The following is a 55992-nucleotide window of genomic DNA, read 5'->3' as shown; positions in this document are numbered from 1 at the left end:
AGTCGCATCCCGCTCCCCTTACTTGATGCCCGTGAAGCTGATGGTGCTGACGATGCGGCGCGCGAAGAAGCCGAAGAGCACCAGCATCGGAAGGGCGGCGATGAGCGTGGCCGCCATCAGGCCTGACCAGTCGTAGCCGCTCTGCGGGGTCTGCGCCCGGAAGACGGCCAGCGCCACGGTGAGCACCCGCGAGCTGTCGCTGTAGGAGACCATCAGCGGCCAGAAGTAGTCGTTCCAGGAGGTGATGTACGTCAGCACGCCCAGGGTGAGGACCGGGGTGGACGCCATCGGCAGCATGACCCGGAAGAAGACCCGGATCTTTCCGGCCCCGTCGAGCAGGGCCGCCTCCTCGACCTCCCGGGGCACGTTCATGAAGAACTGCCGCAGGAAGAACACCGCGAACGGCGTCATGAACATCGTCGGCAGGGCCACGCCCAACAGGGAGTCGACCAGGCCGAGTTCCTTGATGAGCACGAAGTTCGGCAGCAGCGTGAAGACGGTCGGCACCATCAGCCCGGCCAGGAACAGGGCGAACACATGGTCCCGGCCGCGCCAGCGCAGCCGGGCGAAGGCGTACGCGGCCATGGCGGAGAAGAGGATCTGGCAGACGGTGATCAGCGTGGACACGATGACGGAATTGATCAGATAGCGCCAGAACCTCAGCCCGCCGCCCGAACCGCCCTGGGCGATCGCCTCCTCGGTGGACTGCAGGCCGAGAGCCCGCTCGAAGCCGCCGAGGGTCGGGTCCACGGGCAGCGGGTCGCCCGGGTTCGCCGCGAGTGCGGCGTTGGAGGACAGCGCGGTGCGCAGGATCCAGTAGAACGGCAGCAGGGTCACGAGCACGATCGCACCCATCGCAGTCCAGGCCAGGACCCGGCCGGGGGAGAGCCTCCGGCGCCGGGCGGGTCGTATCCCGGTGGTCGTCGTCACGGCGGTCATGTCGGTCGCTCCCTTCCGTCAGCCGAGGTCGGTCCGGCCGGCCCGGGTGAGCCGGTACTGGAGGAAGGTGATGGCGCTCAGGACCACGAGCAGGGCCACGGACATCGCGGACGCGTAGCCGAACTGGAAGCGGCCGAAGGCGGCACCGTAGATGTAGAACTGGAGCACGTTGGTGGCGTTCGCCGGTCCGCCGTTGGTCGTCACCGCGACCGTGTCGAACACCTGGAACGAACCGATCACCGTCATGATCAGCACGACCGCGAGGACCGGACGCAGCAGCGGCAGGGTGATCCGCCAGAACATCCGCCACTCGCTCGCGCCGTCCACCCGCCCGGCCTCGTACATGTCGTTCGGGATCGCCTGCAGCCCCGCGAACAGCAGCAGGGCGGTGTAGCCGACATGACGCCACACGTTGATCAGCGCGATCGTCGGGATCGCCCAGGTCTCGTCCGCGAGGAACGGGATCCGGTCGAAGCCGAGCCCGGCGACGATCTCGTTGCCGATGCCGAGCTGGGTGTCCAGGATCCAGAGCCAGACGATGCCCGCGACGACGTTCGACATCAGATACGGGGTGAGCACGACCCCGCGCAGCACCGCCGACTGCGTCAGCCGCTGCAGCAGCACGGCGATGGCGAGCGCCAGGACCGTCTGGACGCCGATGTTGATGGCGACGTACTCGACGGTGACCGTCAACGAGTCCCAGAAGATGGGGTCGCGGACCATCCGCGAGTAGTTGCCCAGGCCCACCCACTCGGGCGGAGTGAGCAGGTTGAAGCGAGTGAAACTCAGGTACACGCCCCGCAGCGTCGGCCAGAGCAGGAAGACCGCGAAGCCCAGCAGGGCCGGTGCGAGGAACAGGGCGGCGAGCCGTCCGTCCCCGCGCATCTCCCGCGACGGAGGGCTGCTGGAGGCGACGGTCATCAGGAGACTCCCTCGGCTGCGGCGGCTCGTCCTCGGGAACTTACTTTTGAGGCGAAAGAATCCACCCGTCAAGTGCCGTGCAACCGTCTTTTCCCGGTCAGGCCCGAGCGCCTACAGTGACCTTGTTGTTTTCGCTGCGAAAAAATTTCGGAGGTCGGAACGATGACCGCAGCCGTCGCCAGCTGGCTTCCGCTGAGCGCGGGCGAGCGCTCGGTGGCGATCGAGGTGCTCGTCGGCGGCCCGCTGTCGCGCACCGAGCTCGCGCGGCGCCTGGACCTGTCGGCCGGCAGTCTCACCCGGCTGACCAAACCGCTCATCGAGTCGGGCCTGCTCGTCGAGGTCCCCGAGGCCGAAGGCCCGGCCGAGGTGCGCCAGGGCCGCCCCTCGCAGCCCCTCGACGTCGTCCCCGAATCCCGCTCCTTCATCGGCTTCAAGGTCACCGACGACATGGTCTACGGCGTCGTCACCACCCTGCGCAGCGACATCGTCGCCCGCCTCGACCGCCCGCTCACCACGCACGACCCGGCCGGGGTCGCCGACCTGCTGGCGGCGATGGCACGCGAGCTCGCGGGCGGCTTCCCCCGGCTCGCCGGCATCGGCATCGGCGTCGGCGGCCGGGTCCAGGACCGGGCGGTCGTGGCGGAGTCGCCGTTCCTGGGCTGGCGGGACATCCCGCTGGCCGCGCTGGTCGAGGAGCGCACCGGCCTGCCCGTGGTGGTGGAGAACGACGTCGCGGCCCTGACCGAGGCCGAGACCTGGTTCGGCTCCGGACGCGGCCTCGACCGCTTCGTGGTCCTCACCATCGGAGCGGGACTCGGCTACAGCCTGGTCCTGGGCGGCAAGCGGGTGCCCTCCGAGGAGGAGGACCGCGGCTTCGGCCGGCACTGGATCATCGACCCGCACGGCCCGCTCACCCCGGACGGTCAACGCGGCAGCGCCGTGTCCCTCCTCACCATCCCCAACATCCGCTACCAGGTGCAGGCCGCCACCGGCCGCGAGCGGAGCTACGCGGAGATCCTGCGGCTGGCCGACGCGGGCGAGCCCATGGCCGCCCGCGTCGTGCGCGAGGCGGGGCGCGCCCTGGGCATCCTGGTCGCACAGATCGCCAACTTCGCCATGCCGCAGCGGATCCTGCTCGCCGGCGAGGGAGTCGGACTGATGGACGTGGCCGGTGACACCGTCGCGGAGACGATCCGCGGCCACCGCCATCCGCTGGCCGCCCCGATCGACCTGGAGACCAGGGTGTCCGACTTTCACGACTGGGCCCGGGGTGCCGCCGTTCTCGCGATCCAGGTGCTGGTGCTGGGAGCGGCCGAAGCCTGAGCGATGCGGGGAATCTTGAGCGGTTCGGTGCGATCGGGAGTGATCAGCAACACGGTCTGAAATGCCCGTATTGTGCGTGATAGCTCACGCGGCCTTCACCTCCGGCGCCGTATGCTTCACACCATGTCCACCAGTGTTGAACCCGTTTCCGTTCGATCGGCTGACGAGGTCAACGAGGAGATCCGGGCGCTGTGGCGCCGGGCAGGCGGGACACTGAGCGTCCAGGAGCGCGAGGAGTACCAACGACTCGTCCTGGAGTGGGCCGCAGCGGCCCCGCAGGCGGAGAACGCGGCCTGACGCTCCCCGGGAGCCGCCGAACTCGAAGACCGCGACCCACGGGCACCCTTCCTTCCGGCGGGTGCCCTTTTCCATGGGCCGGCCGACTCACCCCCACGTCGCCGAGTAGTACTGCTGATACGCCTTGCGGTCCTGCTCCGCGCGGATGAACCGGGTCGCCACCAGAGCGACCAGACTGCCCGCGATCACCAGCAGGCCCGGGCCGACGTTCCGGGGGTCGGCGAGCCGGGACAGCAGCTGCGACCCGTCCGGTACGCCCGTGACCGGGGCCGAGGACCCGGGCGAGGCCGCACCCGGCGCGATCGCGCTCTGCGTGGCGGAAGCGGACGGCTCCGGCGCCGGGTTCTGCTGCCCCGAGCCCTGCTGCGCCGCCCCGATCAACTCGACCCCCAGCTCGGCCATCGCCTTCGTCACCGGCTGGAAGAACGTCGTACCGCCCGTGACGCAGTCCCCGCTGCCGCCCGAGGTCAGCCCGAGCGCGATGCCCTCGGAGAACAACGGGCCGCCGCTGTCCCCGGGTTCGGCGCACACGTTCGTCTCGATCAGGCCGGTCACCGTGCCCTCGGGATAGTTCACCGTCGCGTTCAGTGCCGTCACCGTGCCGTCCCGCAGCCCGGTGGTGCTGCCGCTGCGGAACACCCGCTGACCGACGGCCGGATCGCCCGCACCGGTGATCCGCACCCCTTTCCCGTCGCCGACGGCCACCACGTCGGCGCCGTCCCCCGCCTCGCCGCTCGCATACCGGACGAGGGAGAAGTCGCCGCCGGGGAAGTTCTGCCGGACGGTCTGGCCCACCTGCTGTGCGCCCCGCTCGTCGGCGAACCAGACCGAGCCGTTCGGCCCGCAGTGCCCGGCGGTCAGGATGAACTCACCTTGTCCGTCGGTCACGTTGAAGCCCGCCGAGCAGCGTCCCGCGGTGGACAGGATCGGCTGGGCGCCGTTGAGGCGGGTGGTGAACGTCCCCTCGGTGCGCTCCATCCGCACGAAGCCGCCGATCCCCTCCGCGACCCGCGTCAGCCGGGACCAGTCGGCGGACGAGACCGTGCTGTCCCCGCGCACCACCACCTCGTTGGTCCGGTAGTCCAGCGCCCACGCCGTGCCGGGCACCCGGGGCGCCGACGACAGCGTCGAGGTGGCCGACCGCAGCTCGTTCATGCTGTGCGACACCATCTTCGGCTCGCCGCCCGCCCGGCGTACCCGGTCGGCCGCCTCCTCGTCGGTGACCGCGACGACCGGCCTGCCGTCGGCGCCGACCCAACTGCCCGCCGTACGGGAGGGGCCGAGCCGGGTGACGACACCGGCGGCCGGGTCCATGGCCGACCGCACCGAAGCCCCGGGCGCGGTCGGGCCGCCGGCCGGCTCGCTCGCCACGGCGTGCGTGACCATCACCCCGCCGAGCAGCAGTCCGCCGACGGCCGCCAGTCGTGTCACTCGCCGGACGACCCGTCGTCGTGCGTGCCTCATGCATGGCTCCCGAACCAGAACAGCGCGGTGACAACACCACGGGGCCCTCGCGGAGTTGAGCGCCCGTTCTTCATACGTGGCGCGGGCCGCACACGTTCACCGCAGGCTCGGACTCGGAGATCTTCTCGATCTCGCGGCGCTTCGGCACGCGCGTCACGACACCGTGCGGCACCGCACCGCCCGTGCGGCATCAGTGACAGCTGTGCGGCATGGGCTCCGTGCCCGTCTCCCCGGTCCCGAGGTCGTCGGAGTGGCCGGCGCGGATGCGCGCCCACTGCGCGGTGGGGCGTCCGTCGGTCCGCATGTGTGCCGACTCCCTGTCGACCTGCGGTTGCGGCCAGCCGGAGGGCGAGTCCTCCCACGGCTCCTGGCGCCCGTAGACGGTGAGGTCCATGAGCGCGTAGTTGTAGTCCAGTACCTCCACGCCGCGGCGCGACGTCCAGTAGGTCTCGAAGACCCGGTCGCCCTCCCGCACGTAGCACACGAGGTGCATCAGGCCGAGCCGGCGGCCGACCAGGAGCGCTTCGAGGGAGGGCTGTGCCGAGTACCACGGCATGTCCCAGCCCATGAAGTCGCGATAGCGGACGCTTTCGTCGTAGGACGCCCGGGCGTCGCCCGGGCCGAACGCGGTGTTGCGGCCCTGGCTGAACACCGCGAACGTGATGTCACGGGAGTGCAGGTAGGACAGCTCGCCGACCTGGCCGAGGAAGAGCGTGCAGCCCTCGCACTGCTCGGGCGCGGGCCGGCCGGGCCACCACATGAAGTAATAGGCGATGAGCTGCCGACGCCCTTCGAACGCGTCCAGCAGGGTCACCGGACCGTTCGGTCCGATCAACTCGAGACCGGCATCCACCTCCACCATGGGCAGGCGCCGACGGGCCGCCGCGATCGCGTCGCCCTCGCGGGTATGGGCCTTCTCCCGCACCCGCAGCGCATCCACCTCGGCCTGCCAGGTCTCCCGGTCGACGACCGGCGGCAGCGCAGCGGTGTCGTTGTTCCTCGCCTCGTCGTCGTTCTTCGCGTCATCGTTCACGATGTCTCCTGGATCCAGTCGTGACCGCGCAGGGCGAACGTCGCCCGCCGCACCGGAACCCCGGTCAGTTCTTGCGGCCCACTCCGCCGTACAGTGCCACCTCCGGCGGCTCGCACCCGTCCGGCACACGCTCCGGGCGCCAGCGCGAGCACGGCACCACGCCCGGCTCGAGCAGTTCGAGTCCGTCGAAGAAGCGGGCGACCGCCTCGGGCGTGCGCTGGTGCAGCCGGGGTGTGCCGTGCGCGTTCCAGAACCGTACGGCCTCGTCGACGTCCGGCATCGCCGGGCTGGTCACCGTGTGGGACAGCGCGAGATGGCTGCCGGGCGCCAGCCCCGCCATCAGCCGGCGCACGATCCCGTACGGGTCCTCGTCCTCGCCGATGAAGATGACCACGCCGAGCAGCAGCACCCCCACCGGACGGCTGAGATCGAGGGTGTCGGCGGCGCGTTCGAGGATGGCCTCGACGTTGCGCAGGTCCTCGTCCAGGTGATCGGTGCGGCCCTCGGGGGAGCTGGTGAGCAGCGCCCGGGCGTGGGCCAGGACGAGCGGGTCGTTGTCGACGTAGACGACCCGGCACTCCGGTGCGAGCCGCTGCGCGACCTCGTGCGTGTTGTCCGCGGTGGGCAGGCCGGTCCCGATGTCCAGGAACTGCCGTACTCCGGCCGCCGCGACGAGATGGCGTACGGCTCGCCCGAGGAACAACCGGTCGGCGCGGGCGTACTCGCCGATGGCCGGATGCAGTTCGCGGATCCGGTCACCGGCCACCCGGTCCACCTCGTAGTAGTCTCCGCCGCCCAGCCAGTAGTTCCAGATCCGGGCGGTGTGCGGTCGCAGGGTGTCGATCCGGGTGCTCAGCGCCGCGGCGCTGTTCTGCGCGGCCGGGGGAATGTCCGTCACGGGACGGCTCCTGCGGGGTGCGGGGGCGGATGTCAACGCGCAATCTAGACGGACTTGTTGATGATTGCCGAGGGGTCGGCACCACCCGATTCGCCCGCCGGCACGCCGTCCGGCCCTACCGCGCCGCCGACCGGCCCCTGCGCGCCGCCCGCGTTCACGTCGAAGCACCTCGGGCGTTGACTCGGCCTTCGGCGGCGCCGGGTCCCGGCGGGCGCCTGCATAGACTGCCGCCCATGAACGACACACCGCTGGAGCGGCTCGGCGCCGGCAAGTACCTGCTGATCACCAGCTACCGCAGGAACGGCACCCCGGTGGCCACGCCCGTGTGGGTCGTGCGCGACGGTGACGCCCTGGGCGTGTGGACCGCTGCCGACTCCTGGAAGGTCAAGCGCATCCGGGCCCGCGCCGACGTCCTCGTGGGCCCCTGCGACCTGCGCGGCCGGCCCACCGGCGACCAGGTTCCCGCCACCGCCGAGATCTGCGACCGGGACACCAGCGCCCGCTACCGGCGGCTCGTCGCCCGCAAGTACGGCGTCACCGGCCGGCTCTCCCTGCTCGGCAGCCGGCTGCGGCGCGGAGTGGACGGCACGGTCGGCATCCGGGTGACCCTGGCCTGACGGAGGCCGCGCGGCGCCCGATCAGGTCCAGGCCCGGTACGGCTCGTCGACCAGCTGGAACACCGGCTCGCCGCGGATGGGGTCCTTGGCCTGGGAGAGCCGTACACGATCGCCGCTGTGGATGCCGATCGGCGGGCCCATGACCCTGCCGCGCACGACGAACCCCTCGGTCATCTCCACGAGGGAGACATTGCGCGCGGCGGGGGTGTTGCGGTGCACCACCGTGGAGTGGCGGACCGTGCCGGTGCCCTCGCTGCGCTCCGTGCGCAGGTCGCTGCCGTGGCAGACCGGGCACAGCAGGCGCTGGTACATGGCCGTGCCGCACCAGGTGCAGCGCTGGAAGAGCAGGGCGTCGCCGCCGGAGGCGGGAGCCTTGGTGTCGAGGACGCCGACCGCGGAGCCGTCTGTCCGGCGGGCAACGCTTCCTGATGAGGGGTGGTACACGCTGGTCAACTCCCTGCGCTCGGCCGGAATCCCACGTACGCGGCCGCACCCGCGCACATGCGTGCCCGGTCGCCGTGCCACCGTGCACACCGTCAGCGTATGGCACTCAGTGCCAGGCGTAAAGGCACTGCGTACCCTCAATCCCGGGGCCCGAGGGAGGTCTCGAGCTCCTGCACCACCCGCCACAGGGGCGCGCTCCGGCGCGCCACCACGACCACCACGTCGTCCTCGGGCCGCTCGGCGACACGCGGCGGGGGAGAGGCGCCGAACGCGGACTGCACGTACGCCAGCGCGTGGTCGACGGTGGCGGTCGCGTCGCCCCGGCCGTCCGAACGCAGCCAGGAACGCAGCGCGTTGTTGTGCGCCGCGACCACGGCGGCCGCGATCACGTCCGCGTGCAGCGTCCCGTCCCGCAGGCCCGCGAACCGGCCGCGCAGATACTCGGCGAGCGCCCGCTCGTAGCGCCAGACCACCGACAGCTCGTACGCGCGCAGCCCCGGCACCTTCCTGGTGAGCCGGTAGCGCTGCACGGAGAACGCCGGGTTCTCCGCGTACATGCGCAGCACCAGCCGGGCCGCGTCGCACACCCGCCGCACCGGCTCGTCGGCCGCGTCGTCGCCGGCGGCGAGGAACGCCGTCATGTCGGCCAGGCACCGCTCGTGGTCGGGGAAGACCACGTCCTCCTTGGACGGGAAGTAGCGGAAGAACGAACGCCGCCCCACCCCGGCCAGCGTCACGATGTCGTCCACCGTGGTCTCCTCGTACCCCCGCTCCACGAACAGCTGGAAGGCCGCCGCGACCAGCGCCTCCCGCATGGGCGGCCGCACGGCCGCCGCCTGCGCCTTCTCGCCGCGGCGGGGCGCCGCACTGCTGGAGCTCATGGACCGGAACGTAGCATCCGGCCAGGTGAGTGTGGCACTCAGTGCAGCTTTTCGGGGGAACTGAGTGCACTCGGCCCCGCCGGGCGAAGATGAGGGAACTGTCTCCTGCGGTCGGACGGGGTGGAGCGATGTGCTGGAGTGCGGAGGCCGACCTGGTGGCGGGCGCCGTGATCGCCGGCGTCGGCGTTGCCTGTGTGGCCCGGACGAGCCGGGTCCGGGACCTTCCGCTGGCCGCGCTGCCGTTGCTGCTGGGCGCCCACCAGCTCGTAGAGGCGGCGGTCTGGGCCGCGGACGGCGGCACCGGCCCCGCCACCCTCGCCTGGGCGGTCATCGCCCTGCCCCTGCTGCCGCTGTGGGTACCGGTGGGCGTCCTGTGCGCGGCGCCGCCGCCCGCCCGGCGCCGGCTCGCCCTGCCCCTGGTCGCCGGGGCCGCCACCGCCGCCGTACTCGCCCACGCCCTCACCACGCGCCCGGTGCGCGCCGAGATCCGCGGCCACACCGTCGGCTACGTCGTCGGCCTGCCCCACGCCGACCTGGTGATCGCCGGCTACCTGCTGGCCACGATCGGCGCCCTGCTGCTGTCCGGCGACCGCCGCCTGGCGACCCTCGGCGTCCTCGCGGCCGCGGGCGCGGTGATCTGCGTGGCGCTGTGGCGCACCGAGTTCGTCTCGACGTGGTGCGCGTTCGCGGCCGTGTGCTCGGTGGTGCTCTACGGCTGGGCACGCGCCCGCCCCGGCCTCGCGGAGCCCCTGCGCGCGTAGTGCCCGAGCGCGCTGGGTACCCGGAGCCGCGTCGATTCCCAGCCCGCCGCCGAACGGAGCCAGCCGCCATGACGCAGCACGAGGAGAGCACGGCGCCCGCCCGGCACGTCGGAGTCCCGGAGCTCCACCCGGTCAAGGACGGCCCGGCCGAGCCACCGCGCGCGGTGCACCCGCACAACAGCCACCAAGACCTCCCGCGCGACAGCCACCAGACCATTCCGCGCGACAGCCGCCAAACGATCCCGCGCGACAGCCACCGGGCCATCCCGCGCGACAGTCGCCAGACCATGGCGCGGGACAGCCATGAGGACCTCCCGCGCGACCGCCACCAGGCCATCCTGGAGGCGACGAAACAGATCGGCGCCCTCCTCAAGCGCGACGGACACCGGTTCGCCCTCGCCGGCAGCGTCGCCGTCTACGCCCACGGCGGCAGCGGACGCCTCCAGCACGACGCCGACTTCTGCGTGTGCCGCGCCGACGCCCAGGCGGTGGCCGACACGCTGACCGCGGCCGGACTCACCGTCCGCACGCCGCCCGAGGACTGGCTGATCAAGACCACCTGCTTCGGCCAGGAAGTCGACATCATCCTCGAACTCGCCCACCGCCCGGTCACCCCGCGGATGCTGGCCCGCGCGCACCACCTGCCGGTCGACTCCGTGCACATGCCCGTCCTGGCACCGACCGACCTGATGCGGGGCCTGATCGAGGCCTTCTCCGAGCACCACTGCGACTTCGGGCCGGTGCTCGCCGCCGCCCGCGCCCTGCGCGAGAAGGTCGACTGGGAGGACGTACGCCGGGACTGCGGCGACGAGCCGATGCCCTCCGCGTTCTTCTTCCTCCTGGAACGCCTGAACGTCATCGAACCCCCGCCGGAGGGGCCGAGCCGGCCGGAGGAGGGACCGTGAGCCGCCCCGACCGCCCGGAGCGGCAGAACCTGGACTACCGCGTCGCCCACCTCACCGACCACCTCGCGGAAGGGCCCCTCGCCGAACTGGGCGTGCGGATCGAGATCCGGGGCGAGGCGGTCCTGCTGACCGGCACCGTCCCGTCCGTCCAGTGCCGCGACGTCGTGCTGCGCACCGCCCGCGCCGAACTCGCCGGACACCCCGTGCACTGCGACATCGCGGTCGCGGACCCCTCCGCCCCCGACCACGCCGAGGAGCTGGAATGATCCGCATCGCGGCCGTCGGCGACATCCACATGGGCCCCGAGAGCCAAGGGGTGCTCCGGCCCGCCTTCGAGACCCTGCCCGACTGCGCCGACGTCCTGCTCCTCGCCGGGGACCTCACCCGCCACGGCACCCCGGACGAGGCCCGGGTGGTCGCGCGCGAGATCACGGACCTCGGGGTGCCGGTGGTCGCGGTCCTCGGCAACCACGACCACCACGACGAGCGCCCCGAGGAGGTGACGGCCGTCCTCAAGGACGCGGGCGCACACGTCCTGGAAGGCGAGGAGACCGTGGTGACCGGCGACGGCACCCGCATCGGAGTGGCCGGCACCAAGGGCTTCGGCGGCGGGTTCGTCGGCCGCTGCGCCGGAGAGTTCGGCGAGCCGATCATGAAGGAGTTCGTCCGCTACACCCGCCGCTGCGCCGACGCCCTGCACCTCTCCCTCAAACGCCTGGCGGAGCAGGACTGCGACGCGACCGTGGCCCTCACCCACTTCTCCCCGGTGCCCGACACGCTCGCCGGCGAGCCCCCGGAGATCTACCCCTTCCTCGGCAGCTACCTGCTGGCCGAGGCCATCGACGAGGGCGGCGCCGACCTCGCCGTGCACGGACACGCCCACCTCGGCACCGAACACGGCATGACCAGCGGCGGCGTCAAGGTCCGCAACGTGGCGCAACCGGTCATCGGCCGCGCCTTCCACGTCTACCACCTGCCCGGGTGAGCACTCCGGCAGGCGGCGTCAGGAACCACCGGCGGACTCCTCTGCGTCCACGACCTCCTCGTCGCGTTCGCCCTCGGCCTGGGACGGCGTCGTGTACTCAACGGGCTCGTCGGAGCGGCCCGGCGCGTGGGGCCCGTCGTCCCGCTCGCCCTCCGCCTGCGACGGAGTGTGATGGCTCATCACGGCTCTGCCTCCTTCTCGGACCCTCTCGGACGCCTTCGCGGACGAGTGCCGGCCCGGGTACCCGCCGCGCGTCCGGACGACACGGGGCGCGAGCACCCACGCCGTTCCGAGGACGCCCCCTCCCGCGGCCCACCCGGAGATCCGGGGACGACGTTTCCCCCGCGCGGCGCGGGCAACTCGGCCCCGACGCCACGAAGGCGTGACTCCGCCACAGGACCCGGCCGCAGTCCGTCACCCCGTGCGCCGGCCCGGACCGCCGTCCCCGTCCCGCACCTCCGTCGAACGGGAGTCCCGGATGACCTTCGACCAGTTCCCGCCGCCCGCCGCACCGGGCCCCCGGATCGGCCTGCTCGGCTCCTACGGCGGCTGCAACACCGGCGACGAGGCGATCCTGATGTGCGTGCTGGCCTGCCTGCGCGCCCACAGGCCGGACGCCCGGCTCGTCGTCTTCAGCCGCAACGCCGAGCACACCCGCACCCACCAGCCGAACGCCGACGAGGTGGTCGACTGGGAGGGCGTCCCGCAAAAACCCGTGCTCGACACCCTGGCGGGCCTGGACCTGCTGATCCTCGGCGGCGGCGGGATCCTCTACGACGGCGAGGCCCGCCGCTATCTCAGAATCGTGCGGGCGGCCCACGAGCGCGGCGTGCCCACCTTCGCCTACGCCGTCGGCGCCGGCCCGCTGCGCGAGGCGGACGACCGGGAGGCGGTGCGCACCGTGCTGGCGGAGATGACCGAGGTCGTGGTCCGCGACGAGGAGTCACGCCTGGTGCTGGAGGAGGTCGGCGTCGACCGCGACCTCACCGTCACCGCCGACCCCGCCCTGCTGCTCACCCCGGAACCCTTCACCGAGCAGATGATGCGCCAGGAGGGCCTGCCCCTGGACACCCGCCTGGTGGGCATGTCCGTACGCGAACCGGGCCGGGCGGCGGAGAAGCTCGACGAGGCCGACTACCACGCACTCCTCGCCGACGTGGCGGACTTCCTCGCCCGACGCCTGGACGCGCACGTCGTCTTCGTACCCATGGAACGCCAGGACGTCCGCCACGCGCACGGCGTGCTGTCCCGGATGAGCGCCCCCGACCTGGGACGCATCCTGAACAACTCCTACCGCCCCGGCCAGATCCTCGGCTTCATGAGCCACCTGGACATGGTCGTGGGCATGCGCCTGCACGTCGTCATCTTCGCCGCGCTGTCCGGACTGCCCGTGCTGCCGCTGCCGTACTCCGGCAAGGTCTTCGACTTCGCACGCCGTACCGGGGCACCCGCGCTGGTCGGCGTGGCGCGGGAACAGGCCGGGCTGCTGGTCGCCGAGGTGGACCGGCTCTGGGACGAGTTCCCGCAGCGGCAGCAGGACCTCGACCGGCGGGTCCGCGGCCTGAAGAACCTGTCCCGGGAGACCTGCGAGCGCTGCGGAGCGCTCCTGGACGCCATCGACGGCGGCGCCGGCCGCGCTCGACCGTCCGAGGACGCCGACCTGCCCCTGCTCGCCCCGGCCCCGCGGCAGACCTGACGGGCACCGGACCCAGTCGACGGGAGACGCGATGCCGATCCTGAAAGCACCCGAGCCCGCCCGGACCGTCACCCTGCCACCGCGCGCCGCCCGCCACGGGGGCCGCACGGACGTCCTGGTCGTCGGCGGCGGCCCGGCCGGCACCGCCGCCGCCCGTGCGGCGGCCGACTCCGGCGCCGACGTCGTCCTCGTGGAGCGCTACGGCTTCCTCGGCGGCAACGCCACCGTCGCGCTGGTCATGCCGCTGATGTCGTTCCACAACGAACGCAAGCAGGCCGTGTTCGACGGCGGCCGCGACGGCCACCGGCTGCTGCCCACCGACCACGGCGAGGGCGACCCCGTCGTCGCCGGGTTCCTGTGGCTGCTGCTGGACCGGCTCACCGCACGCGGCGGCTGCATCCCGCCGTCGCCCGACACCGGCTACACCGTCCCCTTCGACCCCGAGCTGTACAAACTCGTCCTCCTCGACCTCCTCGACGAGGCCGGCGTCCACCTGCTGTTCCACTCCTTCGCCTCCGCCGCGCTGCCCCTCGACGACGGCTGGCGGGTGGTCTTCGAGACCAAGTCCGGACCTGTCGTCATCGACGCCGCGGTCGTCGTCGACGCCACCGGGGACGGCGACATCGCCGCCGCCTGCGGAGCCCCGTACGAGATCGGACGGCCGGAGGACGGGCTGGTGCAGCCGATGACGCTGATGTTCCGCATCGCCGACTTCGTCCAGCCGCGCTTCGCCGAGTACGTCGGCGAACACCCCGACCAGTGGCGCGGCGTGCACGGCCTGTGGGACCTCGTCCAGGAGGCCACCGAAGCCGGTGAACTGCGCCTGCCCCGCGAGGACATCCTCTTCTTCGGCACCCCGCACCCCCGCGAGATCAGCGTCAACAGCACCCGCGTCACCCGCGCCCTGGGCACCGACGTGTGGGACCTCAGCCGCGCCGAGTACGTCGCCCGCCGCCAGATGGAACAGATCGACCGCTTCCTGCGCCGGCGCGTCCCCGGCTTCCGAAAGTCCTACGTCGTCCAGAGCGGCGTCCAGATCGGCGTCCGGGAGACCCGCCGGATCCTCGGCGACTACCACCTCACCGGCCACGACATCCTCGCGGCACGCTCCTTCCACGACGCGATCGCGCACGGCGCCTACCCCGTCGACATCCACAACCCCCGGGGCAGCGGCACCGTCCTCAAACGCGTTCCCCGCGGCCGCTTCTACGACATCCCCCTGCGCTGCCTGCTGCCCCGGGACACCGACCGCCTGCTCGTCGCCGGACGCTGCATCTCCGGCTCCCACGTGGCCCACTCCTCCTACCGCGTCATGCCCATCGCCATGGCCACCGGCCAGGCCGCGGGCGTCTGTGCCGCCCTCGGCGTCCGCCTCGGCCGCAGCCCCCGCGAGGTGCCCCACCACCTGGTCCAGCGCGCGCTGCTGCGCCAGGGGGCGCACCTGAGCCTGGAGCCGAGGGAACCGGCACCCCACGGGCCCGAAGCCTGACGGGGCCCAGCGCCGGACACGGACACGACCCTCGTGTGCGCCGTGGGCCCGGCGTCCGCCCCGACGCGAACCGCGGACGGGTTTGGACTACGGTGAAGTGGTCCGGTCAGCAACGCTCCACGCCCTCCTCCGACGCAGCGAAAGCGGGGACGACGCCATGGCCGACGAGACCGACGCCCTCACGGAACTCGCCGAGGACCAACGGCAACTCGCGGACATATTCCGGCGCATCGAGCATGCCGAGGCCCGGGACGAAGGCCTCAGACACCACACGGACCAGGCCACCATCGAGCTGGTCCGGCACTACGTCTCGGAGGAGGAGTTCCTCTATCCGGCGCTCACCGAACACCCGGGCCCGGCACGCCACCTCGTGGATCACGCCCGGGACCGCCTCGTCGAGGGAGCCGACCTCGTGAAGTCGGCGACCGAGGACCATGCCAGGGCCGAGCGGCTGATGCGGGACCTCGCGAGCGCCGACGTGGAGAGCGCCGAGTTCGCCGACCTGGTCCAGCGCCTGCTGCGCATGTTCCGGACGCAGACCCGGGACGAACGCGACCTGCTCTTCCCCTACACCCGCGAGGTCCTTCCGGAGCCCGTCCTCGTCGACCTCGGCTTCCGGATGCGCCGGGTGAAATCCATCGTGCCGACCCGCCCGTACCCCACCGCGCCCGGTGTCCCCCCGACCGGCAGGCTGCTGTTCCCGGGGCCCGGGCTGGTCGACCGCGTACGGGCCGTGCTGTCGGGCTGGAGCCACACGTTCTGACACATGAGTGCCCGGCATGCGGGTACTCGCCCGGAGCACCCACGGCGACGGGAGTGACCATGACCCACTCCGAGAACGAGGCCTTCGTGACCCAGCGGGCCCTGCGCGCGGTCGTCGAGAACGGCGCCGACGAAGCCGCCCTGAGCACGCTGGCCGAGAGCGAGGTGCTCGTCCCCGCGGCGGTCAACGGCGACGGACCGGGGCCCATGGCCCTCACCCTCCCCGTGTTCGAACAGGAGGACGGCACCGAACTGGTGCCGGTCTTCACCACCCGGGAACGCCTGGAACACGCCCTGCCCCTGATGCCCCGGGGCCGGCACCGCAGCGTCCTGCTCGGCGAACTCGCCCACGGCTGGCCCTCCGAGGACCTGGCCCTGGTCATCGACGCCGGCACCCCGGAACAACTGGCCCTGACGGCCGAGGGAGTGAAGGCCCTGCTGGACCGGGGGTACGAGGACGACGCCTGACGCGCCGCGCACCCGGCCGGCGTTCCCCGGACGTCTCCGTTCTCCCGTGCCCCGGGTGCCGTAGCTGAGCCGACCTGTCCGCCGTCGGCGGCAGCCGGGCCCGGTCAGGGCTCCGTCCAGCGGCACAGCAGCCGGAACGCGACGATTAGCGTCAACGGCCACACCACGGCCAGCGTCCAGATCACGGCCGGTGCGGAGGTGCGGATCCCGGCCACCATCAGGCAGACCGAGACCAGGACCAGAAGTGCCACCGTGCTGCCCCGGGGGCGACGGCGACGGTCCCTGCGCAGGTCCGCTTCGAGCGCGTCCAGCACGCGCTGCTCATGGGCGGAGAGCGGTCCGGCGGCCACATCCACCCCTCCCTCCCGACAGGCGATTCGGTGCCGCCCGAGTGCCCCCGGCCCGACCGGGCAACCCTGTGGTCGGCGGGGCCGTGCGGCCGTGGCCCGACATTTGTTCGAGATGTGGCGGCATGCGTACGATCGCCTCCCGCCGCCCCGAGGAGCCGCCCCGCATGTCCGCCCGCCCCCGCCTGCTGTACGTCACCGACCTCGCCTATCAGGCCCGCGGGCGCCGCTACGGCGACGAGGACATCCACCTGACCGCGCGCCTGCGCGAGGACTTCGACCTCGCCCTGTGCCATCCGCGGGACACCACCGCCCTCATGGACGGCTTCGACGCGGTCGTGGTCCGCAACAGCGGTCCCGTCCTCGCCCACCAGGACGCCTACGACGCCTTCCGCGCGCGGGCGGCCGACACCGGGGCGCTGGTCTACAACGAGCTCTCCGGCAAGGCCGACATGGCGGGCAAGCAGTACCTGCTCGACCTGAGCGCCGGGGGCTTCCCGGTGATCCCCACCGTCGACCGGGCCGAGGACTTCCCCCGCCTGCCCGCCGCCGACCGGTACGTGGTCAAGCCCAAGCTCGGCGCGGACTCGATCGGCCTGCGGATCCTCTCCGCCGAGCGGGCGCGCGACCTGGCCGACGGCGACGTCCTCGTGCAGCCGTGCGTCGACTTCGCCTACGAGGTGTCCTTCTACTTCGTCGACGACGACTTCCAGTACGCCCTGTACGCGCCGCACCCCGACCGCCGCTGGCACCTGGAGCCCTACGAACCCACCGCCGGCGACCTGGAGTTCGCCCGGCGCTTCATCGACTGGAACGCCCTCGGCCACGGCATCCAGCGCGTCGACGCCTGCCGCGCCCCGGACGGGGAACTGCTGCTGGTGGAGCTGGAGGACCTCAACCCCTACCTGTCCCTGGACGCGCTGGAGGAGGAGCGGCGGGACGCCTTCGTACGCGCGATGAAGGCGTCCCTGCACCGGATGTTCGGCCGGGCCTGACCGGGCCGGAGTGAACCGGGGACGAGGCGCCCACGTATCCCTCCTCGGGGCGAAGTCGGCCCCCGCGCCACGGCACGGAAGGGAGCACCCCCGTGGAGAACAACGGCCCACCCCTGGAACCGATCCGTGTCCTGCGCCCCCGCCGCACCGACGCCCTCGCGGAACTCCTGCGCGAACCGGACAGGGACGGCGGCTACAAGTCCGTGCCCGCGGCCGTCCCGCCCCGCGGCTCCGAGGACGAGACGCAGGAACTGCCGCCCGTCCGGGAAGAACCTTCACCCGCGCCCGGACGGCCGCTGCCCCGCGCCGCGGTGGCGGTGGCCATGACCACCGCGGCCCTGGCCGGCTTCGGTTTCGCCCTCCTTCTGCCCGGCGACCCCGACGACCGGGCCGCCCCACCGCCCGCGGCGACCGCTTCAGGCCCGAGCGCCCCCGCCTCCACCGCGCCTGCCCCGGCCGCCCCCGCCGAGACCGGTGCCGCCCCCGACGGCCCCGGCACCCTGCGCGAGGGCGACAGCGGCCCGGACGTCACCGACCTCCAGGAACGCCTCCTGCGCGTTCCCGACGTCTACACCGGCGGCTCCACCAGCGGCCGCTACGACGGGACCCTCACGGCCGCGGTCGCCCGCTTCCAGCTCTGGTACGGCATCCGCGGCGACGAGACCGGCGTCTACGGCGACGACACGCGCCTCGCGCTGGAGTCCCGCACGACGGCGGGGGACGGCTGAGCGAGCCGGTTCGAACGCCGGGCAACAGCTACGGAAAGCGGCGCCGGCCGGGCAGGTGGGGGGCGGAGGATGAGCGCGTGCCGGCGCACTGGGCGTCCGGCGACCCGAACCGAAGGCCCGCCCGATGAACGGCTCGCGCGTCCCGGGGCTGCTGCTGCCCGGGATCTTCCTCCTCGCCCTCGTCGTGGGCCTGATCTGGTACTGGCGCCACCGTGACGACGACTGATGCCGTGGGCGCGGGCGGGCCCGTGGGCCCCGGTTCAGCGCCCGTTGACCAGGGCCTGGGACACCGCCCGCACGCTGCGCGCGATGTGCTGGAGCTGCATGACCTCCGCCGCGTACAGCTTGATCGTGTGCTCGATGACCGACTCGGGCATCCCCAGCCGGGGCAGGTCGGCGCGGGCGGTCTGCAGGGCGGTGCGGGCGACCCGGATCTCCTGCTGGACCTGGATCTGGGCATGGCGGGCGAGCAGCACGGGGTGGCGGATCAGGGCGGGGTAGCTGGCGTAGCGGGCCGGCACCAGCTCGCGCAGCCACTTGGCCGCCGAGCGCTCCCAGTCGTAGGTGCCGGGGGACTTGACCTGGCACGGCCAGTCCGACGAGAGGTGCGTGGTCGTCACAGACATGGTGATCGCTTCCGGGTGTGCGGCGTCGTGAGGGGTGGTCCGACGAAGACGGGGCGGCCCCGGCCTAGGGGATGACCGGGGCCGCCCCGGCGAGCACCCGGGGCACCGACGCGGGTAGGAGACGGCGGCAGCGGGTGCTCGGCATGACGCCCGGAGGGCAGACGGAAGGCGCACGGCGGATGGGGAGTCGTGCACATGAGCGGACCGTCGGCTTTCTGCGGGCGATGCGGCGTGGAGCAGTATTTATATATGCCGTCCGCTTTGCAAGACGTATGAAAACATTCATGCTCGAAAAGTGGTGGATGATGCCCCTGTGGTGCGGTTCGGCGGCCGCGTTCCGGGGGCTTGTCGAGCCTCAGTCGCGCAGGAAGAACTGGTGCCGGTCGGAGATCTGCTCGTACTCCTCCAGCCGGGCCTGGGTGCGCTCGGGGTCGGCGTCGGTCATGGCCTGGAGCAGCGCGGCGGCCATGAGGCCGGGGGCGGCGTAGGAGTCGAACACCAGCCGGGAGCCGGTACCGGTGGCGAAGACGACGTCGGCCTCGTCGGCGACCGGCCCGAGCGCCAGGTCGGTCACGAGGGCGACCTTCAGCCCGGCGCTGCGCGCCACCCGTACCGCGGTGAGCGTCTCCTGGGCGTGCCGGGGCATCGAGAACGCCAGCACCCAGGTGCCGCCCGCCTCACGGGACTGCAGCAGCGCGTCGTAGGCGACGCTGCCGCCCCGCGTCACCAGCCGCACGTCGGGATGGATGCGGCGCGCCGCGTAGGCGACGTACTCCGCCAGCGACGCCGAGATGCGCAGCCCGAGGATGGTCAGCGGGGTCGACTGCGACAGCTTGCGGCCCACGTCGATGACCTGGTCGGGGTCGGCGAAGTCGCGCCGCAGGTTCTCCAGGTTCTCGATCTCGGCGTCGACCGCCGCCTGGAGTTCGTTGCTGCTGTTCTCCTCGGCCGCGGGCCCGCCGGCGAGCGTGCCGAGCGCGATCGACTGGAGCTTCTCGCGCAGGGCCGGGTAACCGCTGAAGCCGACCGCGGCGGCGAACCGCGTGACCGAGGGCTGGCTCACCCCGACCCGCTCCGCGAGATCGGTGATGGAAAGGAACGCCGCCTCGGTGATGTGCTCGATCAGGTACTGGGCGATGCGCCGCTGGCCCGGCGAGAGATGAGGCCCGTCGAAGAGCGCTCTGAGCTGGGAAGTGGGGGACACTTCCGCTTCCGGAGCGGACTTCCCCGAGGTGATCGCGGATGCCTGTGCGCGTGCCTGCTGCGGCGATGGCACCGGTAGTCCTCCTTTGTCTTCCACAGTGCCTCAACATAGCTCACACACTGTCCTGACCAGGGGGTGACGGACAGCCCGACCATGGCGGGGCACGGGCAGCAGTGGCACCGGGGACGGAACGTGGTGATCAGCGGCGATAGATGGTGATCGAATGCCCGACGGTATCGATCGGACGACTGCTGTGGATCAACTCCGCCAGCCTGCCGGTCGCCTTGGCCGCCGACGAGTCCGACACGACCAGCAGCCCGCGCACGTCCCGGGCCGGTACCTTGCGCGGGTCGGCGGCGTCGATGCCGTAGTACGAGGGCACCCCGCTGCCCTTGTACACCAGCCAGATCCGCTCGCCCCGGTACTCCTCGCGCAGCCGGTCCGCCAGCCGGCCCAGGTCCTGGCCCCAGTCGACGGCCGCGTCGTGCAGCCGCAGATGCGTCCTGGCCGGACCGCCGAACGCCTCGTTGGAGTACGGCAGATAGTAGGGGAACGTCCGCAGTGAGCTGACGGCCACGCACGCCACCAGCACCCCCGTCACGGCCGCCGCCCGGCGCGTCCGCAGCGCCGTCACACACCCCGCGGCCACCGCCAGGAACATCGGCACGAACACGGCGTAGCGCGTGCCGAAGTCGCGCGAACCCTGCATCGCCGCCGCGAGCAGCACCGCCGTCGGGACGAGCAGATACGGCGCCGCGGGCCGCAGCCGCCGCACCGCCACCACCGTGACGGCCCCCGCGGCCCACAGGACCAGCATGCCGAGCGGGGTCTTCACCAGCAGCGCCGCCGGCAGGTAGTACCAGAGCGAGCCGGTGTACAGCCGCCCGAACAGGAACCCCTGCCAGGGGCGGTTCTCGAAGGCGAGCTGGATCCGCATCCCGTCCCGGTACGCCTCCGGGAACGGCAGCAGCTCGACGGCCAGTCCGCGCAGCCCGCGCACCTCGGGCACCGGCTGCTGCGGTGCCCAGCGCAGCCGCGGATCGACGGCCAGATACGTCACCCAGACGACCGCCACCGCGGTCAGCGTCACGACGGCCGCGCCCGCGGCGGCCCGTGCGAGCGCCCGGCGCCGGTCCGCGCCCGCGCTCCCGCACCACACCGACACCGCGGCCAGGGCCGCCAGCACCGGCACCGCCGGCAGGGAACTCATCTTCGTGGCCAGGGACGCGCCGAGCGCTGCCCCGGCCAGCGGCAGGAACAGCCGGGGCCGCCCCCGCGCCCGCCACAGCAGCCACACCGACGTCAGCAGGAATCCCGCGGCCGGCACGTCCAGCGTCGCCAGCGAGCCGTGCGCGATGACGTCGGGGGAGAAGCAGTACAGCGCCAGCGCGGCCAACCCGGCCGCCGGTCCGGCCAGTTCGCGCGCGAAGACGAACACCACCAGTCCGAACAGCAGGGTCAGCACGATCACCGGAAGGCGCGCGAACAGCATGAGGCGCCACGGGTCGTTGCCCGACTCGTAGAGCAGATGCCGGCCCACCTCCCCCTGGTCGCCCTCGAAGGAGGTGTCCACGCGAGGATCGGCGAGCGCGACCCCGGCCCCCACGAGCAGCTTGCCCAGCGGGGGGTGTTCGGGGTTGAGGCGCAGCCGGTGCTCCTGGAGCTGGACGGCCGCGGTGCCCACGTACACGGGCTCGTCGATGGTCGGCGTCTGCTGCACGGCCGTCGTCACCATCGCCACGGCCATCTGGGCGAGCAGCACGACCGCCAGCAGCGGCACCAGCCATCGCTTTCGGGAGGGCGGCGGAGGCGGGGCGGGCGGCGGGCCGGTGTCCGGGACCGAGTCCGGCGCGCGTGCCATCACCCGTCCCGTCGTGGCGGGAGTGGTCCGGCGGCGCGTCATGCGCCTACTGTGCACCAGCTCCCGCCACCTCACGCGTCACCGCTTCAGGAGTCGTACCGACAGACCCTCCGCCGTGTACACGGGTACGGCCCGCAGGGTGTCCGAGTTCAGCTCGATCCGGTCGAACTGACCGCGAAGCGCCGAAGCGCTCAGCACGCGCACCCGGTCGCCCGCGACGGGCGGCCTCGCGGAGTCGAGCCGCAGCGACAGGGCGCTGCCCCGGCCCAGCACCGCGCGCCGCGGCACCGCCAGGGCGGGCCCGCAGCCCGAACGCAGCGTCACCTCCAGCACGGACGACTCCTGCGTGTACGTGCCGTGCAGCCGCACCGTCGACCCGGTCGCGACCCGCAGCGCTCCGCCCGTCACCCGGACGCCGCCGTGGCCGAGCGCGTGGGCCGAACCGGCGACGAGGACGCCGTCCTCCACCACGGTCCCGCCGGTGTACCGGTTGTGGCCGGTCAGGGTCAGCGTGCCGGTCCCGCGCTTGGTCAGTCCGCCCCGGCCGCCGATGTCGTTGCGCCAGCTGTCGGCCGCGCCGAAGCCGCCCGCCGACGCCTCCAGCGTGACCTCGACGTCGGAGTCGAAGGCGCCGTAACCGTCCGCCGCCGCGAACAGGTTGAGCCGGCCCCACTGCTCGAAGCCGTCCAGCAGTACGTACCCGGAGGGCAGCGCGGTCGTCCGCAGCACCTCGCGCCGCTGGGCGGCGTCCAGGTACGGCTGCCGCGTCTCCAGCAGCACCTCCGCACCCTTCGGCACGGTCAGCGGCTCGTCGCGGCCCCGCCGGGTGAGCACGTATGTCAGCTTCGGCCCGACCGTGCGGGCGTTGGCGGCGCGGTCGGCGTACGGGTCGGTGTCGGTGCCGGCCGAGTGGGCGTAGTCGTACAGGGTGTCGGCCGTGGTGCCGGTCTTCTCCAGGAAGTACGCCAGGGCCTGGGCGCGGGCGGCCTTCTTCAGCTCCGCGTTCGCCGGGTCGGTGAGGGCGGCCGCGGCCAGGGCGGTGGCCATCACGCGGCCGCCGACGACGTCGACCGTGGAGTGCATGCCCGCCACGATGCGGGTGTGGCTGAGCTCGAAGGCGCGGGTCACCAGCTCCTGGAACCGCTCGGGTACGGCGTAGGCGTACGCGAGGGCCGCCAGGTGGATGGCGTTGGTGTGGCCGCTGGGGAAGCCGCCGTCGTCGGCCGGGCTGTCGCCGCGCTGGCGCAGCAGTTGCGGGGCGACGATCACGTCGGACTCGTAGACGGGGAAGCCGTAGGCGTCCGTCCGCCCGGTGTCGACGACCTCGCTGTGCTCGTTGAGCCGCCACGGGCGCGGGTACTGGTAGCTGAACTTGGCCGGGTTGCTGGAGGCGAACGGGCCGCGCACGGTGTCGACGAGCCGTGCCACCCGGCCCAGTTCGGAGTCGTGGGACCCTGCCCCGAGCGCCGAGCCGGCCGGGGCGTCGGCGGGCACGGTGTCGCTGATCTTCGTGGCCGGGACGCCGTCCGGGGCGCTCGTGATCGAGGTGACCGCCTTGGCACCGGCCTTGTACAGCTCGGCCAGCGGGCCGAGGCCGCCGATCGCCGAGTAGCTCTGGTGCTGGCGGTCGTAGACGAACGCCTCCTTCGCCTCGGCGTCCGTGCGCACGGCCGTGATCCGGGCGCAGTAGCGCATGTTGGCGCGCAGGATCTCCGGCCGCAGCGGGGTGCCGGTGTTCCACGCGCCGCCGGTCTTCCAGACCCGGGCGAAGCCCCCGAGGACACGGACCACCGCGTTGGTCTCGGCCGAGAGGTTCGTGCCGACGTTCGACTTGTAGTCGTCGACGAACGCCAGGGGGGTCCCCGTCGCCGCCCTCGCCCGGTCGAGCCCGGCCCAGCTGACGAGGGCCGGAGCGGCGACCAGACCGGCCGACGCGGCCAGCGAGGTCTTGAGCAGGCGCCGCCGGTTCAGCGCGTGGTGCCCGGGGGAGGTGATGGGCTGGTGCGGGTCCGAGGACGGCATGCGTGGGCCTCTCTTGAGTTCTTCGGCCGTACGGCCGGAAGGGGGTCGGGGTGATCGACTCGACCGTCCGATGCGCGTGCGATCCGCTGTGACCTGCCGTGCGCAAGCGGTCGAGCCGTACGAGCGAAGATCTACGGTCGGGTGGTGGCGGTCGCGGGATCGTCCGACGACCGGCAGGTGTCAGAGCAGTGAACGAGAAAGCGCTATCGCCCCCTCGACCGGCGCCGCCCGCAGCGGGGTCGGCCGCGCCCCGGGCACCCGCTCGGCGAGCGCGGCCACGAAGGCGTCGTACAGCGCGGACTGGGCCAGGATCGTGCCGCCCGCGACCACCACGTCGTCCACCGCCACCCCGCGCGAGGCGAGCCGCCCCACGAGCGCGGCGAGCGACCGGCCGCCCTCGGCGATGACGCCCCGGGCGAGCGGGGAGCCCGCCTCGGCCGCGGCGAACAACGCCGGGGCGTGCCGGCCCCACTCGGCGGACATCTCGCCGGCCCGCTCCAACGCCGCGCCCAGCGCGGGTACTTCGGCGACACCGAACGCGGCGAGGAGCCCTTCGGCCAGGGCGTCGGGGGCCTCCCCCCGGTCGTGCGCCGCCCAGACGGCCCGCGCGGCCTCGCGGACCAGACCGGCCGCGCCGCCCTCGTCGCCGAGCACCGCACCCCAGCCGCCGACCTGCACCGGCGTGCCGTCGGCCGTCCGGCCGACCGCGACCGAACCGGTCCCGGCGACCAGGCCGACGCCCTTGTCCAGGCCGGCGGCGGGCACGAGCAGTTCGGCGTCGCCCACGACCAGCGCGGGCGCGTCGAAGTGGAGCTGGAGGGCGGTGCGGATCTGGGCGCACTGGCGCGGTGTCTCGCAGGCGTGCCCGCCCACCGCCACGGCGGCCGGGCGCACCCCGGCGGGCAGGGCGTCGGCGACCAGCGCGGCCAGCCAGCCGGCGGCGGCCACCGGGTCGTGCGGCCGCCAGCCACCGCTGGAGCGCACCCGGTCGGCGACGCGGTGGCCGCCCGCGAGAGCGCGCAGATGTGTCTTGGTGCCGCCCACGTCGATGCCGACCACGAGGGGAGACACGGAGGGCGCGGGGGGAGACGGAGACACGGAGGAAGGGTCCTGCACGGATCCTCTTTCGTCGTTGCGCAGGGCTGCGACGTGCGCCGCCTGCGTGCAGCCGCGACGTGCGCCGCCCGGGCGGAGCTGCGACGGCGGGCGAACCGTGCCGGACGGAAGCGGCACCGGAGCGGGTGCCGCACGGGCGGGCGCGGCCGCGCGACGGCGGCCGCGCGGAGCCCGCGGGAAAGGACGGTCGGGAAGCCTCGGGACAGGCCTCTGAGGGTGCGGCAGGCGAGTACCGCAGGAGTTCGTTAGGAAGTTAACTAACGAAGTAGGGTGCGTCAAGAGGCGCGAAACTTCCGATGCCGAAGGATCCTTGCGGACCGACGACGGCCGCAGCACCACGATCTGGGGAGACCATGGACCTGAGCGAGAGCGCGCGTGCGGTGTTCGCCGTGCTGGCCGGGGCGGGCACCGCGACCCGCCCCCAGCTGGCGGCCGGTGCGGGCCTGTCCAAGCCGACCGTCTCCGCCGCCGTGGCCGAGCTGGAGGCGGTCGGGCTCGCGGCCCACTCCGGCACCGCCTCCGGCGCCACCGGCCGCAGCGCGGCCGTCTACCGGCTCGGACCCGCCTCCGGGGCCGTGCTCGCCGTCGACCTCGGCCCGGACCGCACCCGGGTGCGCGCGTGCGCCCTGGACGGCACTCCGCTCGCCGAGGGCGCCGGCACCCGCGCCCAGGCCGCCGGCACCGTGCGCGCGGCCCTCGACGAGCTGCCCGCCGACGTCCCGCTGCGGGCCGTCGTCGTCGCGGTCGGCGATGTCACCACCGAAGGCCACGACGGCTCCGGCATGCGGCCGGCGACCGCCAAGGCGGGCCCGGTCTACGACGCCATGGCCGTCGCGCTGCCGCCCGGCGTCCCCGTGCACCTGGAGAACAACGTCAACTGCGCCGCCCTCGCCGAACTCCACCAGGGCGCCGCCTGCGGTCGCGACACCTTCGGCTATCTGCGCATCGGCGTCGGCATCGGCCTCGGCGTCGTCATCGGCGGGCAGGTGCTGCGCGGCGCGAACGGCGCGGCGGGCGAGGTCGCCCGCCTGCCCTACCCGTGGGACGAGGGCCGCGAGGCGCGCCGCGAGGCGCTGGAGGAACACATGGGCGTGCGGTCCCTGCTGCGCCGGACCGCCGAGGCCTGGCAGGACACCGACGGCCGGTGCCCCGCGAGTGCCGGGCGGCTCTTCGCCCTCGCCGACCAGGGCCACGCCACGGCCGCCGCCGTGGTCGCCCGGCACGCCGCCGACGTGGGCCGCCTCGCCGCCGCCGTGGCCGCCGTGCTCGACCCCGGGCTGATCGTGCTCGGCGGAGCCGTCGGCGCGCACCCGCAGCTCCTGCCGGGCGTACGGGCCGAGCTCGCCCGGCTGAGCTGGCCCACCGAGGTCGTCAGCAGCGCCCTCGGCGACAACGGCACCGTGGTGGGCGCGACCCGGCTCGCGGTGGCCCGTGGAATCCAAACCGTGACCGCCGCGGCCCCGGTCAAGCATTGACGGACTCCCCGCGCTTCTGCCAATGTCCGGACAAGCGCTTTCTGAACCGGCGGGACCCGGTTCTGGGCGAGGTGCACGCCGTACGCCAGAGTACGGCGGGACGTGCGAGGGCGTGCTCGCACGGTCACGGACCGGAGGACGGCCGTGGACCTCCGCCCGCAGGGCCGCGCGACCGGGCGAGGTCGCATGATGGAAAGCGCCATCCAAAGGATCCGAGCCGCATCGACCGGCCGGGCGATCCGTCACGCACATCCAGGGAGGACCCGGTGGGTCACCAGATCTCGCGCAGAACCCTCTTCCGCACCGCGAGCGGACTCGCCGTCGCCGGCGCGCTCGGCGGCGCGCTCAGCGCCTGTGGCGGGGGCACCGGCGCAGGCAGCACCAGCAGCGACCTGACCATGACCTGGTGGGGCAGCGACGACCGCCACAACGCCTACAAGAAGGCGCTGGCCACCTTCCAGAAGGAGAACCCGAAGATCAAGATCCGGGAGACCTACTCCGGGTACGACGGGTACTTCGACAAGTTCAACACCAACATCGCCGGCGGCAGCGCCCCCGACCTGCTCCAGATGGACACCGCGCTCGTCGCGCAGTACGCCCGCAAGGGCGTCCTCGCCCCGATCGACTCCTACGTCGGCAAGAGCCTGGACCTCACCGGCTTCTCCAAGACCCTCCTCGCCGCCGGCACCGTCGACGGCAAGCTCTACGGCGTCCCCTCCGGCATCGGCGTCAACCAGCTCACCGTCAACCGCAGCGGCCTGGAGGACCTCGGCCTGGAACTGCCGGACCGGGAATGGACCTGGGCCGACCTGAAGAAGGTCGCCCAGGACGTCTACAAGAAGAGCGGCGGCAAGGTCTACGGCGTCGACGACGGCGGTGGCGGCACCCTCCAGTGCTTCGAGATCTTCGCCCGCGAGAAGGGCCAGACCTTCTTCTCCGAGGACGGCAAGAAGCTCGGCTTCACCTCCGACACCCTCCAGGAGTGGTGGGAGTACTGGGCCGAGATGCGCAAGGCCAACGCCTGTCCGCCGCCGGCGATCACCTCCGCCGCGCACAACGACCTCACCAAGAACGCGGTCGTCATCGGCAAGGCCCTGTTCACCTTCGACTCCGGCGTCTACGGCGCGGGCGGCTCCATCACCGACGCGCAGCTGGACTTCCTGCCCACCCCGCAGGGCGACTGGTCCGGCGCCCGCGAGGGCAACTTCGTCAACGGCGGTGTGCTGCTGAGCGCCACCAAGGCCAGCAAGAAGATCGCCGACTCGGTGAAGATCATCTCCTTCTTCGCGCAGAACGAGTCCGCGATCAAGGACATGCAGCTGCTGCGCGGCATCCCGCCGACCGAGAAGGCCCGGAACCTCATCGCCGCGAACCTGACCGAGACCGACAAGCTGAACATGGAGAACGCGGACTACATCTCCCAGCGCGTCTCGAAGGCGTCCAACGCCCTGCCCGCGCCGGTGCCGCCGCCGCAGGGCGCCGACCAGATCTGGGACCTGCTGTTCCAGTCCAACCTCGCCGTCGCCTTCGGCAAGAAGTCGATCAAGGCGCAGCTGGGTCAGTTCTTCGACCAGGCGTCGGGCATCCTCGGCGGCTGACGCCGAAGCGCAGCACGTCAAGACCGGGAGAGGGTCAGGGAGAGATGAGTATGACCACCGCGAAGATCGACGAGGTCGCGAAGGAGCAGCCCGCTCCGGCGACCCCGTCCGACCAGCGGGAACGCGACCGTATGCGCCGCCGCCTCGCCAGAAAGCGGGGCGGGGGATGGTGGCCGTACCTCTTCCTGGCCCCCTGGTTCGTCGGCCTGTTCGGGCTGACGATCTACCCGATGCTCGACTCGCTGTACCTGTCCTTCACCGACTTCGACCTGCTCACCCCCGCGCAGTGGGTCGGCGCGGACAACTACAGCCGGATGTTCACCGAGGACCCGGTCTTCTGGGACTCGGTGCACGCCACTCTCCTGTACGTCCTCGTCTCCGTGCCGCTCAAGCTCACCCTGGCCCTCGCCGTGGCGATGCTGCTCAACCGCGACCTGCGCGGCATCGGCCTGTACCGGGCCGCCTTCTACCTGCCCTCGCTGCTCGGTGGCGCGGTGGCCATCGCCATCGTGTGGCGGCAGGTCTTCGGCGGCGACGGCCTGTTCAACGACTTCCTCGCCTGGTTCGGCATCGAGGGCCAGGACTGGATCTCCAGCCCGGACACCGCCCTCTACACGCTGATCCTGCTGGCCGTCTGGCAGTTCGGCACCCCGATGGTGATCTTCCTGGCCGGTCTGAAGCAGATGCCGAAGGACGTGTACGAGGCGGCCGCGATCGACGGCGCCGGCCCGGTCACCCGCTTCTTCCGGATCACCCTGCCGCTGCTCACCCCGATCGTCTTCTTCAACGTGGTCCTGCAGATCATCGACGCGTTCAAGACGTTCACCCCCGCGTTCGTGATCAGCAACGGCTCCGGCGGACCCCTCAACTCGACCATGCTGTACTCCCTCTACCTGTACAAGAAGGGCTTCACCGACCTCCAGATGGGATACGCCTCGGCGCTCGCCTGGGTGCTGTTCCTGGTCATCGCAGGCTTCACGGCGGTCAACTTCATCGCCAGCCGCTACTGGGTCCACTACGACGACTGACGCCCGACGTCCGAGCGAGGAGTCCTTCCCACCATGTCCGCCCTGAACGCGTCGCCGCTGCACAAACTGCGCTCGGCCACCGGCCCCCGCCGCATCTTCATCCACACCGTGCTCGTCGGTGTCGCGGTCCTCATGCTCTACCCGCTGCTGTGGATGCTGAGCAGCTCCTTCAAGCCCGACACCGAGATCTTCACCAGCCCGGGACTCATCCCCAACGCCGTCCGCCCCGAGAACTACTCCGAGGGCTGGAACGGCTCCGGCAACTCCTTCTCCCTCTACATCACCAACTCGCTGATCGTCACGATCGGCGCGGTGATCGGAAACGTGATCTCCTGCTCGCTGGCCGCCTACGCCTTCGCGCGCTTCGAGTTCCGCGGCAAGAAGATCTGGTTCGGCCTGATGCTCGGCACGCTGATGCTGCCCACGCAGGCGGTGCTGATCCCGCAGTACACGATCTTCTACAACCTGACCTGGATCAACACCTACCTGCCGCTGATCGTCCCGAAGTTCCTCGCGGTGGACGCCTTCTTCATCTTCCTGATGGTCCAGTTCATCCGCTCCATCCCGCGCGAGCTGGACCAGGCCGCCATGGTCGACGGCGCCAACCCGTGGAAGATCTACTGGAAGATCATCCTGCCGCTGATGAAGCCGGCCCTGATCACCACCACGATCTTCACCTTCATCTGGACCTACGACGACTTCCTCCACCAGCTCGTCTACCTCCAGCAGAACGAGAAGTTCACCGTCCCCCTCGGCCTCACCCTGTTCCTCGACCAGACGAGCGGCTCCTCCTACGGCGCGATGTTCGCCATGTCGACCCTCGCCCTGCTGCCCACGCTCATCTGCTTCCTCGTTTTCCAGAAGCGGCTGGTCGAAGGCATGGCCACCTCCGGCATGAAGGGCTGACCCCGGTGCATCTCCCTCGCCAGCTCGGCCCCCTGCACGATCTGCCCGACACCCCCGAGGCCTACGACGCCGTCCTCGCCGACGTCACCGAGCAGGCCCTGGCCCGGCTCACGCCGGAGGGCAGCCTCGAACACCCCGACTGCGACGACGACATCGGCGACACCTCCCTCGGCGTCACCTCGCTCCTCGCCCTCGCCTGGCAGCGCGGCAAGGACCCGCGCCTGCCGGAGGCGGTGCGCCGCAGCCTCGCCTTCCACCTGCGCGAACGGGTCTACACCGAGGACAACCCCGGCTACCCCAACCTCAAGGCCCGCAACACCGGCCTGCCGTACGCCCGTTACGTCCTCGAAGCGGGCGCCCACCCGATCGGCGACTGGCCCAGCACGGTGTGGGCGCTGCTCCAGGCGGTCAACGTGCTGGACCTGGCGGACGGCCTCGTCGAGGACGACCAGCGCGCCGAACTCCGCCAGGTCGCGGGCGGCTACTGGCGCTGGCTGACCGAGGCCACGTTCTTCAACCCGCAGGAGGCCGGCAACCAGGCCATCGGCTGTGTCGTCGGCGGGCTGATGCTGGCCCGCCACCTCCCGCCGGACCGGGCCGAGTCGGTCCGGAACCGTGCCATCGCCCTGTACGTCGACCACATCCGCGCCCACCGGGTCGCCGACCGCGGCGCCCTGCTGCCCCCCGAGCACGGCGGCGCCTACGACAACAACTACGGCCCGATCTCCCTGTCCTTCCTCGCCCAGGCCCACCGGGTCAGCGGCGAGGACGTCTTCGCCGAGGACGGCGACACGCTCGCCCGCTACATCGACGCCCGTCTGACGGGCGGCGGCTTCGACAACGGCGGCCCCCGCTACAGCGAACAGCACAGCGGCTTCGAATCCGTCCTCGGCCTGCGCTACTTCAGCGCCCGCATCGGCTCCGACCTGGGCCGCTACCGGGGCGACACCCGCTGGGGCCGGCACGCGGTCAAGGCGGACGGCAAGGTCGACGGGCACTTCGCCTGGATGCTCGTCTGGCAGATCCAGGACACCACCCGCTGGCACCGCACCCCCTCAACGGCCCCGGCCCGCCACCAACTCCGCGCGGGCACGGTCTCGGTGGCCTTCGACGACCGGATGACACCGTCACTGGTCGAGGCGGCCGGCACCTACTACCTGCCCGCGGCCGTCAACCGCCAGCACGGCTTCGGACCCGTCCTCGACGGCTTCCTGCTCTGCCGCCCGATGGGCGAGGTCCGGGTACGCGACGTGCGCGCCGACGGCCTCACCGCCAAGCTCGTCACCACCCCGGTCGTGGGCCGCGACCACGTCCTGCGCCACGTCCGCTCCCTCTACGTCACCGACGGCACCCGCCTGTGGACCACGGTGGCCGTCGAACGCCTCCCCGGCACGCCGTACCTCCTCGCCGGACTGCCGTACGCCGCCGACGACGGCGACCGCCTCCGCAGGGTCGCGTCCGGCGCGGTGACGGCGGCGGGCGAACTCCGCCTGACCCACCCGGACCCGGACCGCCCGGACCACTTCGACGCCCGCACGGACACCACCCAGGAACAGGCCGCCTTCGCCCTCGCCGCCGACCCCCGCGGCTACGGCAACCCCGACGAGGGCTGGCGCCACCTGATCGCCTCCACGGCACTGGAAGCGGCCCCCGCCCCGGGCAGCCCCGAGGACCTGCACCTCTTCGCCGTCCGCTACGGTGGAGACGCCCCGTTCGCCCCGGCCTTCGCGCACGACCCGACCGGCCTGACGATCCGCACGGAGGCTTTCACGGCGGTCGTGGGACCCCTTGCCGGCGACGCACGGGGAGAGCCGGAACTCAGCCTGCACGGCTGAGACGGGGCGCGGGGGGAACGGTTCGGTGCGCAGGGGTGGTGCAGGGGGCTCGGCTTGCCGGGCGGCGGGACGCAGACGCTGCCCGAGCCGCCCCCACCGCCGCCCGTCGGGCGCGCCCCCGTCCCCGGACCGCTCACGCTCCCAGAACCGCCCCCGTCACCACCAGGTCGGCCAGCCCGCGCGTCCCCGCCACCAGTTCCGCGTTGCGCTGGTCCGAGCACAGGACCCAGGCCACCGCCTCCTCGTGGCTCTTGCCGAACCGCTCGTGCCGGGCGACCAGGCGGCGGACGCGTTCGTCCTCGTCGAGCGCGCAGAACCACACCTCGTCCAACTGGGGCCGGACCCTGGCCCACGCGCCCGTGCCCAGCAGCAGGTAGTTGCCCTCCGTCACCACCAGCCGGGCCTGGGGCGGCACCGGGATCGCGCCCGCGACCGGCTGCTCAAGGACCCGTTCGAAGCCGGGCGCGTACACCACCTCGTCGTCCGCCTCCTCGCGCAGGCGGCGCAGCAGTGCCGCGTACCCCGCCGCGTCGAAGGTGTCCGGCGCGCCCTTGCGGCCGCGTCGGCCGAGGCGGTCCAGTTCGGCGTCGGCGAGGTGGAAGCCGTCCATGGGGACGTGCGCGACCCAGGGCGCCCCGGCTCCGTTCAGCTCGCGCACCAGGCGCTCGGCGAGCGTCGTCTTGCCCGCGCCCGGGCTGCCCGCGATCCCGAGGATCGCGCGCCGTCCGTCGCCCTTGAGGGACCGGGCGCGCACCAGAAGGTCGTCGAATGTCTGCGGCACACGGCTGAGTGTGTCACCCGGCCCGTGACGACCTCCGGCAGCGGGGGAGTCGTGAGGGGGAGGAAGGAGGCCCGCCGTGCCCGACGACGAAGCGCTGATCCGCACACTCATCACGAACTGGGCCGCGGCCGTGCACCGGGGCGACCTCGACACGGTGCTCGCCGACCACGCCGAGGACATCGTCATGTTCGACGTGCCGCCGCCCCACAAGGGCATCCGGGGCCTTGCCGCCTACCGGGCGACCTGGCCACCGTTCTTCGCGTGGCAGGCCCAAGGCGCCCGCTTCGACATCGAGTCCCTCGACGTCACCGCGGGCACCGACGTGGCCTACGCACACGCCCTGCTGCGCTGCGGAACGCCGGAGGAACTCGCCGAACACCCCACGCTGCGCCTGCGTCTGACGCTCGGCCTGCGCAAGGAGGCGGGCCGTTGGCTCGTGGCCCACGAGCACCACTCGTTTCCGCATGACTGAATCCCGCCTGTGGCCGCACCCATGAGGCACCTGGCCGAACCCGACGCTGCGCCCCCGCGCAGCCCGAGTTATTTTGTCCCTGTTTTTGCTAATTCCCTGGCGTCGGCCTCCAGCCCGCCAGGCCACGGGGTTCGAGAAGCCCCACGACCGACCAGTACAAGGGGTGGACGATGACCAACGGCACGAACGTCACGCTCGTGGGCAGGCGACGACGCGAAGCGGCGGCCGTGTCCGGCAGGTTCCCGCCGACCCGCGGCACGGCATTGCTCGCCACGGTGGCCGGCGCCTTCACCGCTGCCCAACTCCTGCTCGTGCCCCCGACGATGGGCCTCGGCTGGGACGAGTCCGTCTACGTCAGCCAGGTGAGCGACCAGGCACCGGCCGCGTTCTTCAGCGCCCCCCGCGCGCGGGGCGTCTCCCTGCTCGTGGCGCCGATCGCGTCCTGGTCGACGTCCACCCCACTGCTGCGCGTCTACCTCGCCGTCCTCTCCGGCCTCGTCCTCTACCTCGTGCTGCGCGCCTGGCGGGGCCTGTTCCCACCCCGCGTCCTGGCCGCGGCCGGCGCCCTGTTCGCCTCCCTGTGGATCACCCTCTTCTACGGCCCCCAGGCCATGCCCAACCTCTGGGTCGCCTTCGGCGCCCTCCTCTGCGTCGGCTGCTTCCTGCGCGCCCGTGCCGACCACCTCGACCGACGGGCCCTGTGGGGCGTGGGAATCGGCGCCGCCTCCATGGCCCTGATGCGGCCGACCGACGCGGTCTGGGTGACCCTGCCCCTGCTCGTCGCCGTCGTGGTGCTACGGCAATGGCGTTCCGGCGCCGCCCTGGTGACCGGCCTCGTGGCGGCCGCCACCCCGTGGGTGATCGAGGCGTACATCAGCTACGGCGGCCTGCGCGAGCGGCTGGCGGAGGCCTCCCGCGTCCAGGGTGGCCTCGGCTGGAACATCGCCGTCGACGACCAGATGCGCAGCCTGGGCGGCCGCGCCCTGTGCCGACCCTGCATCGGTTCCCTGCCCGGCCCGGCCGTCACCGCCTGGTGGCTGTTGCTGCCGCTGCTCGCCGCCCTCGGGCTCGCCGTGGCGATCCGCGCCGGACGCACCACCCGCACCCTGATCCCCCTCGCCTGCGCTACCACGGCCGCCGTCCCGTACCTGTTCCTGATCGGATACGCGGCACCGCGCTTCCTGCTGCCCGCCTACGCGCTGTTGGCGATTGCGGTCGCCGACGGACTGCTGCACCTGATCACCGCCCCGAACGGACGCCTGCGCCCGGTGGCCGCGACCCTCGTCGCACTCGGACTCGTCGCCCATCTCGCCGTGCAGTACGTCGTCCTGGACCGTACGGTCGACCGCACCGCCGCCGACCGCCGCGACTGGGCCCGCGCCGCCGACCGGCTGCACGACCTCGGGGTCAGCCCACCCTGCCTGCTCACCGGCCACGAGGCCATCCCCCTCGCCTTCTACGCGGGTTGCTCCTCCGGCGCGACCAGCGGCAACAACGCCAACATGACCGCAGCAGAGATCGTCCGCACCGCACGCCACACCCCGGTCGCCTCCCTCACCCTCCCCGGCGCCCGGCCCCCCTCCTTCGCCCGCGACTGGGAACTCCACCGGTTCGACGACATGGACGTCCGCATCGCCCCTCCCACCCGCGAGCCGAACACTCCGGACGCACGCCGTGCGCCGACCACGGGGGCGGGAGCCGGTCCGGACGCACGCGGTGCGAGCGACTCGGGCCCCGGCGGCACGCCACCCGGCCGCGAGGCGGACGGCTCGGAGGGCGGCAGTGCGCCGCCCGCGCGCGGGGCGGGGGCCTCGGGCGGCGGTGCGTCGCCTGTCCGCGGAGTGGACGCCTCGGACATCGGCATCGCGTCGCCTGCCCGTGGGGTGGGTGGCTCGGGTGTCGGTAGTGCGACGCCTGCCCGTGGGGTGGGCGGCCCGGATGTCGGCATTGCGTCGCCCGGCCGTAAGGCGAGAGGTCCGGGCGTCGGTGACGTGTCGGCCGGCCCCGAGGCTCGCGGCCCGGGCGCCCGCAACGTCTCGTCCGTCCGTGAGGCCCCTGGCAACCCGGAGCTCAACAGTCCGGCGGCCGTGCGGGGGCAGGGCGTGCCGGGCGTCCGTCATGCCCGGTACGCCTGGGAACGTAGCTCCGTGTGATGGCTGGGCCGCTCGTGGCGGCGTCCGCTCGCAGACGGGCGTACTGGCAGACCGCGTTCAGCCTCGCCGTGCTGCTGGCCGCCGTATGGCTGGCGCGACGACACTGGCCGGTGCTGGAGACGGGGGCGCTGCGGCTTGCCGTCGCCGACCAGGGGTGGCTGCTGGTGGCGGGCGCGGCCGCGGTCGGCACGTGGTTGTGCTCGGCGCTCGCCCAGCAGGGCGCGGTGAAGCGGCGGCTGCCCCGGGGGCGGCTGGTGGCCGCGCAGTTCGCCGCCTCCGCTGCCAACCACCTGCTGCCCGCCGGGCTCGGCGCCGGCGCGGTGAACCTGCGCTTCCTCATGCGCTGCGGGCTGCCCGCCACCCGGTCCGCCACCGCGGTCGCGGTCAAGGGCACGGCGGGCGTGGTGGTGCGCGGCGTCCTGATCGCCGTACTCGCCGTCGCCTGCCCGGGTGTCCTGCGCGTCCCGGACTCCGCACCGGGGCTGCCGGTGGCGCTGGTCGCCGCGGTGGTCGTGGCGGGTGTGAGCGCGCTGCTCGCCGGGCCGCTCGGACAGCGGTGCCGCACCGTGCTCGGCACGGCCGTCGCGGACGTCAGGGCCGTGCACGCCAGGCCGCACCGGGCGGCGGCGCTGTGGGGCGGCTCGCTCGCCTTCGCCGTCCTGCACTGCGCGGTGCTGATCGCCGTCACCCAGGCGGTCGCCCTGCCTCTGCCGCCCGCCCGGGTGGCGCTGCTCTACCTCGCCGCGAGCAGCGCGGCCGCCCTGCTGCCCACCCCCGGCGGCCTCGGCTCCCTCGACGCCGCTCTCGTCCTCGCCCTGACCGCGGCCGGTGCGCCGGGCGCCGCGGCGGCCTCCGCCGTCCTCGGCTACCGGTTGTTCACCGTGTGGCTGCCCCTGCTGCCCGGCCTGGTGGTGCTGGGGGTGCTGGTCCGGCGGCGGGCCCTGTGACCCGGGCGGCGTTTTACGGCCGCGTGCTTCAGGTAGGACTCCCGTTGTCGGCCGCAGACGAGGACACGGGGGAACGCGATGACGCACGGCGAGTACGGCGGCGCACTGGGCGAGGAGTTCTTCACACCGGGGTCCTCCTCCTTCACGGAGTTCCTTGCCGTCCACCGCCCCGAACTGCTCAGCACACGCCGCGTGTTACCGGACGGCGTGCGGGCCGCCCCCGACAGCTTCCCGCACGGCACCACCGTGCTCGCCCTCTCCTACCGCGACGGCGTCCTGATCGCCGGGGACCGCAGGGCCACCATGGGCAACCTCATCGCCCAGCGCGACCTGGAGAAGGTGCACCCCGCGGACGACCACACCGCGGTCGCCTTCGCCGGCACGGTCGGCCTCGCCCTCGACATGGTCAAGCTCTACCAGGTCGAACTGACCCACTTCGAGAAGATCGAGGGCACGCCGATGACCCTCAACGCCAAGGCGCGCCGCCTGGCCGGCATGATCCGCGAGAACCTCGGCCAGGCCATGCAGGGCCTCGCCGTCGTCCCCCTCCTCACCGGTTACGACCCGACGGCCCCCGCGGGCGCCCGCGGCCGTATCTTCAGCTTCGACATCGCCGGCGGCCTCTACGAGAAGCAGCACTTCCACGCCGAGGGCTCCGGATCCCCCTACGCCCGGGGCGCGTTGAAGAAGCTCTTCCACCCGGACATGTCCCGCCGCGAGGCCGCCCTCGCCGCACTCCACGCCCTGTACGACGCGGCCGACGACGACTCCGCCACGGGCGGCCCCGACATCAACCGCCGGATCTTCCCCATCGTCTCGGTCATCACCGAGGAGGGCTTCGAGCGGCTGCCCGAGACGGAGACGGAAGGCCTGGCCCGGGAGATGGTGGAACAGCGCAGCACCCGCCCGGACGGCCCGACCGCCACACCGTGACCCGAGGGGGCGCCGTCAAGGTCGCACCCTCAACTCCTCGTGCCACTTGACCAGTTGCTTCTCCGGATCCCCGGTGTATGACCACGGCGTGCGTGTCGCCCGCCGGCCCGTCATCCGCAGCAGCGCCGCCGCGATGTCCGTGGCGCCGGCCAGGCAGGCCGCGTGGGCGAGGCAGTGGACGTCGCGGAGTTCGCCGGGGGCGACGGTGCCCTGCGCGCGGCCCATGATCCACCGCTGCCAGGTCCGCCGTACGTCACTCACCGCGTCGTCGTTGTCCCAGTGCCGGCCGAGGCCGCCCATGGCGTACGTCCGCCCGTGTGCCGCGTCCAGGGCGTAGCGGAACTCCTCGACGCGGGCGTACTGCACGAGCACCGGCAGCGGGCAGCCCAGGGGTGCCACGCCGGCGGCGTCCCGGGCGAAGTCGTACATCAGACCGTGGGTGCCGTGCCAGCGGGCCGAGTAGTAGTGCAGCACCTGCAGATGGCCCTCCACGCTGTAGGGGTCGCGCCGGTGCAACTCGTCCCACCAGCGAGCCAGTTCCGGCCGACGCACCCCGGACGGATACAGCCGGGCCACGGAGATCAGCGAGATCCACGGCGTCGGATCGTCCACGTACGCCTCGGCGGCCGTCAGACAGGCCAGTACCGCCGTGTCGATCCGGCCGCGTTCGATCGGCACGCCCCGGCCCGCGGAGATGGCCAGGTTGAACGCCCGCGCCGTCTCCGTCGCCGCCCGCAGGACCAGCGCGTCCGCGCTGTGCGGCTCGGCCGCCAGCCACGACTCCACGGTCGAACTGCTCGCACAGGCCTGGGCGAGCAGCCGCACGCGATGGCCGCGGGCGAGCCAGTCGGGGCCGGTGACCCGCAGCAGGTCGCGCAGCCCCTGCCAGCGCCCGATGACGATGTCCTGGCGGGCGGAGGTGAGGAGAGCGTCCCCGCAGTCGGGGTCGAAGTCGGGTGTGAAGCGGTCTCGCGCCATCGGGGGCTCCCTCAGAAGTCGGTGGGGAGACCCTCGTGGACCCGGGCCTGGCGGGCGGCGCGGCCATGCGGGACGTAGTCCGTCTCGACCGTACGCGTGGCATCCAGCTTCGCGGGCCGGTAGTAGTCGCTGCCCTGCCGCCAGTACCAGACCATCGGGACCAGCCCGGCGGCGAGCCCGCCGATGCCGATGGCGATCGCGGCGGGGCTCAGCGAACCCAGCGACTCCACGAAGACCCAGAACATGAACAGGGCGCCGCACAGCGGCCACAGCCCGCCGAGGAAGAAGTGGGCGGCGGACTTCAGCAGCAGCTTGCGATAGGCGACCACCACGGCCAGGCCCGTCAGACCGTAGTAGACGGCGATCTGCAGACCGATCGCGGAGATCGCGTCGGAGAGGATGTCGCCCACGCTGCCCAGCGCGCCCGAGGCGACGAACATCGTCAGCGCCACCACACCCACCACCGCCACGGCCACCCACGGCGTGTTCCAGGTGCGGTGCACGCGGCCCAGCGCGGACGGCATCGTACGGTCGCGGCCCATGGCGAACAGTGAGCGGGTGACCTGGATGAGCGTTGTCTCCAGGGTCGCGATGGTGGACAGCATCACCGCCACGATCAGCAGTCGGCCGCCCCAGCCCGGCCAGATCTCCTCGCCTAGGGCGGCCAGCACATTGGCCCCGCCGGCCTGGAGCCGGTCCGCGGACAGCACGACGTTCACCGCGATGGTGAACACCTCGAACAGCAGGAAGACGACCCCGAGCCCGATCAGACCCGCAAGTCCCGTCGTACGGCGGCTGTTACGGGTCTCCTCGCTGAGGTTGCAGCTCACGTCCCAGCCCCAGAAGTAGAACGCGGCGATCAGCGCGCCCGAGGCGAAGCCCGACACACCGTCGAACTGGCCGAAGCCGAACCAGGACCAGTCGAAGGCGCGGGCGTTGTCCGCGTGGAAGACCGCGAGCACCGCGAAGAGCGCGAGGACGGCGAGTTCGGTGCCGGTCATGACGAGCTGCGCGCGGACCGTGAGCCGGGCCCCGCCCAGCACCACCCCGAGCATCAGGACGAACCAGGCCGCGCCCACCAGCGTGGACAGGGCGGTGTTCTCGGCGAGTTGCTCGTCGAACAGCGCCAGCGTCATCGCCCCGGCGGGCAGCGAGCCGGCCACCATGAAGATGGTGGCCGACACGATCAGGGCCCAGCCGCTGAGAAATCCCAGAAACGGGTGGAGAGTTCGGCCCACCCAGGAGTAACTGGCCCCCGCGTTCACGTCGATGCGGCTCAGGTAACTGAACGCCAGCGCGATGCCGAGCATCGGTATCAGGCAGTACAGCAGCGCCGCCGGTCCGGCCGTACCCACCGCGCCGACCAGCACCGCCGTGGTCGCGGCGATCGAGTACGCCGGCGCGCTGCCCGCGACCGCCGTGACCACCGTGTCGAACGTCCCGAGGGCGCCTGCCTGGAGACCTCGGGGCCTGCTGTTGCTCATGCCTGCGCTGCTTTCCGTCGTGCACGCCGTCAGGACGCGGACAGACCTGGCGGCGTCGTGGAGTGGGGGGTGGCACCGCCTCTGACGCGAGAGGGGTGGCCTCGGGGCAGGGGCGGCGAAAGGCAGGGAGCGACGGATACCGCACCGCAGAGTCGGCAGTCGGTCACACCGTGTGTGCGAGTGATGATAGCCCCACGCATTGATCCTTCAAGTCGGGTGGTGGGGTTGGCGGCGGTGGATCGGGAAACGCGGTGGGGGACCGGGAAAGGAGACAGACATGGGCACGGACCCCAGCAGCCCCGAGCCGATGGCCGACGACGTGTACCAGCCCACCGGCGACAACGAGGAGCAGGAGGACGCGGCTCCCCTCGACCCCCAGAACACCGTCGGCGGGCGGACCTACGACGACACCCTCGACGCGGGCTACTCACCCCCGGAGAAGCCCCTCGGCGTCACCAAGCACGGCACCACCGCCGCCGAACAGCACGAGGGCGAACCCCTCGACGAACGCCTCGCCCAGGAGACCTCCGAGAGCGAGGCCGCCGTGGACGAGGAGACCGAGGGCGCGGAGGAGGCGGCGGTGCACGTGACCGAACCACCCGCGGGGGAAGCCCCGTAGGGGCGCCGGTTCAGTCCCCTCAGTCCCCGATGCGGTCCACCTGCCGGAGACGGTTCGTCGCGTCGAGGGCGGCGACCTTGTAGGACTCGGCCAGCGTCGGGTAGTTGAAGACCGCGTCGACCAGATAGTCGACCGTGCCCCCGCACCCCATGACGGCCTGCCCGATGTGAATGAGCTCGGTCGCCCCGCTGCCGAAGCAGTGCACGCCCAGCAGCGTGCGGTCCTCGGGGGAGACCAGCAGCTTCAGCATGCCGTGCGAGTCACCGATGATCTGCCCGCGGGCCAGCTCCCGGTAGCGGGATATCCCGACCTCGAACGGCACCGACGCATCGGTGAGCTGGTCCTCGGTACGCCCGACGAAGCTGATCTCGGGGATGGTGTAGATGCCGATGGGCTGGAGCCGGTGCATCCGGCCGACGGGCTCCCCGAAGGCGTGGTACGCGGCCGTGCGGCCCTGCTCCATCGAGGTGGCGGCCAGCGCCGGGAAGCCGATGACATCGCCGACCGCGTAGATGTGCGGCACCTCGGTGCGGTAGTGCTCGTCGACCGAGATCCGGCCCCGCGGGTCCGCGGACAGCCCGGCCTTGTCGAGGTCGAGGCCGTCGGTGAGGCCCTGCCGGCCCGCCGAGTACATCACCGCGTCGGCGGGGATCTTCTTGCCGCTCTCCAGGACGGTGAGCGTCCCCCGGGGATGCCGCTCCACCGCGGCGACCGTCTCCCCGAAACGGAACGTCACCGCGAGGTCCCGCAGGTGGTACTTGAGCGACTCCACGACCTCGACGTCACACATGTCGAGCATCCCGGCACGCTTCTCCACCACGGTGATCCTGCTGCCGAGCGCCGCGAACATGGAGGCGTACTCCATCCCGATCACGCCGGCGCCCACGATGACCATGGAGCGCGGTACCTGCTCCAGCGCGAGGACGTTGTCCGAATCCATGATCGTGCGGCCGTCGAACTCGACGGTGGCGGGCCGGGCGGGCCGGGTGCCGGTGGCGATCACGATGTGCTCGGCGCTGAGCAGCCGCTCATGGCCGGTGACCTCCTGGAGGGCCACGGTGTGCTCGTCCACGAACCGGCCCGTGCCGGAGTACAGCGCGACATGGTTGCGGGCCAGCTGGCTGCGGATGACGTCCACCTCGCGCCCCACCACGTGCTGGGTGCGCGATATCAGGTCGGAGACGGTGATGTCCTCCTTGAGGCGGTAACTCTGGCCGTACAGATCGCGCTGGGTGAGACCGGTGAGGTACAGCACCGCCTCGCGCAGTGTCTTGGAAGGGATGGTGCCGGTGTGGATGGAGACCCCGCCGACCATGTCGGGGCGGTCGACGACGGCCACCCGGCGGCCCAGCTTGGCCGCGGCGATGGCGGCCTTCTGGCCGCCCGGACCGGATCCGAGGACGAGCATGTCGAAGTCGGGCACCCGCGCAAGTCTGGCAGCCGGAAGACCGCTTCCGGAAGAGCGGGCCGGAAACCGATGATCCCTGACCGGTTATGAACGCCCGCTCCGAGTGCGGAAGTTGAGCGTCCGCCTCCGCTGTCCGGCGTCTGCGCAGGACGCAGCCGCTGCCTGAGCGCGACAATCCAGGTATGGGTTCTCACCTCGGTGACGCGAGCGCCCCCGCCCGGCTGGCCGCCCCCGACGAGGCGATCGGCCGGGACGAACTGGCGCTCTCCACCAGAAACCACGGCCTGCCGCTCGAAGCCCTGCGCTACGACCTCACCCCGCCGGGCCTGCACTACGTCCTGACGCACTACGACATCCCCCACGTCCCCGACGACACCCCCTGGCACGTCACCCTCGACGGCCGCGTCCACCGCCCGCTCCACCTCGACCTCGCCGACCTGCGGGCGTACCCCCAGGTCACCACGCGGGTCACGCTGGAGTGCGCGGGCAACGGCCGGGCCCTGCTCACCCCCCGCCCGGTCAGCCAGCCCTGGCTCGTCGAGGCCGTCGGCACCGCCGAGTGGACCGGCGTACCGCTGCGACTGCTGCTCGCCGAGGCCGGCGTCCGGGCCGACGCCGTCGAGGTCGTCTTCACCGGCGCCGACCACGGCGTGGAACGCGGCGTGGAACAGGACTACCGGCGTTCCCTGCCCCTGGACGTCGCCACGGGCACGGACCCCGAGATCCTGGTCGCGCACACCATGAACGGCGCCCCGCTGCCCCCGCAGCACGGCCACCCCCTGCGCCTGGTCGTCCCCGGCTGGTACGGCATGGCCCACGTGAAATGGCTGCGGGAGATCAGGGTCGTGGACGAGCCGTTCACGGGCTTCCAGCAGACCGTGGCCTACCGGCTCCGGCAGGAGCCCGACGACGAGGGGGAGCCGGTCACCCGGATCGCCCCGCGCGCCCTGCTGGTGCCACCCGGCTTTCCGGACTTCATGTCCCGCACCCGCGTCGTCCCGGCCGGCCCCGTCTCGCTGGAGGGCCGCGCGTGGTCCGGGCGGGCCCCGGTGGCCCGGACCGAGGTCAGCACGGACGGCGGCCGCAGTTGGCGGCAGGCCGAGCTGGAGCCCGAGCACGGGCACCGGTGGGCGTGGCGCCGCTGGCGTCTGCAGTGGACCGCGACGCCGGGCGAACACGTCCTGAGCGCACGTGCCACCGACACCGAGGGCCACACCCAGCCGCTGGAACAGCCGTGGAACCGCGGCGGCTTCGCCAACAACCTGGTCCAGCGGGTCCGGGTCGTGTGCCCGGACCCGCCCGGATGAGGGGTTGCCCGGCCGCTCAGGGGAGCAGCTTGTCGAGGGCCGCCGGACCCTCCGCCTCCAGCTTGCGCCTGGCCCATTCGAGATTGCGCGGGGTGATGTCCTTGCCCGAGGCAAGGACCACGTCCTCCGGCGACACTTCGGTGCCGGTGCGGGTGTGGAGCAGGTCGTCCGGGGTCGCGCGGTCCTCGGACGGCCCGGACGCGGGCTGTGACGTCGGCATGATCTCTGCTCCTCGGGTCCGGATCGCTTCTTCGGCCCCGGTGAAGTCATCGGGTCCCCTATCACCATTCATCGCGACAGCGCGATCTGCATCCCGAGAGCCCTGCCGGCGGACGGGCAGAGGGGCACTGGCCCGGACGATCGGCTCTGGTCCGGGCTCTGAGCGGGCCTGGTGCATTCGACTGCGGTGCGGCAGCGCCCCATAGGGCGCGGGGCTGTGTCGATATGCGGCTCCGCCGCGATGGGGGTCCCCCCCCCCCCCCGCGCGAGCGAAGCCGAGCGTGGGGGAGCGACCAGCCACAACGAGTCCGCAGCCAAACGACGGCACATCACGGCACTCCCCGCGGAGCGCCTAGTCCGGGCCGCTCCAGTCGAACGGGAAGTGCTTGCTCGACTTGCCCGAACGGTCCCAGGAGAAGCCGAACGCGTCCGCACGGTCGACGGTGGCCCGGCCCCAGGTGGCGACCTGCCCCGGCCCGACCTCGGAGCCCGGGGCGTTGAGGACCTGCACGCGCGCGCCGTCCGGCGTCGTCGGCCCGGTGAGTGCCTCGGCGCTCGCCGTGACACGGCCCGGGATCTCGGCCCGCCACGTGGCGAGATCCTCGTCGATCTCCACATGGATGGGGGCGACGTCCATGCCGCGCATCTCGGGGTGGAACATCTCCCCGAACTCCGCCGGCCATCCGCCCGCCTCACCGCCGAAGACGGCCCCGAGCGCGGCCCGCTGCCGGTCGTCGGCGCGTTCGTCGAGGAAGACCGCCGCATAGGGGTCGGTGTGCGTGCCCTCCCAGGGGCTGCCCGTGAAGGAGCCGAGCATCAGGACGTTCAGGCCGTCGAGCCGTACGTCACCGAAGTTGCCTTCCCGGATGTGCCAGACCAGCACGCCCTCGCAGTCGCCGTAGGTCGGGGGCTGTGCGAACGTGCACGGGCAGGGGATGGCGCACTTGCATACATCGAACCAGTCGCCGGCCAGGTGCCAGCGCGTACCGGTGGTGGCCTGTTCTGTCATCTCGCTTCCCTCCAGCCGAGCCCCGGGGAGCTCACTCGGAGTGCGAGACCGCGTGTTCCGACCCCCTTCCGGGATCGGAAGGCGGCCTCCCTTCCAGCTTGCACCCGCCGTCCCCGGCGGGGAACCCGGCGGGCGCACCAGGAATCACATGCCGCCCATCGACGGCATCGAGCCCCGCAGCCCCGGCAGCAGCCAGTCCTGGAACGGTGCGAGCAGGGCCAGTACGAGGAAGACGACGCCCACGACCCTGGTGAGCAGCGGCCCCCGGGACCACAGCTTCTCCAGGAAGATCACCAAGGCCAGCGCGGCCATCGCCGCCACGTTCATCACGCCGAGCGGAACGAGGACGACCATCAGCCCGGCGCAGCAGCCCACGCAGTAGACGCCGTGGTGGAGGCCCACCCGCAGATCGCGGGCCGGGCGCCGGTAGCCGGCGTAGCGCACCAGATGGCTCAGCGGGTCGCGGCAGTGCCGCAGGCAGACGTGCTTGAGGGGACCGAGCTGGTACAGGCCCGCGAGCAGGAAGGCCACCGAGCCGATCCAGCGTCCGGCGGTGGGACGGTCCTCCACCAGGTTGCCGCTGACGGCCAGAGCCGCGTAGGCGAGCAGCCCGAAGGCCGTCCACACCAGTAGATATCCGCCCATGAACTGAACGGTGCGGCCGGTCCGTGCCCAGCCCGAGGACTGCCGGCCGATGCCCCGCACCCAGGTGAGGGCCACCGGCGCCATGGACGGCAGCATCATGGCCGCCATCATCGTCACCCACAGCACCAGGAACAGGGGCAGCGCCATCCCCATGGTGCCGGGCTCGACCCCCATGTCCCGGGCCTGACCGATCGTCAGCGCCCAGGCGGGCACCGTGATCAGGACGACGACGCTCCAGGCGGCCGCGAGATCCCGCGCGGGCAGCAGCGCCCCGCCGGCTCCGGTCGGGGCGGACGACCGGGCGGTCACGAAGGCGGAATCTCGGCTGCGACGCATGTGCGTGCTCTCCTGCTCCTGCCCTTCCAGCACAGCACACGTCATCCCGCCACGCGACCCGGCCCGAGCATCCCCACTGCCGCTCCGCACGGGGCGTCGGCGACCGCTACTGCCCGGCGCCGGACCGGCGGCGTACGAGGAGGACCGCGGCGCCCGCCACGAGCAGGGCGGCGACGCCGATGGCGGTCCACGCTCCGGCCGACAGACCGCCGTCGTCGTCCTTCTCCTCCGCCCGGGCCGCCGGAGAGGACGAGGGCGTCTCCTGCGCGGGAGCGGAGGAAGCGGGAGGGGCGGTGGGTGACGGACTCACCGGCTGGGCGTCCGGCGCGGCGGCCTTCAGGCCGAGGACCGGGGCCTCGTTGCCGTGGCCGTGACCGTGGCCGTCGCCCGAGCCGCCCAGCTCGATCCAGCGGTCGATCCGGCCGTCGCTGTAGCTCTGCAGCGTCTTGAACGCCAGCTCCTTAGTGTCGGGCAGCTGCCTCACGACGACCGAGTACTCGACGTCCTCACCGGCCTTCAGGGCCGGGCCCCCGACGGTGTAGCCGTCACCGCCGGCCGTGAACGTCCAGCCCTCGGGACCCTCGCCGTAGACGACGTCGGCGGGGGCGATGCCCTCGGGCAGCACCACGCGCAGCCGGGTGATCCCGGCCGTGGCGGATTCCGACTCGGCGGCGAAGGTGAGCGTGACGTTCTCCGCCAGGGCTCGGGCGTTGTCGGCCTCGACCTCCACATGAGCGGCGGCCGGCCCGGCCGCGAGCAGTACGGCGGTGGCGGCCGCGACGGTCAGCAGGGGCAGGCGCCGGACGGTGCCGCGCTTCTTCGGGGCAGCGAACATGGGTGTCTCCAGGCGTGGGGGAACGCGGGACGACCGGACAGGCGTCCCGAAAGGTCAGAGGGCGGGAGCGGTACCGGAGCGCGGCGGCCCCCTGCGGACCACTACGTCCGTGAGCACCGACCCCTTCAGACGCGGACGCCCCGGCCAGGCCCGGACGAACGCCGGCACGGCCGGTACGGCCGCACGCCCGCCGAGCAGCGTCCCGACCACGGACGTACGGGCGCGGGCCGCGTCGACCGCGGCCGTCGGTCCCCGGGCCGGCGACCAGCACACCGCGTCCGCCCCGTGCAGCAGCAGGGCGACCACGACCGCCGAGGCCGCGTGCACGGCGGTCATCGCCGACGAGTCGTACCAGGCGGCCTGCGCGCCCGGGCCGTGGTGGGCGTGGGCGGGCGACGACGGGTGCGCGTGCGCCGTCGAGAGCCACAGGTGCAGTGCCGCCTGTCCCGCACCGCACGCCGCCACCACGGCGGCGCGCGACCGCGGGCGCCGTGCCCCGGCCAGCCCCACGGCGAAGAGCACGGCGGCAGCGGCCGCGCCCTGCCGCCAGGGCGGCGGCCCTTCGGCGACGAGACGGTGAGCGCACACCCCGAGCACCGTGCCGACGAGCGCGAACACGGCCGCCCGGAACGCGGGCAGCGGCGCGCGGGGCGTCGTCGGACGGGGCTCGGTCATGGCCCGACCATCATGGGCCATGACCGTGCACGGGCGGGTCGGATCCACGACGCGGCTGCCGCAGCACCTTCGTGACGCGCCGTCACCGTCAGCGCAGCACCGTCTCCCAGGTGTCCACGGCGTAGTGGACCGTCATTCCGTGGCGGGCGTACAGACCCGGCGCCCCCGTGGTGTTGCCGGTGTCCACCCCGAGGCCGACGGTGTCCCGTCCACGGGCGGCGAACTCGGCGAACGCGTGCCGCAGCAGCAGGCCGCCGAGACCCCGCGCGCGGGCTTCGGACAGCACGCCGACGCTGCGGATCCACCCCATGGCCTCGCGGTCGTTGCGGGCCATCAGGAAGCCGACGTCCCCGAGTTCCTCCGTGCTCGCGAGCCACACCAGCGACCAGTCGAGCGCCTCGGCGTCGATGTCGTGCAGCCACTGCTCGTAGGCGCGCGGCTGGAAGTCGAAGTGCCGGGCGAAAGTCTCCTGGTAGAGAGCGTGCACGCGCAGCCGGTCCGGCTCCGTGGCACACGATCGCAGGCGGACCCCGGCCGGCGGCTGCGGCGGCCGGTCCCGGGCGGCGTCCACCGGACGGTGCAGGACGTGGTAGCGCCGTACGGCCGACCAGCCCCGCGCGCGGATCAGCGCCGTGTCGAGCGTGGGCCCGGTGTTGAGGTGCAGATGGACCACGGCCCGCTCGGCGCCGTTCTCGCGGGCCTTGGCCAGCGCCCTGGACTCCATCGCCGTGAGCACGTGCTGCCCGGCCTCCTGGTGGCCGGGCAGCACGTAGTGGTCGACGTCGATGCGCTCGCCGCCCGACTCGTCCCACAGCAGGCCGTACGCCACCAGCCGGTCCCCGTCGAAGGCCAGCCAGGAGTCCCGCTCCAGGTCCGCCTCGGGATGCTTCAGATCGGCTTCGACGGTGTGCAGATCGGTCTCGGGGCGGCCGATCTCGATGAGGTCGACCTCGTTGAGCAACTCGGTGATGGCGGGCGCGTCCGCGAGGCCGGCCGGGCGAAGGACGTAGGACATGCGGCCAGGGTCCGGGGACAGGGACCGCGATCGCAACGGGATTTCGGCGCGCGGCGGTCGAGCTGATCCTCGGCGGTGTCGGTGTCGGTGTCGGTGTCGGTGTGGGTGGCGGGTGCTCAGGAGCCCTCGACCGTGACCGTGACCGGCGTGCCGGCCTCGATCGTGCGGCTGACCGTGCAGAGCCGGTCGTGCGAGGTCTTCACCGCCCGGGGCAGGATCGCACGGGCACGGTCCCCGCCCTCGCCTTCCGGGAACGCCACGGAGAAGGTGACCCGCAGATTGGTCATACGGTTGCCGCTCTCGTCGTCGACCTTGTCGCCGGTCACCGTGACGGTGAACCGGCCCGGCTCGGCATGCCGGCTGGTGGCGACATCGACGTCGGCCGCGGTGCACCCCCCGATCGCGGCGAGCAACAGCTCGACCGGGGTGAACTCGGTGCCGCCGCTGGTGCCGAAGTCGAGGGTGCCGCCGCGGGCGTTGACCGCGGTGAAGCGGCCGGTCTCGGTCCGCTCGACGGTGACGGAGCGCAGGGTGGTGTCGGTCATGGCGCCGAGACTAGTGCCGCGCCGCCGCCTCCCCCGGGAAATACGTGGACGCCACCGCGCAAGATCGCATACGGTGTGACCGTCACGCCGCGACGCAACGGAAGGAGGCGAGTGCCATGCAGTTCACCTTGTCCCGCGCTCCCTTCACCGCTGTCCCGGCGTGCTTCGTGTGATCCGACCGGGAGCGCTCTCGCAGTATTCATCCCGGAGGAATCCGTGACCGATCTGGTCATTCGTACGCTCGACAAGAGCGACGCCCACCTGTTCGACGCCATGCCCGACCCGCTCGGCGCCCGCGAAGGACACCGCAGGACCGTTCACCGCCCCGACTGGAAGCGCGTGGCCCTGCGCGACGGCGAGGTCGTCGCGCGCGGCGCCTGGTGGGGCGGTCCCGACGACACCGAACCCGTCAACATCAACTGGTTCGACGTGGCCGAAGGTGAGGAGGAGGCGGGGGCCGAACTCCTGCGCTCCGCCCCGTGGCAGGTCGAACTGGAGATCAACATCCCCGGCGGAGGCCGCGAGGAGGCCACCGTGCGGGTCGCCGCGGAGACCCGCTTCGCGGCCGCCCGGGCCGCCGGCTACGAACTCCTCGTCGAGCGCTACCTGTACCGGTGGACCCCGTCCCGCGGGCTCCCCGAACGACCCGGACGGCTCGTCTTCCACGCCGAGCCCGATGACGCCGTCTTCTTCGACGCGCTGCGCCGCATCCACTCCGCCACCCTCGACGCCCACGCGCTCAGGGCCATCGAGGAAGGCGGACTCGACCGGGCCGCCCAGGAGGAGCTCGACTTCTTCCACTGGTGCCCCTCGCCCCGCGAGTGGTGGCAGGTCGCGCGCACCCCGGACGGCGAACCGGTCGGCATCCACATCCCGGCCCACAACCCGTCGGGCCCCACCATCGGCTTCATCGGCGTCCAGCCCGAACAGCGCGGCCACGGCTACGCCTACGACCTCCTCGCGGAGTGCACGCACTTCCTGGCCGAACATGGCGCCGAGACCATCACCGGCGCGACCGACCACGGCAACTTCCCGATGGCCGCGAACTTCGCCAAGGCAGGCTTCCCCATCGTCAGCGAACGCATCAATTTCCACGTCCCCGGCGTGAACCAGTAGGCCGTCGCCGACCGCGCACGCCGGACGGCCCCTTCCGTCCGGCGTGGGAGGGCCATGCGGAGAGGGCCGGGTGCGTGTATCAGGGCGCCGGCGGCCCGCCGCCCAACAGCGCCTCCGCCGCCGCGAGGATCTCCGTGACGCGGAGGCCGAAGGGCGCGTCGCACGGGTGGGGGGTGCCCGTGCGGGCGGCGGTCAGCAGGGCGTCGGCCGCGCGGATCAGGGCGGGCACGGCGCCCTGTGAGCTGGTCGGCAGGAGCGTCACGCCTGCCTCGCCGCGCAGTTCGACGGCGGCACCGGCCGCGGCGGGCGGCGCCGTGAGGCTGAGGGTGAGGGTGCTCGTCGCGCCGCCGGCGTGGTCGAGGACCAGCACGACGGTGTCGCCGGGGCCGGGGGCGGCCGCCGTCACCCGGCGGACGTCGCCGAGGACCGGAAGGAGGACGGACAGGGCGTGCGGACCCACGTCCCACAGGGCGCCCTTCTCCCGGCGCCAGGGCGAGTCGGCGAACGGGCTGTCGGTCCGGAAGACGGCTCCCAGCCACTGCGCCTGTGCGGTGAACCAGCCCTGCGCGGCCGACTGCGCGGCGATCCACGCCTCCGTCTCCGGCTGGAAGCGGGTGGTGAAGAAGACGACCGAGGCGACCTGGGCCTCCTCGGCCGCCTCGACCACGGCCCGCGCCTCGTCGACCGTCGGCGCCAGCGGCTTGTCCAGCAGCAGATGACATCCCGCCCGCGCGGCCCGTACCGCGAGCCCGGCCTGGACGTCCGGCGGCAGCGCCACGGCGACCGCGTCCACGTCGGCGAGCAGCGCGTCGACATCGTCGTAGGCGCGGGTGCCGTGATGCTCCGCCAGTTCCTTCGCGGCGTCCGGGCGACGGCCCCACACGCCGACGAAGTCCAGTGCCTCGTGCCGGCTCAGGGCCGGGGCATGGGCGAGTTGCGCCCAGGGGCCGGTGCCGAGCAGTCCGATGCGCATGCTGTCGCCTCTCCACGCTGCCGTAACCCGATGGCGACCGGCCCCGATCGGCCCGTCGTGGAGGAGCGTTTCACACAGGGCGGGGGGAGGGGCAGGCCAGGGGTGCCCACGGATGCCGACGGCGCGTCGCACACGCGGAGGCCCCCGTCCGGTGTCCCGGGGCCCCGGACCGGCGTGGTCACTCCGGTGCCGGGACGTTCGCGCGCAGCAGCGCGGCTTTCCTGTGTCGCGCACGGGAGACCGGGCCCGTCCCTGTCGGTCGCCCACCCCGGACCGGGCGTCGAACGTCTGTCGGGGCGTCGTACAAGGCCGGTGATTCTGCCGGTCCCGGGCGGCGGGGCGGACGCCCACAGTGGCACGGCACCACTCCCCACGGCGGTGCCCGGGCCCGCGGTCAGCGGGAGGTTCCGGGCCGCCCGCCACGACAGAGAGGACGACTCGTCGTGCTGCACCACCCCCACAAGCGCGCCGGCTCCACCCGGCGCAGGACCGGCCGCCTCGCCGGTGCCGCGGCGGCGCTCGCCGCGGTCATCGGACTCGGCACCCTCGCCGGCCCCGGCGCCCACGCCGCCGACAACCCCTACGAGCGCGGTCCCGCGCCCACCACGGCCAGCATCGAGGCGCTGCGCGGACCGTACGCCGTCTCGCAGACGTCCGTCTCCTCGCTCGCCGTCACCGGCTTCGGCGGGGGCACCATCTACTACCCGACCAGTACCAGCGACGGCACCTTCGGGGCCGTGGCCATCTCACCCGGATACACCGCCTACGAGTCCTCGATCGCCTGGCTGGGCCCGCGCCTGGCCTCCCAGGGCTTCGTGGTGTTCACCATCGACACCAACACCACGCTCGACCAGCCCGACTCGCGGGGCGGCCAGCTCCTGGCCGCGCTCGACTATCTGACCCAGCGCAGTTCGGTGCGCGGCCGGGTCGACAGCAGCCGGCTCGGTGTCATGGGCCACTCCATGGGCGGCGGCGGCAGCCTTGAGGCCGCCAAGTCGCGTCCCTCGCTCCAGGCGGCGATCCCGCTCACCCCGTGGAACCTCGACAAGACCTGGCCGGAACTGCGCACACCCACGATGATCATCGGGGCCGACGGCGACACCATCGCCCCGGTCTCCAGCCACTCCGAGCCGTTCTACACGAGCCTGCCGTCCACCCTGGACCGGGCCTATCTGGAGCTGAACGGGGCCACCCACTTCGCCCCGAACACGTCCAACACGACGATCGCGAAGTACAGCGTTTCCTGGCTCAAGCGGTTCATCGACAACGACACCCGCTACGAGCAGTTCCTGTGTCCGCTGCCCCGGCCGAGCCTGACCATCGAGGAGTACCGGGGCAACTGCCCGCACACCTCCTGACGTTGTGCCCCCGCACGGCCGCCGCCCGGAAACTCTGGGCGGCGGCACAGTCCGTGTCCCACCCGCCCCGCGCGGAACCGCAGGTGGCAGGCCCGATCGGGGTCCATGACGGTCCGGGTGACCGACTTCCGCCCGGATTTACGCGCGAGTAACCTCCCGGGAATGATCGGAGACAGGAGCGTGCCGACGGCTCCGCCCGTCCGGAGCCGGGGCGCGGCCGGGCGTACTGCGGTGGACCGCGGTCGGGCGGAACTGGCCCGGGGCAGGGCCGAGTTGGCGGACGGCCCCGTCGACGACGCCCGGGAGACACTGCTACTGGCCGCCTCCCTGCTGGGCACGGACGCACCCCAGGAGGCCGAGGCCGCCCGCCTCGCCGCGGCCGACGCGGCCTGGGCCGCGGGCGATCTCACGGCGTGCCTGAAGACACTGAGCGAGGACACGAACGCACCGCCCGTCACACGGCCCGGAATCAGTCCACCCGCCCCCGAGCCGCTTGCCCCACACGGAGCCCGCACGACGGACGGCCACGTAAGAGAAGCCCTGCCGCAACGCCCGCCCGGTGCCGAGCAGGGCACTGCCGAGGTGCCGGGGCATCTGGCTCAACGGCCGTCCGGCGCCCTGGAGGGAATCCCCGAGGTGCCGGGGTCCTTGGCCCAGTGCCTGCCCGGTGCCCTGGAGGGAACTCCCGAGGTGCCGGGGTCCTTGGCCCAGTGCCTGCCCGGTGCCCTGGAGGGAACTCCCGAGGTGCCGGGGTCCTTGGCCCAGTGCCCGCCCGGCGCCCTGGAGGGAATCCCCGAGGTGCCGGGGTCCTTGGCCCAGTGCCCGCCCGGCGCCCTGGAGGGAATCCCCGAGGTGCCGGGGTCCTTGGCCCAGTGCCTGCCCGGTGCCCTGGAGGGAACTCCCGAGGTGCCGGGGTCCTTGGCCCAGTGCCCGCCCGGCGCCCCGCAGGGAACCCCCGAGGCGCCGGGGCCCCTGGCCCGACGCCCGCCCGGCACCGCCCAAGGCACGCCCGTGGCGCCGGAGGCCATGCCTCGACGCCCGTCCGGGCCCCCTCGGAACACGCCCGCAGTGGTCGGCGGTGCGGTCACGGCCGACTACCGTCTCGGCATGCGGGCCCTGCTGGAGCGGCGGCTCGATGACGCGGTACCGCTGCTGCGCACGGTGGTGGAGCGGGCGCAGGCCGACGGGCGGCCCGAGCACCTGTTGCGGTCGGCGGCCGCGGCTCTGCTGCTCGGGGACGTCGTCGTGGCCCGCCGGGCCGGTGCCCGCGCGCTCGCCGCGGCCCGCAACCGGGACTCCGCCGCGCTGGAGTCACGCGCTCTGGAGTACCTCGCCTACGCCGAACTGCGCGCCGGACGGCACGCGCAGGCGCGCACCCACGCCGAGGACGGTGTACGGGCCGCGCGCCGGGCCGGCCGGCGCAACACGGCCGCCCACCACCAGGCAATGCTGGCCCTCGCCGCCTCCGTCGTGGGCGAGACGGCCGCCGTGGCGGAGCACGCGGCCGCGGCGCTGGCGACGGCACGCCGCCACGGCCTCGCCCAGGCGGCGACGCTGGCGCAATGGGCGGTGGCCCGGGCCGACCTGGGCTGCGGCCGCCCGCTCGACGCCGCCGACCGGCTCGGCCCCCTGGTGCTGCCCGGACCCCGGCGCGGTCACTTCGCGGTGTGGATGCTCGCCGTGCCCTGCTTCGTAGAGGCCGCCGTGCTCGCCGGGCGGCCCGACGAGGCGCGGGCGGTGGTCGACGACTTCGCCCTGTGGGCGGCCTTCGGCGCCGATCCGCACGCCCCCGCCCAACTCGCCCGCTGCCACGCCCTGCTCGCCCCCGCGGACCGCGCCGACCACGTCGACGGTCTGTACGCGCATGCCCTGGCCCTGCACGGCGAGCCGGGCGGCGACTTCGAACGCGCCCGCACGGAACTGCTCCACGGCAAGTGGCTGCGCCGCAGGCGTCGGCTGCGCGAGGCGCGCGACCGGCTCGGCTCCGCCCTGATGGCCTTCGAACGGTGCGGCGCCCAGGTCTGGGCCGACCAGACGCGCGGCGAACTGCGGGCAGGCGGAGTCGCCGCGCGCGAGGACGCGCACACGGCCGGCGGACTCGCCCGGCTGACCCCGCAGCAACTGCGGATCGCCCGGTACGTCGCCGAGGGCGCCACCAACCGGGAGGTGGCCCTGCGCCTCGCCGTCAGCACCCGCACGGTCGACTACCACCTGCGCAACGTCTTCGCCGTGCTCGGCGTGCGGTCCCGGATCGAGCTGGCCCGCATGGTCGACCAGGAGGGCGGGTGACGGCCGAGGTGCGCATTTGTGGGGACCGGGAGGAAAAAGAGCGGTGCACAACCCTAGGGACCGACCGGACGGTATGCCATCCTTCGGGGCAGGACGAGTCGGGCGGCCGCCGCCGCCGTAGAGGCGACGCGGCCGACCGGACACCGCTGCGCCTCCCGGCACGGTCACACCGCCGGAGGGCCGAGGTTGAGGGAGGACTGCGATGCATCCTGCCGTAGGGGCACGAGCGATGATCCGCACCGCACCCACGCCCGTTCCGCAGCCGCGGACGGCACGCCGCGGCCGGTCGCTGATCGACGCGGACGCCCTGCGCGTCCTGCACCGGGCCGCCCGTATCCTGCTCGACGACCTGCCGAACCTCACCGACCGGCTGGTGGCCCTGCTCCAGGAGCAGGAGTGCGCCTACCGCACGGCGGTGGAGAACGACCACACGGGCACCTGGCAGGAAGTGAACCGTTCCCTGCGGCACAGCGTGCTGTCGCTGCTGGACCCGCGCGGCAACCGGGACGCGGCCCGCCGCTGCTCATGGAAGATCGGCGTCCGCCGGGCCGAGCAGGGAGTGCCGCTGGACGCCCTGCTGCACGCCTTCCGGCTGGGCGGCTCCCTGGTGTGGCAGCGGCTGGTGGAGGAGACCTCCCGGCAGGCTCCCGAGGACGTACGTCTGCTCGTCCATGTGGCGACCGACATGTGGAACTTCGTCGACGAACACTGCACCCTCGTCGCGGACGCCTACCGGCAGGCCGAACGGCAGCTGTCCTGGCGGCGCGAGAACCGGGTGCGGCTGCTGGCCGGGGCCCTCCTGGACGGCACCAGCCGCATCGCCGACCTGCCCGAGACCGCACAGGGCCTCGACCTGCCGGAGCACGGGCGGTACGTCGTCGTCGCGGTCGCCGGCCGACGGCCCTCCGGCGTCCGCCCCGCCGCCGTACCGCCCGGCTTGCGCGTGCACTGGCACACAGGAGTGGAAGTGGACTACGGCATCGTGCTGATCGAGGACGACGATCCAGACGGCGACGGCGACCCGGTGGAGCCGCTCGAAGGGCTCGGCGACGCAGCCCCCGGCACCCGAAAAGGCATAGGAAGCGTCGTGACGGGACTGGCCGCCGTGGGCGACGCCCGGCGGCTGGCCGATCTCGCGCTGAGGATCTGCCCGCCGGAGGGCGGCACGGTCCGGCTCGACGACCACCTCCCCGAGGCGCTCGTGATCTCCTGCCCGGAACTCGGCACGACCCTCGCCGACCAGGTCCTCGGCCCCCTGCTGCGCCTGGAGCCCGCCGACCGGGACGTCCTCCTGGACACCCTGTCCGCCTGGCTCGTCTGCGACGGATCCGCCCAACGGGCCGGCGAACGCCTCTACTGCCACCGCAACACCGTCCTCAACCGCCTGCGCCGCTGCGAACAACTGACGGGCCGCTCCCTGGCCCGCCCGCAGGACCTGGTGGAGATCAGCCTGGCCCTGACGGCGCGACGACTGCTGCGCTGAGCCGGGCGCGAACCCCGCCGCGCGCCCACCCCACGTCCGGCCACCGACCCGCACGAGCCGCTCCCACTCCCAGGGCGCGGCTCTTCGCATTCCCGCCGCAGGCCGGGCGGCGCCGCCACGAGCGTGGACACCCACGAGCCTGTCGAGCGGGGCGCGAGCCCTTTGGCGGACCGCGAAGCCCCGGCGCCGCCACGAGCGTGGACACGGACCTGGTTGGCGGCCGGGCCGCGAAGCCGCACCGCACCGCACTCACCGGTCGCCCTCCCGCCCCGCCAGACGCAGCGGCACCCCTGGCGGCGGACCTGCCCCCGCGACCGGCCCCGCAACCCTCCGCCGCCCCCGCCCTGGGCACCCGCACAAACCCCGGCGCCCCCCGTTGGGACCACGCAGCGACCCCGCCCCGAGCCCTGTTCCGCGCGCCCGCGCCCGTGCTGTCGTGAGCTCCCCAGCGAGCTCCCCAGCGAGATCCCCAGCGAGATCCCCAGTGAACCCCCAGTGAATCCCTCTTCCCCCAAAGCACCGTGCCGGTCCGGTACGGCCCCGAGGAGACGTGATGCCCGAAGCACCACCGGACGAGGAGCCGGCCCTGCACGTCGAGGAACTCGACGTGACCTACGGCCGGGCCCTGTCCGCCCTTCGTTCCGTGTCACTGACCGTCCCGCACGGCGGCGTCGTCGCCCTGCTCGGTGCCAACGGTGCCGGCAAGACGACCCTGCTGCGGGCGGTGTCGGGCACCCTGCGCCTGCACCGCGGCGCGGTCACCGCCGGCCGCGTCCGCTACGGCACCA

The 55992-nt window shown here is 72.9% G+C and carries 54 protein-coding genes and 2 pseudogenes (2 of these 56 cut by a window edge); 29 read left to right on the top strand and 27 right to left on the bottom strand.

Annotated features, from left to right (window positions below):
* The 3 genes in view from ICC28_RS12870 to ICC28_RS12860 are tightly spaced (at most 18 nt apart) and all read right to left on the bottom strand, a layout consistent with a single transcriptional unit that may run on beyond the window.
* A protein-coding gene (locus tag ICC28_RS12870) for an ABC transporter substrate-binding protein (RefSeq protein WP_188288628.1) crosses the window boundary here: on the bottom strand, positions 1-8 show its start. The gene continues 1336 nt to the left of window position 1, outside the view; only the first 8 of its 1344 coding nucleotides appear in the window; the start codon lies at positions 6-8; its stop codon lies beyond the left edge, outside the window.
* A 10-nt stretch (positions 9-18) separates the two neighbouring features.
* On the bottom strand, positions 19-939 hold the full coding sequence (locus ICC28_RS12865) for a carbohydrate ABC transporter permease (protein ID WP_188288627.1): 921 nt from the start codon (positions 937-939) through the stop codon (positions 19-21).
* Between the two features lie 18 nt (positions 940-957).
* Positions 958-1860, bottom strand: coding sequence for a carbohydrate ABC transporter permease (locus ICC28_RS12860; protein ID WP_188288626.1), 903 nt, complete (start codon positions 1858-1860; stop codon positions 958-960).
* A 162-nt stretch (positions 1861-2022) separates the two neighbouring features.
* On the opposite strand from ICC28_RS12860, the gene ICC28_RS12855 reads away from it, so the two are divergent.
* Both ICC28_RS12855 and ICC28_RS12850 read left to right on the top strand, forming a co-directional pair.
* Positions 2023-3183, top strand: coding sequence for an ROK family transcriptional regulator (locus ICC28_RS12855; protein WP_188288625.1), 1161 nt, complete (start codon positions 2023-2025; stop codon positions 3181-3183).
* Between the two features lie 111 nt (positions 3184-3294).
* Positions 3295-3480 carry a hypothetical protein gene (locus tag ICC28_RS12850; RefSeq protein WP_188288624.1) on the top strand — a complete coding sequence of 62 codons (186 nt, stop codon included), beginning with the start codon at positions 3295-3297 and terminating at the stop codon, positions 3478-3480.
* A gap of 87 nt (positions 3481-3567) precedes the next feature.
* Here ICC28_RS12850 and ICC28_RS12845 read toward each other — a convergent pair whose 3' ends face one another.
* The 3 genes from ICC28_RS12845 to ICC28_RS12835 all read right to left on the bottom strand — a co-directional run bounded on the left by ICC28_RS12845 (position 3568) and on the right by ICC28_RS12835 (position 6875).
* Positions 3568-4944: a S1 family peptidase gene (locus ICC28_RS12845; RefSeq protein WP_188288623.1), complete on the bottom strand. Its 1377-nt coding sequence runs from the start codon at positions 4942-4944 to the stop codon at positions 3568-3570.
* Between the two features lie 190 nt (positions 4945-5134).
* A complete protein-coding gene (locus ICC28_RS12840; RefSeq protein ID WP_317454004.1) occupies positions 5135-5977 on the bottom strand; it encodes a DUF899 family protein in 843 nt (280 codons plus the stop codon).
* A gap of 64 nt (positions 5978-6041) precedes the next feature.
* Positions 6042-6875 carry an SAM-dependent methyltransferase gene (locus tag ICC28_RS12835; RefSeq protein WP_188288622.1) on the bottom strand — a complete coding sequence of 278 codons (834 nt, stop codon included), beginning with the start codon at positions 6873-6875 and terminating at the stop codon, positions 6042-6044.
* 233 nt (positions 6876-7108) lie between these two features.
* Between ICC28_RS12835 and ICC28_RS12830 the strand changes: the two genes are divergently transcribed.
* Complete coding sequence (locus ICC28_RS12830; RefSeq protein WP_188288621.1) at positions 7109-7492, top strand: PPOX class F420-dependent oxidoreductase; 384 nt, start codon at positions 7109-7111, stop codon at positions 7490-7492.
* Positions 7493-7513: 21 nt separating this feature from the next.
* Here the strand turns inward: ICC28_RS12830 and ICC28_RS12825 are convergent, their stop codons facing one another.
* Both ICC28_RS12825 and ICC28_RS12820 read right to left on the bottom strand, forming a co-directional pair.
* Positions 7514-7936, bottom strand: a complete 423-nt coding sequence (locus ICC28_RS12825) for a Zn-ribbon domain-containing OB-fold protein (RefSeq protein WP_188288723.1) — start codon at positions 7934-7936, stop codon at positions 7514-7516.
* A 137-nt stretch (positions 7937-8073) separates the two neighbouring features.
* Complete coding sequence (locus tag ICC28_RS12820) at positions 8074-8817, bottom strand: TetR family transcriptional regulator (protein ID WP_188288620.1); 744 nt, start codon at positions 8815-8817, stop codon at positions 8074-8076.
* Between the two features lie 128 nt (positions 8818-8945).
* Here ICC28_RS12820 and ICC28_RS12815 point away from each other — a divergent pair, with 128 nt between their 5' ends.
* The 4 genes from ICC28_RS12815 (at position 8946) to ICC28_RS12800 (ending at position 11468) form a co-directional block, all read left to right on the top strand.
* Positions 8946-9578: a DUF6629 family protein gene (locus ICC28_RS12815; RefSeq protein WP_188288619.1), complete on the top strand. Its 633-nt coding sequence runs from the start codon at positions 8946-8948 to the stop codon at positions 9576-9578.
* Positions 9579-9865: 287 nt separating this feature from the next.
* Positions 9866-10483 carry a hypothetical protein gene (locus tag ICC28_RS12810; RefSeq protein WP_411158592.1) on the top strand — a complete coding sequence of 206 codons (618 nt, stop codon included), beginning with the start codon at positions 9866-9868 and terminating at the stop codon, positions 10481-10483.
* Positions 10480-10749, top strand: coding sequence for a BON domain-containing protein (locus ICC28_RS12805; protein ID WP_188288618.1), 270 nt, complete (start codon positions 10480-10482; stop codon positions 10747-10749). The genes ICC28_RS12810 and ICC28_RS12805 overlap by 4 nt, the downstream gene beginning before the upstream one ends.
* Positions 10746-11468 (top strand): metallophosphoesterase, encoded by a 723-nt coding sequence (locus ICC28_RS12800; protein ID WP_188288617.1) that lies wholly within the window; start codon positions 10746-10748, stop codon positions 11466-11468. Before ICC28_RS12805 ends, ICC28_RS12800 begins: the two co-directional genes overlap by 4 nt.
* 18 nt (positions 11469-11486) lie before the next feature.
* On the opposite strand, the gene ICC28_RS12795 is transcribed toward ICC28_RS12800, so the two are convergent.
* Positions 11487-11648, bottom strand: a complete 162-nt coding sequence (locus ICC28_RS12795; RefSeq protein WP_188288616.1) for a hypothetical protein — start codon at positions 11646-11648, stop codon at positions 11487-11489.
* Between the two features lie 298 nt (positions 11649-11946).
* On the opposite strand from ICC28_RS12795, the gene ICC28_RS12790 reads away from it, so the two are divergent.
* The 4 genes from ICC28_RS12790 to ICC28_RS12775 all read left to right on the top strand — a co-directional run bounded on the left by ICC28_RS12790 (position 11947) and on the right by ICC28_RS12775 (position 15883).
* Positions 11947-13164: a polysaccharide pyruvyl transferase family protein gene (locus tag ICC28_RS12790; protein ID WP_188288615.1), complete on the top strand. Its 1218-nt coding sequence runs from the start codon at positions 11947-11949 to the stop codon at positions 13162-13164.
* A 31-nt stretch (positions 13165-13195) separates the two neighbouring features.
* Positions 13196-14653, top strand: a complete 1458-nt coding sequence (locus ICC28_RS12785; protein WP_188288614.1) for an FAD-dependent oxidoreductase — start codon at positions 13196-13198, stop codon at positions 14651-14653.
* A gap of 157 nt (positions 14654-14810) precedes the next feature.
* Positions 14811-15416, top strand: coding sequence for a hemerythrin domain-containing protein (locus tag ICC28_RS12780; protein WP_188288613.1), 606 nt, complete (start codon positions 14811-14813; stop codon positions 15414-15416).
* A 59-nt stretch (positions 15417-15475) separates the two neighbouring features.
* Complete coding sequence (locus ICC28_RS12775; RefSeq protein WP_188288612.1) at positions 15476-15883, top strand: SseB family protein; 408 nt, start codon at positions 15476-15478, stop codon at positions 15881-15883.
* Positions 15884-15987: 104 nt separating this feature from the next.
* On the opposite strand, the gene ICC28_RS12770 is transcribed toward ICC28_RS12775, so the two are convergent.
* The gene (locus tag ICC28_RS12770) at positions 15988-16233 is read right to left on the bottom strand and encodes a hypothetical protein (protein ID WP_188288611.1); all 246 of its coding nucleotides are present in this window, start codon (positions 16231-16233) and stop codon (positions 15988-15990) included.
* Positions 16234-16355: 122 nt separating this feature from the next.
* Between ICC28_RS12770 and ICC28_RS12765 the strand changes: the two genes are divergently transcribed.
* Positions 16356-17225, top strand: a complete 870-nt coding sequence (locus tag ICC28_RS12765; RefSeq protein WP_223188751.1) for a hypothetical protein — start codon at positions 16356-16358, stop codon at positions 17223-17225.
* Between the two features lie 92 nt (positions 17226-17317).
* The gene (locus tag ICC28_RS12760; RefSeq protein WP_188288610.1) at positions 17318-17953 is read left to right on the top strand and encodes a peptidoglycan-binding protein; all 636 of its coding nucleotides are present in this window, start codon (positions 17318-17320) and stop codon (positions 17951-17953) included.
* Positions 17954-18213: 260 nt separating this feature from the next.
* Here the strand turns inward: ICC28_RS12760 and ICC28_RS12755 are convergent, their stop codons facing one another.
* From ICC28_RS12755 to ICC28_RS12735, 5 genes are all read right to left on the bottom strand, one after another.
* Positions 18214-18579: a hypothetical protein gene (locus tag ICC28_RS12755; RefSeq protein WP_188288609.1), complete on the bottom strand. Its 366-nt coding sequence runs from the start codon at positions 18577-18579 to the stop codon at positions 18214-18216.
* Positions 18580-18934: 355 nt separating this feature from the next.
* On the bottom strand, positions 18935-19855 hold the full coding sequence (locus tag ICC28_RS12750) for a MurR/RpiR family transcriptional regulator (protein WP_188288608.1): 921 nt from the start codon (positions 19853-19855) through the stop codon (positions 18935-18937).
* A gap of 127 nt (positions 19856-19982) precedes the next feature.
* Positions 19983-21530: a phospholipid carrier-dependent glycosyltransferase gene (locus ICC28_RS12745; RefSeq protein WP_223188797.1), complete on the bottom strand. Its 1548-nt coding sequence runs from the start codon at positions 21528-21530 to the stop codon at positions 19983-19985.
* 192 nt (positions 21531-21722) lie between these two features.
* On the bottom strand, positions 21723-23666 hold the full coding sequence (locus tag ICC28_RS12740; protein WP_188288607.1) for a phosphatase PAP2 family protein: 1944 nt from the start codon (positions 23664-23666) through the stop codon (positions 21723-21725).
* Between the two features lie 180 nt (positions 23667-23846).
* Positions 23847-24764: an N-acetylglucosamine kinase gene (locus ICC28_RS12735; protein ID WP_317454003.1), complete on the bottom strand. Its 918-nt coding sequence runs from the start codon at positions 24762-24764 to the stop codon at positions 23847-23849.
* Positions 24765-25135: 371 nt separating this feature from the next.
* Here ICC28_RS12735 and ICC28_RS12730 point away from each other — a divergent pair, with 371 nt between their 5' ends.
* The 5 genes from ICC28_RS12730 (at position 25136) to ICC28_RS12710 (ending at position 31624) form a co-directional block, all read left to right on the top strand.
* Positions 25136-26257 carry an ROK family transcriptional regulator gene (locus tag ICC28_RS12730; RefSeq protein ID WP_188288606.1) on the top strand — a complete coding sequence of 374 codons (1122 nt, stop codon included), beginning with the start codon at positions 25136-25138 and terminating at the stop codon, positions 26255-26257.
* A gap of 266 nt (positions 26258-26523) precedes the next feature.
* Positions 26524-27855, top strand: a complete 1332-nt coding sequence (locus tag ICC28_RS12725; protein WP_188288605.1) for an ABC transporter substrate-binding protein — start codon at positions 26524-26526, stop codon at positions 27853-27855.
* Between the two features lie 50 nt (positions 27856-27905).
* Entirely contained in the window at positions 27906-28883 is a 978-nt protein-coding gene (locus tag ICC28_RS12720) for a carbohydrate ABC transporter permease (protein WP_188288604.1), read from the top strand.
* Between the two features lie 33 nt (positions 28884-28916).
* Positions 28917-29789, top strand: a complete 873-nt coding sequence (locus ICC28_RS12715; protein WP_188288603.1) for a carbohydrate ABC transporter permease — start codon at positions 28917-28919, stop codon at positions 29787-29789.
* A 5-nt stretch (positions 29790-29794) separates the two neighbouring features.
* A complete protein-coding gene (locus tag ICC28_RS12710) occupies positions 29795-31624 on the top strand; it encodes a hypothetical protein (protein WP_188288602.1) in 1830 nt (609 codons plus the stop codon).
* A 133-nt stretch (positions 31625-31757) separates the two neighbouring features.
* Here ICC28_RS12710 and ICC28_RS12705 read toward each other — a convergent pair whose 3' ends face one another.
* The gene (locus tag ICC28_RS12705; RefSeq protein WP_188288601.1) at positions 31758-32405 is read right to left on the bottom strand and encodes a nucleoside/nucleotide kinase family protein; all 648 of its coding nucleotides are present in this window, start codon (positions 32403-32405) and stop codon (positions 31758-31760) included.
* A 76-nt stretch (positions 32406-32481) separates the two neighbouring features.
* Here ICC28_RS12705 and ICC28_RS12700 point away from each other — a divergent pair, with 76 nt between their 5' ends.
* The 4 genes and pseudogenes from ICC28_RS12700 to prcB all read left to right on the top strand — a co-directional run bounded on the left by ICC28_RS12700 (position 32482) and on the right by prcB (position 36910).
* On the top strand, positions 32482-32877 hold the full coding sequence (locus ICC28_RS12700; protein WP_188288600.1) for a YybH family protein: 396 nt from the start codon (positions 32482-32484) through the stop codon (positions 32875-32877).
* A 170-nt stretch (positions 32878-33047) separates the two neighbouring features.
* A pseudogene (locus tag ICC28_RS12695) lies at positions 33048-34520 on the top strand (hypothetical protein); the annotation flags it as partial.
* 509 nt (positions 34521-35029) lie between these two features.
* Positions 35030-35977: a lysylphosphatidylglycerol synthase domain-containing protein gene (locus ICC28_RS12690; protein WP_188288599.1), complete on the top strand. Its 948-nt coding sequence runs from the start codon at positions 35030-35032 to the stop codon at positions 35975-35977.
* Between the two features lie 78 nt (positions 35978-36055).
* The gene (gene prcB, locus ICC28_RS12685; RefSeq protein WP_188288598.1) at positions 36056-36910 is read left to right on the top strand and encodes a proteasome subunit beta; all 855 of its coding nucleotides are present in this window, start codon (positions 36056-36058) and stop codon (positions 36908-36910) included.
* Between the two features lie 15 nt (positions 36911-36925).
* On the opposite strand, the gene ICC28_RS12680 is transcribed toward prcB, so the two are convergent.
* Both ICC28_RS12680 and ICC28_RS12675 read right to left on the bottom strand, forming a co-directional pair.
* Entirely contained in the window at positions 36926-37888 is a 963-nt protein-coding gene (locus ICC28_RS12680; protein WP_188288597.1) for a hypothetical protein, read from the bottom strand.
* 11 nt (positions 37889-37899) lie between these two features.
* Positions 37900-39372: an APC family permease gene (locus tag ICC28_RS12675; protein WP_188288596.1), complete on the bottom strand. Its 1473-nt coding sequence runs from the start codon at positions 39370-39372 to the stop codon at positions 37900-37902.
* A 277-nt stretch (positions 39373-39649) separates the two neighbouring features.
* Here ICC28_RS12675 and ICC28_RS12670 point away from each other — a divergent pair.
* Positions 39650-39896, top strand: a pseudogene (locus tag ICC28_RS12670) (hypothetical protein); the annotation flags it as partial.
* Between the two features lie 114 nt (positions 39897-40010).
* Here ICC28_RS12670 and sthA read toward each other — a convergent pair.
* A complete protein-coding gene (sthA, locus tag ICC28_RS12665; protein ID WP_188288594.1) occupies positions 40011-41414 on the bottom strand; it encodes a Si-specific NAD(P)(+) transhydrogenase in 1404 nt (467 codons plus the stop codon).
* Between the two features lie 167 nt (positions 41415-41581).
* Between sthA and ICC28_RS12660 the strand changes: the two genes are divergently transcribed.
* On the top strand, positions 41582-42706 hold the full coding sequence (locus ICC28_RS12660) for a sulfite oxidase (protein WP_188288593.1): 1125 nt from the start codon (positions 41582-41584) through the stop codon (positions 42704-42706).
* A 16-nt stretch (positions 42707-42722) separates the two neighbouring features.
* Here ICC28_RS12660 and ICC28_RS12655 read toward each other — a convergent pair whose 3' ends face one another.
* The 7 genes from ICC28_RS12655 to ICC28_RS12625 form a co-directional block, all read right to left on the bottom strand.
* Positions 42723-42926: a hypothetical protein gene (locus tag ICC28_RS12655; protein WP_188288592.1), complete on the bottom strand. Its 204-nt coding sequence runs from the start codon at positions 42924-42926 to the stop codon at positions 42723-42725.
* A gap of 351 nt (positions 42927-43277) precedes the next feature.
* Positions 43278-43934, bottom strand: a complete 657-nt coding sequence (locus tag ICC28_RS12650; RefSeq protein ID WP_188288591.1) for a DUF1326 domain-containing protein — start codon at positions 43932-43934, stop codon at positions 43278-43280.
* Between the two features lie 144 nt (positions 43935-44078).
* Positions 44079-44915 (bottom strand): DUF2182 domain-containing protein, encoded by an 837-nt coding sequence (locus ICC28_RS12645; RefSeq protein WP_188288590.1) that lies wholly within the window; start codon positions 44913-44915, stop codon positions 44079-44081.
* Positions 44916-45021: 106 nt separating this feature from the next.
* A complete protein-coding gene (locus ICC28_RS12640) occupies positions 45022-45750 on the bottom strand; it encodes a DUF1775 domain-containing protein (RefSeq protein ID WP_188288589.1) in 729 nt (242 codons plus the stop codon).
* A gap of 54 nt (positions 45751-45804) precedes the next feature.
* A complete protein-coding gene (locus ICC28_RS12635) occupies positions 45805-46425 on the bottom strand; it encodes a hypothetical protein (protein ID WP_188288588.1) in 621 nt (206 codons plus the stop codon).
* An 88-nt stretch (positions 46426-46513) separates the two neighbouring features.
* Positions 46514-47440, bottom strand: coding sequence for a GNAT family N-acetyltransferase (locus ICC28_RS12630; protein ID WP_188288587.1), 927 nt, complete (start codon positions 47438-47440; stop codon positions 46514-46516).
* Between the two features lie 116 nt (positions 47441-47556).
* On the bottom strand, positions 47557-47985 hold the full coding sequence (locus ICC28_RS12625; RefSeq protein WP_188288586.1) for an OsmC family protein: 429 nt from the start codon (positions 47983-47985) through the stop codon (positions 47557-47559).
* Positions 47986-48201: 216 nt separating this feature from the next.
* On the opposite strand from ICC28_RS12625, the gene ICC28_RS12620 reads away from it, so the two are divergent.
* Positions 48202-49101, top strand: a complete 900-nt coding sequence (locus tag ICC28_RS12620) for a GNAT family N-acetyltransferase (protein WP_188288585.1) — start codon at positions 48202-48204, stop codon at positions 49099-49101.
* Positions 49102-49180: 79 nt separating this feature from the next.
* On the opposite strand, the gene ICC28_RS12615 is transcribed toward ICC28_RS12620, so the two are convergent.
* Entirely contained in the window at positions 49181-50074 is an 894-nt protein-coding gene (locus tag ICC28_RS12615; protein WP_188288584.1) for a Gfo/Idh/MocA family protein, read from the bottom strand.
* 446 nt (positions 50075-50520) lie between these two features.
* Here ICC28_RS12615 and ICC28_RS12610 point away from each other — a divergent pair, with 446 nt between their 5' ends.
* The 4 genes from ICC28_RS12610 to ICC28_RS12590 all read left to right on the top strand — a co-directional run.
* Positions 50521-51432 (top strand): alpha/beta hydrolase, encoded by a 912-nt coding sequence (locus tag ICC28_RS12610; RefSeq protein WP_223188790.1) that lies wholly within the window; start codon positions 50521-50523, stop codon positions 51430-51432.
* Between the two features lie 162 nt (positions 51433-51594).
* Positions 51595-53721, top strand: a complete 2127-nt coding sequence (locus ICC28_RS40480) for a LuxR C-terminal-related transcriptional regulator (RefSeq protein WP_411158587.1) — start codon at positions 51595-51597, stop codon at positions 53719-53721.
* A 202-nt stretch (positions 53722-53923) separates the two neighbouring features.
* A complete protein-coding gene (locus ICC28_RS12595; protein ID WP_188288582.1) occupies positions 53924-55204 on the top strand; it encodes a PucR family transcriptional regulator in 1281 nt (426 codons plus the stop codon).
* A 553-nt stretch (positions 55205-55757) separates the two neighbouring features.
* On the top strand, positions 55758-55992 hold the beginning of the coding sequence (locus ICC28_RS12590; RefSeq protein WP_188288581.1) for an ABC transporter ATP-binding protein. It continues 548 nt past the right edge of the window; only the first 235 of its 783 coding nucleotides appear in the window; it begins with the start codon at positions 55758-55760; the stop codon falls past the right edge of the window.

The sequence above is a fragment of the Streptomyces sp. TRM68416 genome (genome assembly GCF_014596915.1).
GTDB lineage: Bacteria > Actinomycetota > Actinomycetes > Streptomycetales > Streptomycetaceae > Streptomyces.
The sequence above is the reverse complement of the archived record's forward strand: the minus strand, read 5'-3'. Positions and strand labels throughout refer to the sequence as shown.

Bases quoted from the DNA above. Each gene is read 5' to 3' on its own strand.
- ICC28_RS12855 (WP_188288625.1), top strand. From the start codon at position 2,023: ATGACCGCAGCCGTCGCCAGCTGGCTTCCGCTGAGCGCGGGCGAGCGC.
- ICC28_RS40480 (WP_411158587.1), top strand. From the start codon at position 51,595: ATGATCGGAGACAGGAGCGTGCCGACGGCTCCGCCCGTCCGGAGCCGG.
- ICC28_RS12815 (WP_188288619.1), top strand. From the start codon at position 8,946: ATGTGCTGGAGTGCGGAGGCCGACCTGGTGGCGGGCGCCGTGATCGCC.
- ICC28_RS12850 (WP_188288624.1), top strand. From the start codon at position 3,295: ATGCTTCACACCATGTCCACCAGTGTTGAACCCGTTTCCGTTCGATCG.
- ICC28_RS12650 (WP_188288591.1), bottom strand. From the start codon at position 43,934: ATGACAGAACAGGCCACCACCGGTACGCGCTGGCACCTGGCCGGCGAC.
- ICC28_RS12675 (WP_188288596.1), bottom strand. From the start codon at position 39,372: ATGAGCAACAGCAGGCCCCGAGGTCTCCAGGCAGGCGCCCTCGGGACG.
- ICC28_RS12640 (WP_188288589.1), bottom strand. From the start codon at position 45,750: ATGTTCGCTGCCCCGAAGAAGCGCGGCACCGTCCGGCGCCTGCCCCTG.
- ICC28_RS12660 (WP_188288593.1), top strand. From the start codon at position 41,582: ATGGGTTCTCACCTCGGTGACGCGAGCGCCCCCGCCCGGCTGGCCGCC.
- ICC28_RS12655 (WP_188288592.1), bottom strand. From the start codon at position 42,926: ATGCCGACGTCACAGCCCGCGTCCGGGCCGTCCGAGGACCGCGCGACC.
- ICC28_RS12595 (WP_188288582.1), top strand. From the start codon at position 53,924: ATGCATCCTGCCGTAGGGGCACGAGCGATGATCCGCACCGCACCCACG.
- ICC28_RS12720 (WP_188288604.1), top strand. From the start codon at position 27,906: ATGACCACCGCGAAGATCGACGAGGTCGCGAAGGAGCAGCCCGCTCCG.
- ICC28_RS12625 (WP_188288586.1), bottom strand. From the start codon at position 47,985: ATGACCGACACCACCCTGCGCTCCGTCACCGTCGAGCGGACCGAGACC.
- ICC28_RS12645 (WP_188288590.1), bottom strand. From the start codon at position 44,915: ATGCGTCGCAGCCGAGATTCCGCCTTCGTGACCGCCCGGTCGTCCGCC.
- prcB (WP_188288598.1), top strand. From the start codon at position 36,056: ATGACGCACGGCGAGTACGGCGGCGCACTGGGCGAGGAGTTCTTCACA.
- ICC28_RS12755 (WP_188288609.1), bottom strand. From the start codon at position 18,579: ATGTCTGTGACGACCACGCACCTCTCGTCGGACTGGCCGTGCCAGGTC.
- ICC28_RS12800 (WP_188288617.1), top strand. From the start codon at position 10,746: ATGATCCGCATCGCGGCCGTCGGCGACATCCACATGGGCCCCGAGAGC.
- ICC28_RS12765 (WP_223188751.1), top strand. From the start codon at position 16,356: ATGCGTACGATCGCCTCCCGCCGCCCCGAGGAGCCGCCCCGCATGTCC.
- ICC28_RS12845 (WP_188288623.1), bottom strand. From the start codon at position 4,944: ATGAGGCACGCACGACGACGGGTCGTCCGGCGAGTGACACGACTGGCG.
- ICC28_RS12820 (WP_188288620.1), bottom strand. From the start codon at position 8,817: ATGAGCTCCAGCAGTGCGGCGCCCCGCCGCGGCGAGAAGGCGCAGGCG.
- ICC28_RS12785 (WP_188288614.1), top strand. From the start codon at position 13,196: ATGCCGATCCTGAAAGCACCCGAGCCCGCCCGGACCGTCACCCTGCCA.
- ICC28_RS12740 (WP_188288607.1), bottom strand. From the start codon at position 23,666: ATGCCGTCCTCGGACCCGCACCAGCCCATCACCTCCCCCGGGCACCAC.
- ICC28_RS12830 (WP_188288621.1), top strand. From the start codon at position 7,109: ATGAACGACACACCGCTGGAGCGGCTCGGCGCCGGCAAGTACCTGCTG.
- ICC28_RS12635 (WP_188288588.1), bottom strand. From the start codon at position 46,425: ATGACCGAGCCCCGTCCGACGACGCCCCGCGCGCCGCTGCCCGCGTTC.
- ICC28_RS12780 (WP_188288613.1), top strand. From the start codon at position 14,811: ATGGCCGACGAGACCGACGCCCTCACGGAACTCGCCGAGGACCAACGG.
- ICC28_RS12690 (WP_188288599.1), top strand. From the start codon at position 35,030: ATGGCTGGGCCGCTCGTGGCGGCGTCCGCTCGCAGACGGGCGTACTGG.
- ICC28_RS12745 (WP_223188797.1), bottom strand. From the start codon at position 21,530: ATGGCCGTGGCGATGGTGACGACGGCCGTGCAGCAGACGCCGACCATC.
- ICC28_RS12810 (WP_411158592.1), top strand. From the start codon at position 9,866: ATGGCGCGGGACAGCCATGAGGACCTCCCGCGCGACCGCCACCAGGCC.
- ICC28_RS12795 (WP_188288616.1), bottom strand. From the start codon at position 11,648: ATGAGCCATCACACTCCGTCGCAGGCGGAGGGCGAGCGGGACGACGGG.
- ICC28_RS12730 (WP_188288606.1), top strand. From the start codon at position 25,136: ATGGACCTGAGCGAGAGCGCGCGTGCGGTGTTCGCCGTGCTGGCCGGG.
- ICC28_RS12775 (WP_188288612.1), top strand. From the start codon at position 15,476: ATGACCCACTCCGAGAACGAGGCCTTCGTGACCCAGCGGGCCCTGCGC.
- ICC28_RS12715 (WP_188288603.1), top strand. From the start codon at position 28,917: ATGTCCGCCCTGAACGCGTCGCCGCTGCACAAACTGCGCTCGGCCACC.
- ICC28_RS12680 (WP_188288597.1), bottom strand. From the start codon at position 37,888: ATGGCGCGAGACCGCTTCACACCCGACTTCGACCCCGACTGCGGGGAC.
- ICC28_RS12630 (WP_188288587.1), bottom strand. From the start codon at position 47,440: ATGTCCTACGTCCTTCGCCCGGCCGGCCTCGCGGACGCGCCCGCCATC.
- ICC28_RS12860 (WP_188288626.1), bottom strand. From the start codon at position 1,860: ATGACCGTCGCCTCCAGCAGCCCTCCGTCGCGGGAGATGCGCGGGGAC.
- ICC28_RS12615 (WP_188288584.1), bottom strand. From the start codon at position 50,074: ATGCGCATCGGACTGCTCGGCACCGGCCCCTGGGCGCAACTCGCCCAT.
- ICC28_RS12790 (WP_188288615.1), top strand. From the start codon at position 11,947: ATGACCTTCGACCAGTTCCCGCCGCCCGCCGCACCGGGCCCCCGGATC.
- ICC28_RS12865 (WP_188288627.1), bottom strand. From the start codon at position 939: ATGACCGCCGTGACGACGACCACCGGGATACGACCCGCCCGGCGCCGG.